The organism is Marinomonas pontica (genome assembly GCF_026191375.1).
In the GTDB taxonomy this organism is placed as follows: Bacteria; Pseudomonadota; Gammaproteobacteria; order Pseudomonadales; family Marinomonadaceae; genus Marinomonas; species Marinomonas pontica.
The window spans coordinates 1-57,442 of the sequence record NZ_JAODTL010000046.1 but is presented as its reverse complement, the minus strand read 5'-3'; the positions used below and the strand labels follow the sequence as shown (position 1 = coordinate 57,442).

54 protein-coding genes, 9 tRNA genes and 4 pseudogenes (1 of these 67 cut by a window edge) are annotated in these 57,442 nt (G+C 45.3%); 46 read left to right on the top strand and 21 right to left on the bottom strand.

The genetic code is table 11. The features are described 5' to 3' along the window. A protein-coding gene (gene ppnN / locus N5P32_RS12715; RefSeq protein ID WP_265729409.1) for a nucleotide 5'-monophosphate nucleosidase PpnN crosses the window boundary here: on the top strand, positions 1–865 show its 3' portion. The gene continues 509 nt to the left of window position 1, outside the view; 865 of the gene's 1,374 nt are visible here — the last part of the coding sequence; its start codon lies off the left edge, out of view; it ends in the stop codon at positions 863–865. A gap of 152 nt (positions 866–1,017) precedes the next feature. Here ppnN and glsB read toward each other — a convergent pair whose 3' ends face one another. The 5 genes from glsB to N5P32_RS12690 form a co-directional block, all read right to left on the bottom strand. Next, complete coding sequence (glsB, locus tag N5P32_RS12710) at positions 1,018–1,929, bottom strand: glutaminase B (protein WP_265729431.1); 912 nt, start codon at positions 1,927–1,929, stop codon at positions 1,018–1,020. Positions 1,930–2,069: 140 nt separating this feature from the next. Then, positions 2,070–3,746 (bottom strand): choice-of-anchor I family protein, encoded by a 1,677-nt coding sequence (locus N5P32_RS12705; protein ID WP_265729408.1) that lies wholly within the window; start codon positions 3,744–3,746, stop codon positions 2,070–2,072. Between the two features lie 198 nt (positions 3,747–3,944). After that, complete coding sequence (gene nudC / locus N5P32_RS12700; RefSeq protein WP_265729407.1) at positions 3,945–4,661, bottom strand: NAD(+) diphosphatase; 717 nt, start codon at positions 4,659–4,661, stop codon at positions 3,945–3,947. A gap of 77 nt (positions 4,662–4,738) precedes the next feature. Next, positions 4,739–5,764 carry an L-threonine 3-dehydrogenase gene (gene tdh, locus N5P32_RS12695; protein ID WP_265729406.1) on the bottom strand — a complete coding sequence of 342 codons (1,026 nt, stop codon included), beginning with the start codon at positions 5,762–5,764 and terminating at the stop codon, positions 4,739–4,741. Further along, on the bottom strand, positions 5,761–6,972 hold the full coding sequence (locus tag N5P32_RS12690) for a glycine C-acetyltransferase (RefSeq protein WP_265729405.1): 1,212 nt from the start codon (positions 6,970–6,972) through the stop codon (positions 5,761–5,763). The genes tdh and N5P32_RS12690 overlap by 4 nt, the downstream gene beginning before the upstream one ends. A gap of 204 nt (positions 6,973–7,176) precedes the next feature. Between N5P32_RS12690 and N5P32_RS12685 the strand changes: the two genes are divergently transcribed. From N5P32_RS12685 to N5P32_RS12635, 11 genes are all read left to right on the top strand, one after another. Then, positions 7,177–7,998, top strand: a complete 822-nt coding sequence (locus N5P32_RS12685; protein WP_265729404.1) for a polysaccharide deacetylase family protein — start codon at positions 7,177–7,179, stop codon at positions 7,996–7,998. Continuing rightward, on the top strand, positions 7,983–8,240 hold the full coding sequence (locus tag N5P32_RS12680; protein WP_265729403.1) for a hypothetical protein: 258 nt from the start codon (positions 7,983–7,985) through the stop codon (positions 8,238–8,240). Before N5P32_RS12685 ends, N5P32_RS12680 begins: the two co-directional genes overlap by 16 nt. Positions 8,241–8,302: 62 nt before the next feature. After that, positions 8,303–8,393, top strand: a tRNA-Ser gene (locus N5P32_RS12675). Between the two features lie 40 nt (positions 8,394–8,433). After that, positions 8,434–8,509, top strand: a tRNA-Asn gene (locus tag N5P32_RS12670). Positions 8,510–8,511: 2 nt separating this feature from the next. Then, positions 8,512–8,588, top strand: a tRNA-Pro gene (locus N5P32_RS12665). 27 nt (positions 8,589–8,615) lie between these two features. Continuing rightward, positions 8,616–8,691 (top strand) — tRNA-His (locus N5P32_RS12660). A 13-nt stretch (positions 8,692–8,704) separates the two neighbouring features. Continuing rightward, a tRNA-Lys gene (locus N5P32_RS12655) sits at positions 8,705–8,780 on the top strand. A gap of 33 nt (positions 8,781–8,813) precedes the next feature. Then, positions 8,814–8,889, top strand: a tRNA-Asn gene (locus N5P32_RS12650). Positions 8,890–8,891: 2 nt separating this feature from the next. After that, a tRNA-Pro gene (locus N5P32_RS12645) sits at positions 8,892–8,968 on the top strand. A gap of 30 nt (positions 8,969–8,998) precedes the next feature. Continuing rightward, positions 8,999–9,074: transfer RNA gene (locus tag N5P32_RS12640), tRNA-Lys, on the top strand. A gap of 60 nt (positions 9,075–9,134) precedes the next feature. Then, entirely contained in the window at positions 9,135–9,410 is a 276-nt protein-coding gene (locus N5P32_RS12635; RefSeq protein WP_265729402.1) for a hypothetical protein, read from the top strand. Between the two features lie 218 nt (positions 9,411–9,628). Here the strand turns inward: N5P32_RS12635 and N5P32_RS12630 are convergent. The 7 genes from N5P32_RS12630 to N5P32_RS12600 form a co-directional block, all read right to left on the bottom strand. Next, positions 9,629–9,712 (bottom strand) — tRNA-Tyr (locus tag N5P32_RS12630). Positions 9,713–9,763: 51 nt separating this feature from the next. Next, positions 9,764–10,717, bottom strand: a complete 954-nt coding sequence (locus N5P32_RS12625; RefSeq protein ID WP_265729401.1) for a ProQ/FinO family protein — start codon at positions 10,715–10,717, stop codon at positions 9,764–9,766. 186 nt (positions 10,718–10,903) lie between these two features. Beyond that, on the bottom strand, positions 10,904–11,083 hold the full coding sequence (locus tag N5P32_RS12620; RefSeq protein WP_265729400.1) for a hypothetical protein: 180 nt from the start codon (positions 11,081–11,083) through the stop codon (positions 10,904–10,906). A gap of 83 nt (positions 11,084–11,166) precedes the next feature. After that, on the bottom strand, positions 11,167–11,373 hold the full coding sequence (locus N5P32_RS12615) for a hypothetical protein (RefSeq protein WP_265729399.1): 207 nt from the start codon (positions 11,371–11,373) through the stop codon (positions 11,167–11,169). Next, the gene (locus N5P32_RS12610; RefSeq protein ID WP_265729398.1) at positions 11,373–11,600 is read right to left on the bottom strand and encodes a cell division protein ZapB; all 228 of its coding nucleotides are present in this window, start codon (positions 11,598–11,600) and stop codon (positions 11,373–11,375) included. Before N5P32_RS12610 ends, N5P32_RS12615 begins: the two co-directional genes overlap by 1 nt. Positions 11,601–11,656: 56 nt before the next feature. After that, a complete protein-coding gene (locus N5P32_RS12605; RefSeq protein ID WP_265729397.1) occupies positions 11,657–12,850 on the bottom strand; it encodes a flagellar assembly protein FlgT in 1,194 nt (397 codons plus the stop codon). 3 nt (positions 12,851–12,853) lie between these two features. Further along, entirely contained in the window at positions 12,854–13,486 is a 633-nt protein-coding gene (locus N5P32_RS12600; protein ID WP_265729396.1) for an LPP20 family lipoprotein, read from the bottom strand. Positions 13,487–13,831: 345 nt separating this feature from the next. Between N5P32_RS12600 and dinB the strand changes: the two genes are divergently transcribed. The 9 genes and pseudogenes from dinB (at position 13,832) to N5P32_RS12555 (ending at position 20,840) form a co-directional block, all read left to right on the top strand. Then, positions 13,832–14,938, top strand: coding sequence for a DNA polymerase IV (gene dinB, locus N5P32_RS12595; RefSeq protein WP_265729395.1), 1,107 nt, complete (start codon positions 13,832–13,834; stop codon positions 14,936–14,938). A 68-nt stretch (positions 14,939–15,006) separates the two neighbouring features. Next, positions 15,007–15,987, top strand: coding sequence for a hypothetical protein (locus N5P32_RS12590; protein ID WP_265729394.1), 981 nt, complete (start codon positions 15,007–15,009; stop codon positions 15,985–15,987). Between the two features lie 121 nt (positions 15,988–16,108). Further along, the gene (locus tag N5P32_RS12585) at positions 16,109–16,777 is read left to right on the top strand and encodes an alpha/beta hydrolase (protein WP_265729393.1); all 669 of its coding nucleotides are present in this window, start codon (positions 16,109–16,111) and stop codon (positions 16,775–16,777) included. A gap of 40 nt (positions 16,778–16,817) precedes the next feature. Then, positions 16,818–17,630 (top strand): inositol monophosphatase family protein, encoded by an 813-nt coding sequence (locus tag N5P32_RS12580; protein ID WP_265729392.1) that lies wholly within the window; start codon positions 16,818–16,820, stop codon positions 17,628–17,630. 27 nt (positions 17,631–17,657) lie between these two features. After that, entirely contained in the window at positions 17,658–18,116 is a 459-nt protein-coding gene (locus N5P32_RS12575; protein WP_265729391.1) for a DUF2489 domain-containing protein, read from the top strand. After that, on the top strand, positions 18,116–18,487 hold the full coding sequence (locus tag N5P32_RS12570; protein ID WP_265729390.1) for a hypothetical protein: 372 nt from the start codon (positions 18,116–18,118) through the stop codon (positions 18,485–18,487). Before N5P32_RS12575 ends, N5P32_RS12570 begins: the two co-directional genes overlap by 1 nt. Positions 18,488–18,524: 37 nt before the next feature. After that, positions 18,525–19,355: a mechanosensitive ion channel family protein gene (locus tag N5P32_RS12565; RefSeq protein ID WP_265729389.1), complete on the top strand. Its 831-nt coding sequence runs from the start codon at positions 18,525–18,527 to the stop codon at positions 19,353–19,355. A 114-nt stretch (positions 19,356–19,469) separates the two neighbouring features. Next, positions 19,470–19,980, top strand: a pseudogene (greB, locus tag N5P32_RS12560) (transcription elongation factor GreB). Beyond that, a complete protein-coding gene (locus N5P32_RS12555; RefSeq protein WP_265729388.1) occupies positions 19,977–20,840 on the top strand; it encodes a DUF72 domain-containing protein in 864 nt (287 codons plus the stop codon). Before greB ends, N5P32_RS12555 begins: the two are co-directional and overlap by 4 nt. 6 nt (positions 20,841–20,846) lie before the next feature. Here N5P32_RS12555 and N5P32_RS12550 read toward each other — a convergent pair whose 3' ends face one another. The 3 genes from N5P32_RS12550 to N5P32_RS12540 all read right to left on the bottom strand — a co-directional run bounded on the left by N5P32_RS12550 (position 20,847) and on the right by N5P32_RS12540 (position 23,509). After that, entirely contained in the window at positions 20,847–21,392 is a 546-nt protein-coding gene (locus N5P32_RS12550; RefSeq protein ID WP_265729387.1) for an NUDIX hydrolase, read from the bottom strand. Between the two features lie 9 nt (positions 21,393–21,401). Then, the gene (locus N5P32_RS12545; RefSeq protein WP_265729386.1) at positions 21,402–22,658 is read right to left on the bottom strand and encodes an HlyC/CorC family transporter; all 1,257 of its coding nucleotides are present in this window, start codon (positions 22,656–22,658) and stop codon (positions 21,402–21,404) included. Positions 22,659–22,741: 83 nt separating this feature from the next. After that, positions 22,742–23,509, bottom strand: coding sequence for a cytochrome C assembly family protein (locus N5P32_RS12540; RefSeq protein ID WP_265729385.1), 768 nt, complete (start codon positions 23,507–23,509; stop codon positions 22,742–22,744). A gap of 129 nt (positions 23,510–23,638) precedes the next feature. Here N5P32_RS12540 and ffh point away from each other — a divergent pair, with 129 nt between their 5' ends. The 10 genes and pseudogenes from ffh to N5P32_RS12490 all read left to right on the top strand — a co-directional run bounded on the left by ffh (position 23,639) and on the right by N5P32_RS12490 (position 32,941). Continuing rightward, on the top strand, positions 23,639–25,015 hold the full coding sequence (gene ffh, locus N5P32_RS12535; RefSeq protein WP_265729384.1) for a signal recognition particle protein: 1,377 nt from the start codon (positions 23,639–23,641) through the stop codon (positions 25,013–25,015). A 181-nt stretch (positions 25,016–25,196) separates the two neighbouring features. Beyond that, the gene (gene rpsP / locus N5P32_RS12530; RefSeq protein ID WP_265729383.1) at positions 25,197–25,445 is read left to right on the top strand and encodes a 30S ribosomal protein S16; all 249 of its coding nucleotides are present in this window, start codon (positions 25,197–25,199) and stop codon (positions 25,443–25,445) included. A gap of 15 nt (positions 25,446–25,460) precedes the next feature. Further along, positions 25,461–26,006, top strand: a complete 546-nt coding sequence (rimM, locus tag N5P32_RS12525) for a ribosome maturation factor RimM (protein ID WP_265729382.1) — start codon at positions 25,461–25,463, stop codon at positions 26,004–26,006. A gap of 22 nt (positions 26,007–26,028) precedes the next feature. Continuing rightward, positions 26,029–26,781 carry a tRNA (guanosine(37)-N1)-methyltransferase TrmD gene (trmD, locus tag N5P32_RS12520; RefSeq protein ID WP_265729381.1) on the top strand — a complete coding sequence of 251 codons (753 nt, stop codon included), beginning with the start codon at positions 26,029–26,031 and terminating at the stop codon, positions 26,779–26,781. A gap of 69 nt (positions 26,782–26,850) precedes the next feature. Next, positions 26,851–27,213 carry a 50S ribosomal protein L19 gene (gene rplS, locus N5P32_RS12515; RefSeq protein ID WP_255827995.1) on the top strand — a complete coding sequence of 121 codons (363 nt, stop codon included), beginning with the start codon at positions 26,851–26,853 and terminating at the stop codon, positions 27,211–27,213. Between the two features lie 103 nt (positions 27,214–27,316). Beyond that, positions 27,317–28,036, top strand: a complete 720-nt coding sequence (locus tag N5P32_RS12510) for a thioredoxin fold domain-containing protein (RefSeq protein ID WP_265729380.1) — start codon at positions 27,317–27,319, stop codon at positions 28,034–28,036. Between the two features lie 162 nt (positions 28,037–28,198). Further along, complete coding sequence (locus tag N5P32_RS12505; RefSeq protein ID WP_265729379.1) at positions 28,199–29,500, top strand: homoserine dehydrogenase; 1,302 nt, start codon at positions 28,199–28,201, stop codon at positions 29,498–29,500. A gap of 12 nt (positions 29,501–29,512) precedes the next feature. Beyond that, complete coding sequence (thrC, locus tag N5P32_RS12500) at positions 29,513–30,898, top strand: threonine synthase (RefSeq protein WP_265729378.1); 1,386 nt, start codon at positions 29,513–29,515, stop codon at positions 30,896–30,898. Between the two features lie 82 nt (positions 30,899–30,980). Continuing rightward, on the top strand, positions 30,981–31,700 hold the full coding sequence (locus N5P32_RS12495) for a 16S rRNA (uracil(1498)-N(3))-methyltransferase (protein ID WP_265729377.1): 720 nt from the start codon (positions 30,981–30,983) through the stop codon (positions 31,698–31,700). A gap of 102 nt (positions 31,701–31,802) precedes the next feature. Beyond that, positions 31,803–32,941 (top strand): annotated as a pseudogene (locus N5P32_RS12490) (GGDEF domain-containing protein). Between the two features lie 89 nt (positions 32,942–33,030). On the opposite strand, the gene N5P32_RS12480 reads toward N5P32_RS12490, so the two are convergent. Both N5P32_RS12480 and N5P32_RS12475 read right to left on the bottom strand, forming a co-directional pair. Then, the gene (locus tag N5P32_RS12480; RefSeq protein WP_265729374.1) at positions 33,031–34,263 is read right to left on the bottom strand and encodes a sugar MFS transporter; all 1,233 of its coding nucleotides are present in this window, start codon (positions 34,261–34,263) and stop codon (positions 33,031–33,033) included. 319 nt (positions 34,264–34,582) lie between these two features. Next, a complete protein-coding gene (locus N5P32_RS12475; protein WP_265729373.1) occupies positions 34,583–36,967 on the bottom strand; it encodes a methyl-accepting chemotaxis protein in 2,385 nt (794 codons plus the stop codon). Between the two features lie 180 nt (positions 36,968–37,147). Between N5P32_RS12475 and recJ the strand changes: the two genes are divergently transcribed. The 9 genes from recJ to N5P32_RS12430 all read left to right on the top strand — a co-directional run bounded on the left by recJ (position 37,148) and on the right by N5P32_RS12430 (position 48,263). Continuing rightward, positions 37,148–38,872 (top strand): single-stranded-DNA-specific exonuclease RecJ, encoded by a 1,725-nt coding sequence (gene recJ / locus N5P32_RS12470; protein ID WP_265729372.1) that lies wholly within the window; start codon positions 37,148–37,150, stop codon positions 38,870–38,872. 143 nt (positions 38,873–39,015) lie between these two features. Next, the gene (gene folD / locus N5P32_RS12465) at positions 39,016–39,858 is read left to right on the top strand and encodes a bifunctional methylenetetrahydrofolate dehydrogenase/methenyltetrahydrofolate cyclohydrolase FolD (protein ID WP_265729371.1); all 843 of its coding nucleotides are present in this window, start codon (positions 39,016–39,018) and stop codon (positions 39,856–39,858) included. Positions 39,859–39,981: 123 nt separating this feature from the next. Further along, a complete protein-coding gene (locus tag N5P32_RS12460; RefSeq protein WP_265729370.1) occupies positions 39,982–40,572 on the top strand; it encodes a UPF0149 family protein in 591 nt (196 codons plus the stop codon). An 82-nt stretch (positions 40,573–40,654) separates the two neighbouring features. Further along, a complete protein-coding gene (locus N5P32_RS12455; protein ID WP_265729369.1) occupies positions 40,655–41,962 on the top strand; it encodes an aminopeptidase P N-terminal domain-containing protein in 1,308 nt (435 codons plus the stop codon). Between the two features lie 31 nt (positions 41,963–41,993). After that, positions 41,994–43,199, top strand: a complete 1,206-nt coding sequence (locus N5P32_RS12450; RefSeq protein WP_265729368.1) for a UbiH/UbiF/VisC/COQ6 family ubiquinone biosynthesis hydroxylase — start codon at positions 41,994–41,996, stop codon at positions 43,197–43,199. 102 nt (positions 43,200–43,301) lie between these two features. Then, positions 43,302–44,129 carry an HDOD domain-containing protein gene (locus N5P32_RS12445; RefSeq protein ID WP_265729367.1) on the top strand — a complete coding sequence of 276 codons (828 nt, stop codon included), beginning with the start codon at positions 43,302–43,304 and terminating at the stop codon, positions 44,127–44,129. Between the two features lie 243 nt (positions 44,130–44,372). Beyond that, the gene (locus tag N5P32_RS12440; RefSeq protein ID WP_265729430.1) at positions 44,373–45,440 is read left to right on the top strand and encodes a Fe(3+) ABC transporter substrate-binding protein; all 1,068 of its coding nucleotides are present in this window, start codon (positions 44,373–44,375) and stop codon (positions 45,438–45,440) included. 135 nt (positions 45,441–45,575) lie between these two features. After that, positions 45,576–47,165, top strand: a complete 1,590-nt coding sequence (locus tag N5P32_RS12435; RefSeq protein WP_265729429.1) for an ABC transporter permease — start codon at positions 45,576–45,578, stop codon at positions 47,163–47,165. A 30-nt stretch (positions 47,166–47,195) separates the two neighbouring features. Further along, on the top strand, positions 47,196–48,263 hold the full coding sequence (locus tag N5P32_RS12430) for an ABC transporter ATP-binding protein (protein WP_265729366.1): 1,068 nt from the start codon (positions 47,196–47,198) through the stop codon (positions 48,261–48,263). A 128-nt stretch (positions 48,264–48,391) separates the two neighbouring features. On the opposite strand, the gene N5P32_RS12425 is transcribed toward N5P32_RS12430, so the two are convergent. Next, the gene (locus N5P32_RS12425) at positions 48,392–49,258 is read right to left on the bottom strand and encodes an HDOD domain-containing protein (RefSeq protein ID WP_265729365.1); all 867 of its coding nucleotides are present in this window, start codon (positions 49,256–49,258) and stop codon (positions 48,392–48,394) included. Positions 49,259–49,365: 107 nt separating this feature from the next. Here N5P32_RS12425 and N5P32_RS12420 point away from each other — a divergent pair, with 107 nt between their 5' ends. Next, positions 49,366–50,562: a class I SAM-dependent rRNA methyltransferase gene (locus tag N5P32_RS12420; RefSeq protein ID WP_265729364.1), complete on the top strand. Its 1,197-nt coding sequence runs from the start codon at positions 49,366–49,368 to the stop codon at positions 50,560–50,562. Positions 50,563–50,651: 89 nt separating this feature from the next. On the opposite strand, the gene N5P32_RS12415 is transcribed toward N5P32_RS12420, so the two are convergent. Next, positions 50,652–51,308: a histidinol-phosphatase gene (locus N5P32_RS12415; RefSeq protein ID WP_265729363.1), complete on the bottom strand. Its 657-nt coding sequence runs from the start codon at positions 51,306–51,308 to the stop codon at positions 50,652–50,654. 135 nt (positions 51,309–51,443) lie between these two features. On the opposite strand from N5P32_RS12415, the gene N5P32_RS12410 reads away from it, so the two are divergent. Genes N5P32_RS12410 through lgt form a run of 3 tightly spaced genes read left to right on the top strand, consistent with a single transcriptional unit; the run spans position 51,444 to position 55,109 of the window. Next, positions 51,444–51,962, top strand: a complete 519-nt coding sequence (locus N5P32_RS12410) for an RNA pyrophosphohydrolase (RefSeq protein WP_265729362.1) — start codon at positions 51,444–51,446, stop codon at positions 51,960–51,962. A gap of 15 nt (positions 51,963–51,977) precedes the next feature. After that, positions 51,978–54,266 carry a phosphoenolpyruvate--protein phosphotransferase gene (ptsP, locus tag N5P32_RS12405; RefSeq protein WP_265729361.1) on the top strand — a complete coding sequence of 763 codons (2,289 nt, stop codon included), beginning with the start codon at positions 51,978–51,980 and terminating at the stop codon, positions 54,264–54,266. 30 nt (positions 54,267–54,296) lie between these two features. Further along, the gene (gene lgt / locus N5P32_RS12400) at positions 54,297–55,109 is read left to right on the top strand and encodes a prolipoprotein diacylglyceryl transferase (RefSeq protein WP_265729428.1); all 813 of its coding nucleotides are present in this window, start codon (positions 54,297–54,299) and stop codon (positions 55,107–55,109) included. Positions 55,110–55,181: 72 nt separating this feature from the next. Here the strand turns inward: lgt and N5P32_RS12395 are convergent, their stop codons facing one another. Beyond that, positions 55,182–56,033 (bottom strand): thymidylate synthase, encoded by an 852-nt coding sequence (locus N5P32_RS12395; RefSeq protein ID WP_265729360.1) that lies wholly within the window; start codon positions 56,031–56,033, stop codon positions 55,182–55,184. A 164-nt stretch (positions 56,034–56,197) separates the two neighbouring features. Between N5P32_RS12395 and N5P32_RS12390 the strand changes: the two are divergent. Next, a pseudogene (locus N5P32_RS12390) lies at positions 56,198–56,479 on the top strand (dihydrofolate reductase); the annotation flags it as partial. Between the two features lie 142 nt (positions 56,480–56,621). On the opposite strand, the gene N5P32_RS12385 reads toward N5P32_RS12390, so the two are convergent. Beyond that, on the bottom strand, positions 56,622–57,059 hold the full coding sequence (locus N5P32_RS12385) for a carboxyl transferase domain-containing protein (RefSeq protein ID WP_265729427.1): 438 nt from the start codon (positions 57,057–57,059) through the stop codon (positions 56,622–56,624). 169 nt (positions 57,060–57,228) lie between these two features. On the opposite strand from N5P32_RS12385, the pseudogene N5P32_RS12380 reads away from it, so the two are divergent. Then, positions 57,229–57,442: pseudogene (locus N5P32_RS12380) on the top strand (pyruvate kinase); the annotation flags it as partial.

Genomic DNA, 57,442 nt, shown 5'->3' with positions numbered 1-57,442 from the left:
ACGGGTAGGCCATGAGTTGGGCTTGCGTGAATTGAACATTTGCACTGGCTGTGGGCCGGGGGCGATGAAAGGGCCAATGAAAGGCGCCGCCATCGCCCACGCTAAACAGCGCATTAAAAACGGTGTGTATCTTGGCTTAACGGAGCCGGGCATTATTGCGGCCGAATCGCCAAACCCGATTGTGAACCAGTTGGTTATCATGCCGGATATAGAAAAACGTCTTGAAGCCTTTGTTCGTGCTGGGCACGGCATTGTTGTCTTCCCGGGTGGTGCCGGCACCGCAGAAGAAATTTTGTATATCTTGGGCATATTGCTACACCCTAAAAATGCCGATGTGCCGTTTCCTTTGGTGTTTACAGGGCCAAAAGAAAGCGCGGAATATTTCGAGCAAATTAACGCCTTTATCGGCGATGTATTGGGTGAAGAAGCACAACGCAAATACCAAATCATCATCGAAGATGAAGTGGAAGTAGCGCGTGTGATGAAGCAAGGCATGGAAGACGTTCGTGCGTATCGTAAAGCCCATCAAGATGCGTTTTACTACAATTGGAAGTTGCACATTCCAGAAGAATTTCAGCACCCATTCGAACCAACCCATGAGAAAGTGCGCGAGTTAAATTTGCACTTTAATCAAGAGACCCATTTGTTGGCGGCGGATTTGCGTCGTGCCTTCTCGTCTATCGTGGCTGGTAATGTAAAAGCCCAAGGTGTGGCGTATATTCAGGAATTCGGACCGTTTGAAATTCATGGGGACAAAGCCTTATTGGCGAAACTAGATGCGTTGTTGCAGGCGTTTGTTCGTCAGCAACGGATGAAGTTGCCGGGCAGTGCTTATGTGCCCTGTTATAAGGTGATCACAGATTAACTGGATGGCTACTGCGCTCGTGACGCCATCTCTAGCTAGGTGGTGACTACGCTCACCAATGCTTTGTTAATACAGTGATACTAAAAAAGGGCTTCTCGTGAAGCCCTTTTCTGTTTTTGGTTGTTGTCTTTTTGCTTCTGGTTTAAGAAAGCCTAGCCAAACACGGACCAGCCGATGCTTTCGGACAGTGCCTCAAGGGCTGCCATGCCCGCTAATGAGTTGCCAGATTTGTTGAGTTCTGGTGACCAGACGCAAACGGAAAAGCGATTGGGGACGATGGCAATAATGCCGCCGCCAACGCCGCTTTTTCCCGGTAAGCCGACACGGTAAGCAAAGTTGCCAGCTTCGTCGTAAAGGCCGCTGGTGGCAAGTAATCCATTCACTTGCGTCGTTTCGCGTGGGCTAAGCACTTGTTCACCGCTGAGCTGCGAATACCCCTTGTTGGCCAAGAAGCTGAACGCTTTGGCGAGGTCCACGCAATTCATGCGCATGGCACAGTTGTCGAAGTAACTGTGTAGCACTTGTTCTACGTCGTTTTCAAAATTACCAAAGGCTTTCATCAGATACGCCATGGAGGCATTGCGAGCGCGGAACTCGTATTCTGAGTGGGCAACGATTTTGTCTGAGTTCAAAAGAGGGTTATCGGCTAAACGACGGATAAACTCGCGCATGGCGTAATGGGGCGAGGCAAAACGTGATTGATTCATATCACTGATCACCAGAGCGCCCGCATTGATGAAGGGGTTGCGAGGCACACCTGATTCGTATTCAAGCTGCACGAGTGAATTGAATGGGTTGCCAGAAGGTTCGCGTCCAACGCGTTTCCACATGTCCTCGCCATAATGTTTGATGGCTAAAGTGAGACTGAATACCTTGGAAATACTCTGGATAGAGAAGTCAGTATGCGCTTGGCCTGCGTGATAGAGCTGGCCATCATTGCTGTAAATGGCAATGCCAAATTGATTGGGGTCGACATTGGCCAACGCGGGTATGTAATCTGCGACTTTGCCTAAACCGATTAATGGTTTTACTTTTTGTTCTATTGAATGCAGTAAATCGTCCACATCACTCTCATTAAACAGTGTTAAAGGGGCGGCTAGTATAGAGAAAGTCATTGGGAAACCCCAGAGTAATCTTGCCCATGATCAGGCACAAAAAAGCCCCCAAAAAGAGGGGGCTGATGGTCGCTTAGGTGGCTAATTTATTAGCGTGGTGAAATGCCATAAACAGAGGTGGTTCCGCTTACTTCGTTACCCACAATCAATAGTGCTTGGCCAGTTGGGCTGTCTTCTTTTGAAACAAAACTCATGCCTTCTGGCCCCAAATCGCCTGCTGCCGATGTTTTAACATCAGCCGCAAAATCACGGCTGGTTAGATACTGAATGAATTGCGCTTTTTCTGGCGTGGTAATGTCGTACACCATGATGCCACCCACGCGCTCTAAACCAATGAAAGCATAAGTGCGGCCATCAATTTGACCCAGTGTTAATGCTTCTGGCTCAGGCCCTTTGTCATCGCTGCGTCCATCGGCTTTGTTAGAGTCGTTGGATGCATTAAACCCATTTTCGCCTAATTGCTCGGCGGTAATGCGTTCAAAATCACTGCCGCTGTCGAAAACTTGTTTGCCATTTTCGCCGCTCCAAATGGAGAATGAACGCGCTCCGTAACCGTACAAGGTTGTAAAGGTGCAGTTGGTCGGTGTGCCTTTGACCAGCTCGCAATGGTCGGCACCTAACGTGCTGGTGATTTTCATGCGGCCTAGGTTGTTGTCGTCTTCTAACTGACCTTCAATGCTGTGGTTGAGTGGACTCGTCAGCGTAAGGTGACTGTTCGATTCGGCAAGATCTTTCACACGGAGTTCTTCGCTAAACCCTTTGTAATCTCTGGAGTCGCCTTCGTTGGCCGTGACGATGTAGGTTTTGCCTGAGACCATGTAAGACGCAATACTGTCAGGCATGTACAAACCCAGAACTGGCCAATTTTGCAATTGGATGGTTTTATCCTTGTCGCTGATATCAAGTTCGTTGCCTGGCTGGTTGTAATCTTTTGCGCCTAATGCCCAAATTGTTTCGATGGACTTTTTCGCAAGGTCGATTTTGGCAATGCCGTTGTTTTCTTGTAGCGAGACAAAAGCGTAACGATTGTCTTTAGATACTGTGATGTATTCTGGCTCTAAGTCTTGAGCAACGGTGGCGTTAGGGCCAAAAATGCGCAACCCCGCTGGACGTTCTGCAGCGCGAGAACCGCCGTTATTGAAATCACGGAAAGACACCTCGGTGACGTCCTTTTGGCTCAATGTTGAAAGGTCGCTTGAGATGGAAATGATGCTCACACTGCCTTCTGGGTCAATGGTGTAGGCATCGTTTGGTTCGCCTTCGTTGGCAACCACAACGTGTTTTCCGTCGTGAGAAAACGTAACCATGTCTGGCAGTGCGCCCACTTTGACGGCGGTGATGAACGTATGGTCTTCTATTTTATAAAACGCAACGTAACCCATATCTTGCTTTGGCTTGGCTTCAATGGCGACCGCCATCATGCCGTTGTGAACACTGACACTGTTGGCTGCACCCAATGTGATGCCCATCAGCTTGGCAACGTCTTGGCTGACGTCGAGTGTTTTGATTTTGGTTGGTGACATTGGGTTTTTCATTGAAAGCACGTCGACTTTCCCTGAGTTTGCGTTTACCACAAATGTCTCATGCGTCGTTGCGTCGTACGCCACAATCTCCGCTGCGCTTCCATCAAAAACACCCGATTCATAACGACCTAAGAAACGTAATTCGATCGCAGACGTGGCGGAAGTTGAGTCGGTATTGGTCGTTGTACAACCGCCCAATAAGGCAAGGGTGGCGCACAAGGGTAAGGCAACAGGTAAACGCATGAAGGTGTCTCCAAAGGAATAAAATATGAGCGTTTACAGTAACGTTGGAATATGACAAGAAAATGGCAAATACCAATAAGGGGTTACTTACTTGTATTTGCCACCAAGATTAAACGGCGAGGCTTTTAATGTGCGCGATATGGCGCAAGATCAGTTGCCCCGAAATGGTTGCGTTATTCGGTATATTGGGTAGGTCGTCTATGTGATACCAATGGGCTTCTTCAATTTCCCAGGCGCAGGTGTAATCTCTCCGCTTTGGTAGTCCGCATAAAATCCGACCATGAGTTGATGAGGAAAAGACCAAGGCTGGCTGTCGACATAGCGAATATTGGTGACGTCTAGGCCAACTTCTTCTTTCACTTCACGAGCCACAGCTTGTTCTAATGTTTCGCCTGCTTCAACAAACCCTGCGATGTTACTAAAGCGGTCTTTTGGTGCTTGAGGCCCACGGGCAAGCAGGATTTGGTTGCCTTTTCGAATTGACACTATGATGCAGGGGGAAATGCGAGGGTAATGTCTTAGGTTACACGAGACGCACATTTTGGCGTGTTCTTTGGCGTGTTTGTCTGGCATAGCGGTGCCGCAGCGCCCGCAGAATTGATGGTCTCTGTCCCAGGTTGATAACTGATGAGCACGGCTTAAAAGCAGGTAGTGGCTTTCATCTTGTAGGAACAATAGATCTCTTAGGCCAATTTCTGTAAAGCCCTTTGGAATAGATTCAAAGCGACAGACGAAAATATCTTGCCCATGCCATTGACCACAATAAATCGCGCTCATTTTGGCGTTAGGCTGAAAATGGGTAAAGGGAATGAGAAACTGGTTGTCTGACTCTATTAAGACTTGATTGCGGTGGAGCAGAATATAGAGCGCATCCTGATGGGGTAGGGGGTGTGTTTGAGTGCCAATGTCTAACATGTCGTTACTCGGTTTGCGTCTAAAAGAATTACGCTAACGCGATCATCTTCTAGACGCAATAACTTAGGTCGATTTATTTAGTTCCAGTCGAGTATGACTTTGCCCGATTGGCCAGAGCCCATGGTGTCGAAGCCTTGTTGGAAATCGTCTATGTTGAAACGATGGGTAATGATGGGGCTGATGTCTAAGCCCGATTGCAGCATAGCGACCATCTTGTACCAGGTTTCGTACATCTCTCGCCCATAAATGCCTTTGATTATTAGGCCTTTGAAAATGACTTGGTTCCAGTCAATTAGGGTGTCTTTGCCAGGAATGCCGAGCATGGCAATTTTGCCACCGTGGTTCATGCAATCCAGCATGGAGCGAAACGCCATGTCATTGCCTGACATTTCTAATCCCACGTCAAAGCCTTCGGTCATACCGAGTTCTTTCATCACGTCTTTTAATGATTCTTTTGCCACGTTGACGGTACGAGTTGCGCCCATTTTCTTTGCCAGATCTAGGCGGAATTCATTAACATCGGTAATCACCACATTGCGAGCACCGACGTGTTTCGCAATGGCGGCGGCCATGGCACCAATAGGGCCAGCGCCAGTGATGAGAACATCTTCACCGATTAAGTCGAAAGACAGCGCGGTATGAGTGGCGTTGCCAAATGGGTCGAAGATGGCAGCCATGTCATCGCTGATGTTGTTTGGGATTTTAAACGCGTTGCTGGCGGGAATGACCAGATATTCTGCAAAAGCGCCCGTGCGGTTGACGCCGACGCCCAGTGTCTTGCGACATAGGTGGCGGCGGCCAGCACGACAGTTTCGACAGTGGCCACAGGTAATGTGCCCTTCTCCGGACACTCGATCGCCAATCTTGAAACCAGAGACTTCTGGGCCGATTTCGGTGATTTCACCTACGAACTCATGGCCAATTGTCATGGGCACGGGAATGGTGTTCTGTGCCCAATCGTCCCATTGGTAGATGTGCATGTCGGTACCGCAAATGGCGGTTTTGCGGATCTTAATGACAACGTCGTTGTGTCCACATTCTGGTGGTGGAACGTCGGTCATCCAAATGCCTTTTTCGGCGTGAAGCTTTGCCAGTGTTTTCATGGTTGGTTTCCTTCAATAATTCCCATTTCTCGACCTATTTTCGCAAAAGCAACGATGGCCTGGTCGAGTTGTTCCATTGTGAGTGCGGCAGACATTTGTGTGCGAATTCTGGCTTTGCCCATTGGTACAACGGGGTAAGCAAATCCTGTGACAAAGATGCCTTCTTTATATAGCGCATTTGCCATCTCTTGTGCGAGTTTTGCATCCCCTAAAATAACGGGAATGATGGGGTGGTCGCCAGGAACAAGGTGAAAGCCCAATTCGTTCATTTGAGTGCGAAAATATTGGCTGTTGGCTTTGAGTTTTTGGCGAGCCTCAGCGCCTGTTTTTATCGATTCTAGAATGCTTAGGCTGGTGGCAGTAATGACCGGTGCCAATGAGTTGGAAAACAAATAAGGGCGTGAGCGTTGGCGTAACCAGTCGACGATGTTTTTTGACGCGCTTGTGTAGCCGCCAGACGCACCGCCCAGGGCTTTGCCTAATGTGCCTGTGATGATATCGATACGACCTAGGACATCGCAGTATTCATGGCTGCCACGGCCATTTTCTCCTAGAAAGCCCACTGCGTGAGAATCGTCAACCATGACTAAGGCATCGTATTTGTCTGCAAGATCACAGATGGATTGTAGGTCGGCAATGATGCCATCCATAGAGAAAACGCCGTCAGTGACTATTAGCTTGGTTTTGGCACCGTCTTTATCGGCTTGTTGGAGGTTTGCCTCTAATTCCGTCATGTCATTATTCGCGTAACGATAACGCTTCGCTTTACATAAACGAATACCGTCGATAATGCTGGCGTGGTTGAGTGCGTCACTGATGATGGCGTCGTCGCTGTTTAATAAGGTTTCAAACAAGCCTCCATTTGCATCAAAGCAGGAGGAGTACAAAATGGTGTCTTCCATTTTCAGGAAGTCACTGAGGCTTTTCTCTAATTGGGTATGGATGCTTTGAGTGCCACAAATAAAGCGCACAGACGCCATGCCATAACCGTAGTCATCTAACGCTTGGTGAGCTGCTAGGGTGACATTTTTGTCATTGGCAAGGCCTAGGTAGTTGTTTGCGCACAGATTGATGAGCGGGGTTTTGTCGGCGGTGGTTATTTGGCTGGCCTGTGGTGTGATAAGCGGGCGCTCTTCTTTATAGAGGCCTTCTTCTTTTAGTGTCTGGAGTTGGTTATCCAAGTTTTGGTAAAAAGCGGATTTACTCATGTTTGTTTCCTCTTGTGGAGTGTGACATGCCAATGGTGCGGTCTGTCTTGTATGCCTTGAGTGTAGGAGGGCGTTGTCAATATGAGTAGATGCAGTGACATAGCAAAATGGCCATAACAGTTATGGGCCACTTTCGTGCTGCGCTGGTCATGGGCTCAGTTCGTCCGTAGAATGAGCGCAAATATTAAGCAAAAAGGAAAAGACATGTTGTCAAAGCGGTATTGCGGCATCGTACTCGGTGCACTTGGCGTAAGTATGGCGGTTCAGGCTCAGGATTATTTGCCTGTTCTTCAATACCATCACGTTAGCGCCAGCTCTCCTAAGTCTACATCGGTAACGCCAGAGCAGTTTACGGAACATATGGACTACCTAAAAAACGCAGGTTTCCAAGTGGTAGACTTGCGATCTGCGTTGGATGATTTGAAAGCCCATAAGCCGCTGCCAGAAAAAGCGGTTGCTATTTCGTTTGATGACGCTTACCGCAGCATTTATCAAGCCGGCTTCCCGATCATGAAGGAAAGAAATTTTCCTTTTACTGTGTTCATTAATACCGAACCAGTGGAACGTCAGAGCCGTAGTTTTTTAACATGGGAGCAGATGAAGGAAATGGAAGCGTCTGGAGGCGTGTTTGCGAATCACACAATTCGACACCCTTATATGTTGCGCAAAGAAAAAGGCGAAACCGATCAAGACTGGCTAGCTCGGATGACCCATGAGGTAGATACGGTTGAGCAGTTACTGAATAAGCATTTAGGACACTCTCCTAAAATGTTGGCGTATCCTTATGGTGAATCTAACCGCCAGATTCGAGATATGATGAAAGATCGAGGCATCATGGCATTTGGCCAGCAGTCTGGTGTGGTGAGCGCCGAATCTGATTTTGAAAACTTGCCACGTTTTCCAGCATCAGGAGCCTATGCAACATTATCGACACTAAAGACCAAGCTTAATGCTAAGCCGATGCCTTTGTTTTCAGAAGAAACTGGGGGGACTTCGCGACCGATCAGCCTGTGTCGATTCGATTAACGTTTAAAGAAGGTAAGTATCGCCTTAAGGACATGGCCTGTTATGTAGCAGGGCAAGGCAAGGCATCGCTGAATTGGGTATCTAAGACAGAAGTGGTCGCTACAGCGAATAAGCCGTTTGGTGTGGGGCGAGGGCGTATTAACTGCACTATGCCGGACAATTCGGGCAAACATTATTACTGGTATTCTAATGTTTGGATCCGTTCTTCGGCTGATCAGGGCTATGTGAGTGAAAAAAGTTAAACTTTTTTAAAAAAGAGGTTGCACTGAAATTTCAAATCAGTATTATACACCTCGCTCGCAACGGAGGGGTGGCAGAGCGGTTTAATGCACCAGTCTTGAAAACTGGCGTAGGTTAATAGCCTACCGAGAGTTCGAATCTCTCCTCCTCCGCCATCTTCTAAAGATGGTTGTTGTGACAAGATAAAATATTAGTTCCTCGATAGCTCAGTTGGTAGAGCAAATGACTGTTAATCATTGGGTCACTGGTTCGAGTCCAGTTCGAGGAGCCATTCGGAGTATAGCGCAGTCTGGTAGCGCGCCTGCTTTGGGAGCAGGATGTCGGGGGTTCGAATCCCTCTACTCCGACCATTTATTTTATCATCACCATTAGTAATGGTGGGCGTAGCTCAGTTGGTAGAGCTCCGGATTGTGATTCCGGCGGTCGTGGGTTCAAGCCCCATCGTCCACCCCATTACTTGATAGTTGGGTCGTTAGCTCAGTTGGTAGAGCAGTTGACTTTTAATCAATTGGTCACTGGTTCGAATCCAGTACGACCCACCAACTATCCCTATACAGAATTCAAATCTGATTAATTCCTCGATAGCTCAGTTGGTAGAGCAAATGACTGTTAATCATTGGGTCACTGGTTCGAGTCCAGTTCGAGGAGCCAATCGGAGTATAGCGCAGTCTGGTAGCGCGCCTGCTTTGGGAGCAGGATGTCGGGAGTTCGAATCTCTCTACTCCGACCATTAGTTATTCAAGTTTAAAAAATTATGAGCGGGTCGTTAGCTCAGTTGGTAGAGCAGTTGACTTTTAATCAATTGGTCACTGGTTCGAATCCAGTACGACCCACCATTCTTCTCATAATTATCCTTATCTAAAAAATCTTCCGTTTTGTTATTGATCTTTCTTTGGATGGATTCAAAATCGTCTATCGTCTATCGTCTATCGTCTATCGTCTATCGTCTATCGTCTATCGTCTATCGTCTATCGTCTATCGTCTATCGTCTATCGTCTATCGTCTATCGTCTATCGTCTATCGTCTATCGTCTATCGTCTATCGTCTATCGTCTATCGTCTATCGTCTATCGTCTATCGTCTATCGTCTATCGTCTATCGTCTATCGTCTATCGTCTATCGTCTATCGTCTATCGTCTATCGTTTGTGTTAGGTGTGGTGGTGTGTATGTGAGAGCTTAGGGGTGGTTGCGCTATTGGCTTGGTTGAATGTTCTTTGGGTGTGATTAGTGAGTGATTAGATGGGGAGTGCTGAGGTGTGAATAAGTGTGATTAATGAGGTTTTTTGTTCAGAAAGAAAAGATTGAGCTGTGTATAAATGTGTTTGATTTTCGTGAGTGTTTTTGAGCAGATAGTGCGAAGATGGTCTTTTTAGAAAGGTAGTGCTGCTAATGGTGGAGGGAGGTGGATTCGAACCACCGAAACTTTCGTGGCAGATTTACAATCTGCTCCCTTTGGCCACTCGGGAACCCCTCCACAGCAGCGCGACGTATAATATACATCGCGTTTCACTATGTAAATAGTTTTTTAGGATTTATTTAGTAGTTTTTCAAGTTTCGCTTTCATTCGCTCTTCAGGAGACAGGTTGTCGTAAATGTCGTCTTGCTTTGGCGCGTTCTGAGCGGGTTTGGATTTAGGCTGGGTTTTATGTTTTGCTTGCGCCTTTGGTTTTTGACGAGCGGGTTGAGAAGGTCTCTCTTTTGCTGGTCTGCTGGTTGTTGCTGTTTTCGCTTTCGTCGGGATCATGGACTCAGGCAGTGCAGGTTCATTGTTTACAGCAACACCTTCAAGGTCTATGCGCGGCTGTCCGGACAGTAAGCATTTTTTGTATCGGTCTGAGCGCGTGTAAGCCGCTAGAGCGCGTTTTTGCTTGCTGGCGTTAAAGTCTTCATCCAGCACCATGTCTTTGTCTATGCCGACTTTAAGTGGTTTAGGTTGATTCCAGTCAAACGCTTTTGGATAACGGTCTTCCAGCATTTTGATTAGGCGGCGATTGTTTTTTTGATTTTTCTGACGCTTTTTTTGTTCGGGCGTCAGCGTCGCTGCTTCTGTAGTGCTGTCACTTGCTTGTTGTACGCTAGTGTCGTTATCGACTAGTTTGTCGTCTTCTTGCAAGCCGTTAAGCTCTGTTTGTTGTGTGGTCATGTAATCAATCTGTTCTGTTGTCGTGGTTGGGGTATTGCTGTTATCAGCATGCTCGTGCAATAAGTCAAAATTGAGTTGGTATTCCACTCTGTCTGTCTTTTTTGCTTGCTCAGGGGCTGATTCGTTACTTAAAAGATCAAGAGAGTCTTCAATATAAAGCTGCAATTGTTCTTCTGTTGAGCGATCTGCCATATGTTGCAATAGATCCATTGAAGCACTGTATTCAATGGACGGTGTGTTTGTTTCTTGTCGCTTTTGTATTTCCTCGTTCGCTGCTTTTAATTGCTGTGTTAGCCAGTTAATTTTTGCTTCGAGTTCTGCAATTAGTTGTTCCATAAAAACACAAGGCTCAATATTTTATTGGGGTCAGCGGAATACTGGGTGTATTGCTTGTGCCAATCATTTCTTTTCGCTGATCCTCGTTTGGTAGTGTGATGGGGATGTGTTTTCCACTTTGCCACCAAACGTAAGTCGTTGTGATTAAGGCGCTAGCGATAAAAAAAGGTAGTAGTTTCATCAGACTTAGAAAGTAAGTCCTGCACCAACCATAATGTGTTTATCATACGTTTCGTTGCTGCTGTTCAGTATTTTGATATACACATCTAGGCGTGATGCATCGGATGTCGCAATACGAAACCCTGCTTCAGGATAATACACTGTGTCATCTAGGAAAGAGACTCCGCCGCCGATGAATGACCACATAGGAATCCCTGGGAATATTTGGAACGCAGGTGTTGCGCTATAAAAACGAGAGCCGAGTGTGACAGAGCTCTCGAATGTTTCTCCTAATACAAAGGAAAACCCCCGTAAAACGAAATGTTTTCGGGGAGAGTGAATTCCATGTTGGTATTAAGGATGGAGGTGATGTTGTCTTGTCCGTCAGCGGTGTCAGGTCGAGCTGCGGTAGATTCAAAATTTACTAAACTCGCAATTTGGTCAGCTGATGCGTTTACACTCACTAGAACTAAAGCGGCAAGTAAAAATGATTTCATTATTTTGCGTCCATCTGATTTAAACGATTCAACATTTGAGAAAGTGACGATTCCCAGTTTGATTGTTGTTCTTTGGTTTGGTTTAGTGCGCTTTGCATTTCGCTCTTTTCTTCACTCAGCTCGTAGTTTTGCATTTCTAGCTCTGAAATGCGCTTGCGAAGAGAGCCTATTTCTTCTACTGCTTCGTTGATGCGTTGTTCTAGGTGGTGTAATAGTTCGTTATTCATTGTGTCTGTCCTAAAAATAAAAAACGCCTTTGGTGTATAGGCTGTGTTGTATAGCGTTACCAAGCAATCACGACATCTTGTTGTTGAACATTTAGTATGTGAGAGTCAACAACGAGTTCGCCAACAGAAAAGTTAGGCTGAACTTGCTTGATTGTAACACTGATGTTTGCATTATTCAGCTGAGTTTGAGCGGATTGCAGCTGATTGAATACCTCATAACGACGATACACGTTGAATTTATCACCTGGTTTGATTCCAGACAAAGATCCAGCGGAAATATGTATCCGATTGCCCTCCGTGCGAAAAATGTTGGCAATAAAAGGTTGGCAGCGCAATTGCTCGCTGGTGTCGAGAGCGCTCTCTTTTAGCGCTTGCTGAACAACCTTGCCGTAATGGACGGACCAGAATTTGGCGCTGCCAAAGCCAATTTTGGCATGGTCTGATATGTCCCAGTTTCCAATCTCGTTGTAACGGTGCTCAAAGAGCAGTGCGCCGCTGAAGCCATCATAGATATAGATATCGACCACAAAGTTTCTTTCTTTATCTATTTCTTCATCCAGCATGTCTTTAGCATTTTTGTCATTGGGGAATCGCAGATACACTTCACCAATGTCTCGGATAACGCCACTGACAATATATTGCACCCCTAGTTGTTCGCTAATACGCGTTACATTGGTTAGCGAGCCATCATAATTTGTGGATGATGGGGCGTTTATTAGGTCGGGATAAATGGCTATATTGGTGGCGGTAAGTGCTCTTAAATAGCCCTGTTTGTTGATTTCATCGGCTAGGTCTTTGGGCAATTCTCGTGAAATGTTGCTCAGTTCACCAAGTCTTGCTTGCTGCGGAACTTGCAATTCGAACCCTGTCACACCGACGGTTTTTTTGTAGTAGCTTGTAGGGCCGGTGCTGCATTGTGAGTCGGGTGTGACGTCAACGCGAGCAACAATTCGGAGGAAATCGCCATTTTGCTCTTCTGATAATATTCTGGCTTTTTGGACATAGCCTGAACTGCGAATTTCTAGATTGGAGTCAAGTTCGCCATTGGATAGCTCATCTTTAATGTTAACTCTAGAACCAGATTCTAAAACGGCTTGTTTTATGGCTTGTTGAGTGGCGCGATAGCGAGCATCAACAAGGTCATTATTGTAGATAACCGCTTCACCTACCGCATCGACGCTTTTTGCCGCGCTGACAGCGGGCAATAAAGCGACCAAAATAAAGATTAATGTGCGTTTAAACAACAACATTGGTTATTCAATGCTATAGAAATTAGTAGTTGGTGTGGCGTTTTCTACATTGATCGCGCGATAACCTGGTTGAACTTTACAGTTTGGATCAGATTGAATGTTTGAAGAACTTAGGCACTGGCGGAAATTTTCTTGTAATGCCATCTCTACTACGGTTTCAAAGGTGCCGTCTTCGTGTTCTCTTTGAGAAACGACTTTTGCGCCAACCAAGTAAGCATCAACATACGTTCTCAGTTCGTCATTTTGCATTACCATGTTGCTCAAAGAACTCGAACCGTCAATTTTCAAACCATAAACTCGTTCAGACAGGTTGCGATACGCGTCAAGCATTGAGCTACGAAGTGTCATGATGCGCGCCTGAGATTTGGTAAGGCGTTTGTTTGTCATCATGGCCGCGTAGCCAGTGGCGGTAATAATAATCGGTTCTTGTTTGATGACTGCGATGGTGTTGTTGGCGTTGACAGCGCCATTTTGAACATAGCCGGTTGACGAAGCGCTGTTGCCAACGGTGTTTCCGTTACATGGGGCAACGGTCGTACATGTTGTACCAGCCGTTCCCTGCTGGCTCAGGTTTTGGCACCCCGCAAGTATTACTGCGCCTACGGCGATTAGAATAATTCGAAGTGATGCTGTCATGGTGGTGCCCTTTGTATGAAGTCTTTATTCTTAATCTTTTGCGTTATAAAAAGCACATATTGGTGCCGCTACCTAGTTTAATCGGTCAATTCCAACAAGTCTTAAGAATGTTTAGTGCGTTGAAAACGTCTTTGGTTTTCAACATGGCAAATCTAATGGACAAAATGTAAACCATTTTGCGCTCTAGCGTCCATGTTTGGAGGCCGAAAAATGCGCTTTTTCTTTGTTTTTGATAGTAAATATTTTCGTTGTGTCTTTTTTATGGCGTTTTCGGGATTATTTTGTGCGGCGTCTATTTTTTTATGGTTCCTGTTTTTTTTGGCGCAGGGTGGATGTGTAACAGAAATGCTTGGTGTTATACTGTTTTTTTATACAGTATTTTGGTGTGTGGTGGGATCTCGAAAAATAATTCACATTGATGCGGACTGTTTTTATGCGGCGGTTGAAATGCGCGATGATCCCAGTTTGCGTGATCGTCCGATCGCCATTGGTGGGCCCGCAAATACGCGCAGCGTGTTATCCACGGCAAATTACGCGGCGCGTGAATTTGGTGTTCGTTCGGCGATGCCAACATCAGTAGCCATGCGCCTTTGCCCTCAGTTACTGGTTCTGCCCGGAAACATGGCGAAATACCGGCTGGCATCCGAGCAAATGCACGCTATTTTTCACGCTTTTACCCATATTATTGAACCCTTGTCGTTAGATGAGGCTTACCTGGATGTCACCCATGCCAAGGACTTTCAAGGCAGTGCAACACGCATTGCAGAGGAAATAAAAGCGCAAATCTTTCGTGAGGTAGGGATAACGGTGTCTGCCGGCGTTGCCACGAATAAATTTATTGCAAAAGTCGCCAGTGACTGGAACAAGCCGGATGGCTTGACGGTGGTGACGCCCGAGCAGCAACTCGAGTTTGTAAGTGGTATTCCTGTTAAATCCATTTCTGGTATTGGTCGTGTTGCCCAAAAAAAACTGGCTGAGTTGGGCGTGTTTTATTGTGCGGATCTGCAAGACCTCGATTTTTCTTTGTTGCAAAAACACTTTGGCAGTATGGCGTTCCGATTGTCTCAATTTGCACTGGGAAGAGACGATCGTCCTGTGGTGGTTTCTAGAGAAAGAAAAAGCATTTCAGTTGAACATACTTTTGCAAAAGATTTGATGGATATTAAAGCGTGTCAAAGGGTGTTGCCTATGTTGTTGACTGACTTGAAAAAGCGGATGGCTGGGCGGGGCTATGAGGCGCAACTGAGCAAATTTTATTTGAAATTGAAGTTTGATGATTTTAAGCAAACGACCATTGAGCGCCCTATAAAAGGAAAGCTAGCGGATGATATTTTTTATGAACTGCTACAACAAGCCCATGCTCGTTCTTTGCGCCCCGTTCGGCTTATTGGGGTTGGCTATCGAATTACTCCGCCTCAGCCTTTGCAATTAACCCTTCCATTGTCTTCTTAGTGCAAAAAATAATCAATTTTCTAATGCTTAACTATACTTTATCAGTGGCTCTTATGGAGGTGCTCGTTATGTTTAAGCAACAGAGTAAAGTGGACTATGCAAAATTAAGTATGCCAGACACCTTGTCCCATCGATTGCGGTTTGAGGTGGAGCAGACGTTGAGTTGTTTGTACGCAGATGCGTCATTGGTTGATCAAATGGATCGACTGTATTTGCCTTTTTCTTATTGGTTGAGTCAAAAGGCTCACGTAGGGCAGGGGCCTTTGATTGTGGGGGTTGGTGGTGCTCAAGGGTGCGGGAAAACAACCTTCTGCAGTGTGATCAGTCGAATTCTCAATAAAGGTTTTGATTTGAATTGTGTCGTGATTAGTCTCGACGATTTGTACAGCACAAGACACGATAGGATGAAATTTGCGGGGCAAACAACGCCCATGTTTTCCGTTCGTGGCGTACCTGGTACGCACGATGTGAAGCTGGCGTTGAATCTGTTTGATCGGATGAAAAATTTAAAAGAAGGGGAGGTAATGAAGTTTCCTCTTTTTGATAAATCGATTGATGATAGAAAATCCGTTCATCTTTGGAAGGAGGTACACGGACCGGTAGACGTGGTGTTGTTTGAAGGTTGGTGTGTGGGCGCGCCGCCTATGACAGAAGGGTTGGATCTGCCCATGAATGCGCTGGAAAAAAATATGGACGCACAGGGTGTGTGGCGTCATAGAGTAAATCAATTTTTGAACGAAGAGTATAAAGCCTTGTTTTCCAAAATTGATTTGATGACTTGGATGCAAGCGCCGGATTATGACGTGGTCTATCATTGGCGTAATAAACAAGAGCGCATGCTTGAACGTCACCTTCACGATATTCATGGGATTCTTTTGGATACTATTGATTTAAAAGTAATGTCGTCTGATGCGTTACTGGAGTTTATGCAGTATTACGAACGATTAACTCGACACATGTTGAGTGTGATGCCCAATCGTGCGGATGTGCTTTTTACGCTGAATAATGAACAAGGCGTTGTTGGGGTGAGATACCCTGTTGAGCATTGATGATTTACCTATTTTAAATGAAGAATGAGGGGGCTTTTGATTGAAAGAGGATGTCGAGGGCGTTACGTCAATATGATAGGCTATGGCGCATTGCAATAGCCTATTTTTTTGGAGTGTGAAAATGACTGATTTATTGCCGTCGGTTTTAGTGGAAACTCATGAGCAGCCAGATGCTGCGATTATCTGGTTGCATGGTCTTGGGTCTGATGGTCATGATTTCGAATCCCTCGTTCCCGCTCTTTCACTGTCTCCTGCATTGAGAGTGCGTTTTGTCTTCCCTCATGCGCCAAGACGTCCAGTAACCGTGAATGGCGGTATGGAAATGCGAGCTTGGTATGATATTTACGAAATGACGCTGGATCGTAAAGTGGACATGGCGAATATCGATGAATCGTGCGGGCAGATTGAACAATTAATTCAGGATCAAATGGATCAGGGGATTTCCGCCGAGCGCATTTTACTTGCTGGCTTTTCTCAGGGTGGTGTGGTCGCTTATCAGACGGCACTTCGGACACCGCATGTGCTTGCTGGTGTGATGGCGTTGTCTACCTATTTGGTCAGCGCTGAGGATATGCCTAATGCTACTGATTGTCCAAATGGACGAACGCCTATTCTTATTCATCATGGTACTCAGGACCCAGTTGTGGCGCCTATTTTAGCGGTAAAAGCAAAAGACGCACTGGAAGCCAAAGGGTTCTCTGTTGCTTATCAGACCTATGACATGCCGCATTCGGTATGCCCTGAACAGGTGGGCGATATTTCTAATTGGATAAACGACCGATTGGCTTAGTCGTTACTAAAAAAGTCTTGTCTAATGTTAAGGATGTCGAGTGGCGAATATTGAGGAAGAATGGCTGGCGTTTGCAAAGCAGCTTGCCGTATCAGCCGGTGAAATGATGGTGGAAGCGCGAGATGCGTCAGCGTTTGTGCGGGATTACAAGATGGATCATGAGTTGGTCACCTCCACGGATATTGCGGTTGATCAGTTTATTTGTTCTCGCATCGAAGCACACTATCCTTCGCATCGTATTTTGTCGGAAGAATCGTCCCCTACTATGTCGCTCAGTTCTATTGCTGATGATGTTCCTGTGTGGGTGATTGACCCGATCGATGGGACGGTGAATTTTGCCCATGGGCACCATCATGTTGCTGTGTCTATCGGGGTGTACGTTGCTCAGCGTCGCGTATTGGGCGTGGTGCACGCGCCATTTTTAAATGAATGTTTCTGGGCGCTGAGTGGTGCAGGGGCATATTGCAATGACCAGCCTTTGTCCGTGTCTGGGGAGAACACATTAAGAAATGCGGTGGTGGCAACGGGCTTTCCCTATCAAAAAACGGCGTTAGTGCCAATTATTGAGCGGGTCTCACGTATTTTGCATCATTGCCAAGATATTCGCCGTAATGGGTCTGCTGCGTTGGATTTGTGTTGGGTTGCGGCGGGGCGTTTGGACGCTTATTTTGAGAGCGTTAAGCCGTGGGACATGGCTGCAGGTACTTTGATCGCGGAAGAAGCGGGTGCAAGAGTTGGGCATTACTTGCCGCGTGGAACCCTCTGGCCAGAGGTGGTGAACGGCGATGGGCTGTTGGTGTCGACACCGGATTTGTTTGACGATGTGATGGCGCTAATGAATGCGCCAGCGTAATTTTTACTTTTATTTATTGGGTTTATTATGTCTTTAACTGCGTTCACGATTGTATTGTTAGTGTCTGTTGGGGTGATTGTTGTCTCGCTTTGGTTTATTCGTCATCAACTTAAACTGAATCAAGTGCGTGAAGAGAAAATCCGCGCGGGGGAAGATCGCTTTCAAGAAGAGCGTCAGAAGCGAATCGATAGTATTCATGTGTTGTTGAAGGTGGTTGGCACGGAAGAGCTTAATTGGATTGAGGCAAGCATCAGGATAAAGCATTTATTGGATCAGCTCAGTGAGGATTTATCCAATCATGATGATATTTCTGCTTTTTATGAAATTACGGAGAAAACTCAGCATATTCCAACCCATGAGCAGTGGGGCGACTTGCCAAAGTTAGCGAAGGTGAAATTTCGGCTTGAAATGGATGGTTATGAAGCGGAATACGCTGAGCAGTTACAGCGTGCTAAGTTGGCGTTAATGGCTTACGATTTTGCATAATGATGGCGCAGTTGCTGGCATCCACCGTTTTTTTGTTTTTATTGCTGATTTTTCTTGTGCTGTTTTTTATTCGTCATCAATCGAAAGTACCCTATTATCGGCTGACGCAAGAGCAATGTGTGACCTTGTTGGTGAAGTCGGTCCAAGGCGTGTTGCCTGAACCTGAGTGGCACGCTTTTATAGGAATGACGATCAGAGATGATGATGCTCTTGATGCATTGAGGGAGCAGTGTTTATTGATTGATGAATACGGTGTGAAAGGGACGCATTTGGTGAATGGTCGGTCTTGCATGCTTTTTAATAAAAAGGGTGTTTTTCAGCTGGAAAAGTTGCTCGATGAATGGCAGCATAAATCACATTATTTGATCTGATGTATTTTAAAATGGAATGGTATAGGACGTAAGAATTATGAACGAGTTAGAAACGTTATTTGATCAAGGCTCAGAATGGATGCCTTGGTTGGCTGACAGTGCTATTAATTTAGCGGTTGGCCTGGTTGTTTTCTTTGTGGGTAAATTTATTGCTTCCAAAGTCGCTCATTGGTGTGAAAAGCGTTTGCTGAAGGCTTCTGTTGACCAAGCGGTCGCGGGCTTTGCGTCAAGTATCTTGTATGCTTTGATGTTCGCAGGCATTGCGTTGATGGCGCTAGGTCAAATTGGCGTTGAAACAACGTCGTTTATTGCTATTTTGGGTGCGGCAGGTTTGGCTGTCGGTTTGGCATTACAAGGCTCTTTGTCTAATTTTGCCTCAGGTGTATTGATTATTCTGTTGCGCCCATTCCGTTCTGGTGACTTCATTGACGCTGGCGGTCAAATGGGAACGGTTAACCGTATTGAATTGTTTCATACTTACCTTAAAACGCCTGATAATCGTGTGATTATTGTGCCGAACTCATCGGTAATGAATGGTTCTATTGTTAACTTTTCTCGTGAAGCAACGCGTCGTTTGGATTTGGTGATTGGTATTAGTTATGACGCTGATATTCGATTGGCGAAGCAAATTATGGAAGAGATTGTAAATGCCGATGAGCGCATTTTAAAAGACCCTAAGTGTTTGATCGCTGTGTCCGAGTTGGCTGACAGTTCTGTAAACTTCTTCTTGCGCCCTTGGGTGGCGTCTGGCGATTACTGGGCGGTAAGAGCAGATTTACTGGAGAAGATTAAATATACCTTTGATGAGCGTGGTGTTGGTATCCCATACCCACAAATGGATGTTCATTTGCATAAGCAAGAGTCGTAATTTTTTTAAAAATTAGCGTCTTACTGCTCAATAAGTGTAATGCCGCCAGTAATTGCTGGCGGCATTTTTGTTTTTACTGGCTGGTTTATTGATTGTTTAAGAAGGCGGCTGTTAATGAGTCGATACCGTGCTCCATCGGAACCAAAATCTGCGTACATCACACAGGAAGGTGCGCAAGCACTGCTTGCTGAATTGAAATTTTTGTGGAAAGAAAAGCGTCCCGCTGTCACCGAGACTGTTCTGAGAGGCGGCCGCGCAAGGCGACCGCTCGGAGAATGCAGAATACATATATGGCAAAAAACAGTTGCGAGAGATAGACCGTCGCGTACGTTATCTTGAAAAGCGTTTGGATGTTTGTACTGTGGTGGATCGTCATCCAGCGGATCAGACGAAAGTGTTTTTCGGGGCTTGGGTGACGTTAGAAGATGAGGATGGCACGCTAAAAGAGTATCGAATTGTCGGGCCAGACGAGCTAGATCACGATGCTCGATATATCAGCATCGATTCTCCTGTGGCGCGAGCGTTGTTGAAAAAACAAGAAGGGGATGAGGTGATGATTCGCCTTGCTGCTGGCGAAAAAAGCTATGTCGTCGACGCGATTGAGTACCGAACAATCACGGTATGATGATTCATTATGGTATGGCGCAATGGCAGCATCCGGCTTGGGTAAATTGGCTTTACCCAGCGTCTCTTCCTGCGGCAGAGCGTATTGGTCGTTATTCGCAAGTGTTTTCTACCGTGGAGGTTGGTAGTACTTTTTATACCAAGGTAGACGATGCTCAGTTATCACGTTGGTATGAATCTGTTGCTGAGGATTTCAGGTTTTGTTTTAAAGCACCACAAACGGTTACTCATCGATTGTTAGAGCGTCCTTGGCATGAGATTCAAGGTGATTGGTCCGCTTTTATGCGCTCTTTGCAGCCACTGCAAAGCAAGCTTGGTCCTGCCATGTTGCAGTTCCCGTCAATGTGCGATGAGCGTACTTTGGAAATGATTTTTGCTTTGTGTGATATGTGGACACTGGCTACGCCCTTATCTGTTGAGGTGCGTAATCTAGCTTATTTTGATAAAAACCAAATAGAACAGCGTTTTTTAGCTGGCTTGTCCGATCGTAATGTGAACCGTGTGGTGATGGATTCTCGGCCTGTTTTTTCTACCGAAGCGTATTGTGACAGTCTGGTTGATGCGCAGAAGAAAAAGCCGAGGGTGCCTTGTCATCCTGTAGCGACTGCAGGCTATCCCGTCGTGCGTTTCATTGGTCATCCGGATTTACCGCGTAACGACGTATGGCTAGATCAGTGGGCAAAGAAGCTCGTGCAATGGCTTGAAGAAGGGCGAACGCCATTTGTTTTTGTGCATTCGTCGGACAATATCGCAGCCCCAACACTGGCCAGTCAGCTTGACCAAAAAGTACAAGCTTTGTGCCCGCATTATCGATCTCAGCTTATATTGCCTGTGAGCCAAGAACAGGGCAGTCTTTGGTGATTACGGTTATTCTAAACCGCAGTTGAAGTGGATGGTCGCTTCGTGAAACCCGTAGTGATTGTTTTGATGGTCTTTTATAAATAACTCGAGCGTTTTGCTTACGCTGCTAAAGGCAATCTCTTCCCACGGAATGTCGTTTAGATCGAAGAGTGCGACTTCGGAGCTTTCTTCGGTTGCATGGAAATCATCTTTTTCTAGTTCTGCAATATAAAACAGATGGATTTGATTGATCCTAGGGATGCTGATCATACTGAAAGCTTGTTTGCAGATGGCCACAGAGCCGCTTTCTTCTAATGTTTCCCTGAGCGCTCCTTCACTGGTGGTTTCTTGATTTTCCATGAAACCGGCGGGCAACGTCCAGAAACCTAAGCGTGGCTCGATGTTTCTTCTGCAAAGTAAGACTTTTCCCTTATAAAGCGGAATTGTGCCAGTGATCAGTCGTGGATTGTCGTAATCGATAAACTCGCAACTTGGGCAGACCGCACGTTCTCTATTGTCCCCAGCAGGGATGGTCATGTTGACGGCGTGACCGCATTGCGGGCAATATCTCATGCTTTTTCCTTACCTTTTTAGCTGAAGTTTGGCGTATTTAACGACTTTGTCTTCAATCTCTTGGATTTCGATTAAGTAGTGTCCTACCCATAAACTGATGGGGTGTTCTGGTATGAATTCCAGTGTTTCAATAATCAGTCCATTGAGTGTTTTCGGACCGTCTGTCGGCAAATGCCAATCAAGCGTTTTATTGATTTCTCGAATGTGTGTTGAGCCTTCAATTCTAAAAGAACCGTCATCAAGAGTTTGAATTTCTTCTTCTTCGTCTTGGGTTGGTGGAGTGAACTCACCCACGATTTCTTCAAGTACGTCTTCTAGAGCCGCAATACCTTGAACATCACCGTATTCATCCACCACGATGCCCATTTGTTGGTGGTCTTTTTGGAAGTTCAGCAGCACGGTGTTTAGGGATGTGCTTTCTGGAATGAAGTAGGGTTCAACGGTTGCTTTTAACAGTGCCGCTTTGGATGGTGTTGGGTCGCGAAGAAACACGGCTGCATGGCGTGCGTGAAGAATGCCAATAACTTTGTTAATTTCACCATTGTATACAGGCATACGCGTGTGTCTGCTTTGGCAAATTTGTTCGATGATTTCTTCAATGGAGTCTTCGATATCAATACCGATCACTTCGTTGCGAGGAATCATAATGTCTTCAACCGAGACTTTTTCCAAATCTAAAATTGAAATAAGCATTTCTTGGTGAGCTGGCGGGATCAAGCCACTCGCTTCGTTTACCACGGTTCTTAGCTCTTCAGAGTCAAGTGTGTCGTGGTTCTTTTGCGAAGCGTGTACACCGATTAGGCGCAATAACCCGTTCGATAGCCCATTCACCACCCAAACAAGTGGGTAAAGCACTTTTAGTAGAATGGCGAGAACCCAAGACGCTGGGAAGGCGATTTTTTCTGGGTGAATGGCGGCCAATGTTTTGGGTGTTACCTCTGCAAAAATCAGCACTATCATGGTGAGTGCCGCTGTTGCAATGGCCACACCCGCGTCGCCCCATAGACGAACGGCAATGATGGTTGCGATCGCGGAAGCGAGGATATTTACAAAGTTGTTACCGATTAAGATTACGCCGATCAATCTATCTGGGCGTTCTAACAGAGAGTTTACTTTGATTGCGGATCTGTTTTTGTTTTTCACAAGGTGTTTAAGACGATATTTGTTTATCGACAACATCCCTGTTTCGGAACTCGAAAAGAAAGCAGAAAGTAAAATTAGACAAAAAAGTATTCCACCAAGAACACCTAAGGGTACTTCGTTCAAAAAGGGATCGCCTCAATAATGTAGATAATTGGATTATTGGTTCTTAAGATCTTACTGTCAAACATACTTTACGTCATGTTCTGTTAATGATGTAAAATTTGTAAGGCTATTTGGCTGCCAAAGTAGCCCAGCATGAGTAAGAAGAAACCGCTTAAGGTCAGTTTGACGGCCAGCTGTCCGCGCCATCCGGCAATGTATCTACCCAAAAGCAACCCGGCAAAAACAAACCAGGATGCAATGGTGAAGAAGGTTTTGTGGACCAAATGTTGGGCGAACATATCTTCAATGAAATAAAAGCCTGTCGCGATCGTGATGGTTAGCAGAATAAAGGCCGCCCATATGAATTCGAACATGAGTTGTTCCAATACTTGTAATGGTGGCACCCTTAGTAACTGCTTAAGTTTGTGATTTTTAAGTTGATACTCTTGAATGGCGAGCAATATGCCGACACCGCACGCCGCAGTAAATAGGCTGTACGCAACGGATGCGATTAAAATGTGTGCACTGGTTCCCCAAGAGTTGCTGTGTAATTGCGTGAGGTTCCATGGTTCTATGGCATTTAACGCGATGATGATAGAGCCAAGGGGGAAAGCGGTGCCTAGAAGTAAGGACAGGTCTTTATCTCTGTTACTTAGCCACAGCAAGCTGTTGCCGATCAGAGCAATGAGCAAACCAATGGTAAGAAAGTTGAATCCGTCGCGATTCAGTAATAATTGCGTTAGGGAAAAGGTGTGTACTGCGATTGCCATCGCCCCAATGTATTGTGTTAGGGGGCTTTTGGGACGCAGATAATACGCTGTGCCTGCAATCAAGCAAACGATACAAGCAAGCCAAAGCGATAATTGAGTCATGAAACTAAAGGTTCCGCAGGGTAAAGGTATAGGGTGAAAATCATTTATCCGTTATAATAGAGATAATTTCACCTTGGATAAACTGAAACTGTAGGTTTTTTCCATTTAGAGTCAAAATTTGAGGGCAATATGTTCGACAATTTATCGAATCGTTTAACTTCCTCGCTTGATCGAATTCGAGGTCGAGCTAAATTAACTGAAGACAACATACAGGAAGTGTTGCGCGAAGTACGTATGGCGCTTCTTGAAGCCGATGTGGCTTTGCCAGTTGTTAAAGATTTTATTGCGGCGGTAAAAGAGCGAGCAATAGGGACGGAAGTTTCCAAAAGCCTGAGTCCAGGTCAAGTTTTCCTGAAAATTGTTAAGCAGGAACTTGAAAATGTCATGGGGCAGGCAAACGATGGTTTGAATCTTCGTGCCGCTCGACCAGCTGTTATTTTATTGGCGGGTTTGCAAGGTGCAGGTAAAACAACATCGGCCGCTAAGTTGGCGAAATACCTAAAAGAGCGTGAGAAAAAGTCGGTCTCTGTCGTCAGTGCTGATATTTATCGTCCTGCTGCGATTAAGCAGCTTGAAACCCTAGCGGGTGAGGTGGGTGTCGATTTCATCGCTAGCGATTTGTCACAGAAGCCGATTGATATTGTTAATAACGCCATCGATTATGCAAAAAAAGCCCATAAAGATGTGTTGATTGTCGATACGGCGGGTCGCTTGTCGATTGACGAAGACATGATGGCAGAGATTAAAGCGCTGCATGCTGCTGTTAATCCGATTGAAACCTTGTTTGTGGTGGATGCCATGACAGGTCAAGATGCGGCGAATACAGCGAAAGCATTCGGTGATGTGTTGCCATTAACGGGTGTTGTCTTAACCAAGACCGATGGTGATGCTCGTGGTGGTGCGGCACTTTCTGTGCGTCATATTACCGGTAAGCCGATTAAATTCTTAGGTGTGGGCGAAAAAACAGACGCACTAGAGCCTTTCCACCCAGATCGTTTGGCGTCTCGTATTTTGGGTATGGGAGACATGCTTTCTCTTATTGAGGAAGCCGAACAAAAGATCGACAAAGAAAAAGCCGAAAAACTTGCAGGTAAGCTGAAAAAGGGCAAAGGCTTCGATTTAGAAGACTTTAAAGAACAGCTTCAGCAGATGAAAAACATGGGCGGCATGACTTCTATGTTGGATAAGCTCCCGGGTATGGGGCAGTTAGGTAATATCCAAGATAAAGTGAACGATAAAATGTTTGTTCAAATGGAAGCCTTGATTAATTCAATGACACAAGCTGAGCGCCGTAACCCAGATGTTATTAATGGTTCACGTAAGAAACGTATTTCGGCTGGCGCAGGGTTGCAAATTCAGGATTTGAATCGTTTGCTAAAACAGCACAAGCAAATGCAAAAAATGATGAAGAAATTTAGCACTAAGGGAGGCATGCAGAAAATGATGCGTGGACTGGGCGGAATGATGCCTGGTGGCTTTCCTGGTGGCGGTGGTTTCCCTAAATAGAGAAGCTATCTGCTTGTTTTTATTGGGAGGCTTAAAAAAACTTCCAATTTAAGTGAAAGGGCGAGTAAATCGCCCTTTCGTTTTTCTAGTTTATCGACTAGAATATGCCGCCTTCTTGTAGTATGAGTCAAAAATTCGACTCGGCAAGGGGTGTTTCGTTAAGCAATAAGGAACCAATCATATGGTAACTATTCGTCTTTCTCGTGGTGGCTCTAAAAAGCGCCCATTCTATCATTTGAACGTGGCTGATAGCCGCTGTGCACGTGATGGTCGTTATATCGAGCGTTTGGGTTTCTTTAACCCTGTTGCTCGTGGTCAAGAAGAACGTCTACGTGTCGATTTAGACCGCGTAAACCATTGGGTTAGCCAAGGCGCTCAACTTTCTGACCGTGCTGCGCAGCTTGTAAAAGATGCTAGCAAAAACGCTTAATACTGAGGTAATGCTATGTCTGAATTAAAACAAGCGGCCGCTCCTGAGCAAGCCCTTGTGGTTGGACGCATTACATCGGTATATGGTGTTAAAGGGTGGGTGAAGTTATATTCGCACACCGACCCAATGCAAGGGATCTTTGATTACAAGCATTGGTGGTTGAAAACTCCTAGCGGGTGGAAAACCGTAGAATTAAGCCAAGGGCGTCTGCAAGGACGTGGTTTGGTGGCATCGGTTAAAGGTTATAGCGACAGAGATCAAGTAAAAGAGATCTGCGGTATGGACGTGTATATTGATGCAGCAGAACTACCAGATTTGGAAGAAGGTGATTATTACTGGAGCCAACTGGAAGGACTGAGGGTTATTACCAAAGAGGGTGTCCTCTTGGGGAAGGTTTCTCAACTTATGGAAACCGGTGCGAATGATGTGATTGTTGTCCGCGCGTGTGAAGGTAGCTTTGATCGTGAAGAGCGATTGATTCCTTATGCTCCAGGAACTTATGTTTTAAACATCGATTTAGAACAGCAGGAAATGGTAGTGGATTGGGATCCAGAATTTTAAACAGATAAGCTGAGGTCACAACGTGAAGGTTAGCGTTATATCGCTCTTTCCGGAGATGTTTCAGGCCATTACCCAATATGGAGTAACAGGCAGAGCCATTAAGTCTGGGTTGGTTGAGGTGGATTTTTTTAATCCCCGCGACTTTACACATGACAAGCATAAGACGGTAGATGATCGACCTTATGGTGGTGGTCCAGGGATGCTGATGAAAGTGCAGCCTCTCAAAGATGCTATTGCGAGTGCCAAGTTATTGGTGCCCAATGCAAAAGTTATTTATCTATCCCCTCAAGGGCGTACGCTAACGCAAGAAGGCGTGCAACAGCTTGCTAAACAAGCAGAATTTATTCTGGTAGCAGGTCGTTATGAAGGCGTTGATGAGCGTTTGATTCAATCTGAGATTGATGAAGAGTGGTCAATTGGCGATTTTGTCCTAAGTGGTGGTGAGTTGCCGGCAATGGTACTTATGGATGCTGTGTTTCGCATGGTTCCAGGAGTATTGGGAAAACAAGCGTCTGCGGATGAGGATTCATTCTCTGATGGTTTGTTGGACTGCCCGCATTATACTCGCCCAGAAGTACTAAATGGTGAACCTGTGCCATCGGTGCTGCTTAGTGGCAACCACGAGGAGATTAGACGCTGGCGTTTAAAGCAAAAGCTCGGAAGAACTTTTCAGCGCCGGCCAGACCTTCTGCAGAACCTTGAGTTGGACAAGGAACAGCAGTTGCTGTTAGAAGAGTTTATTCGCGAAACTGAAGATTCAACCTCGGCAGAGTAGGAATTGCGAGCTTATCAGAAAGAAGAACCTTCATGCTGATAAGAAACCATATCATTAGGAGTCACATCCATGAGTAATAAAACTAAACTGATTCAGCAGTTAGAAGCTGAACAGATGACAAAAGAAGTCCCAGCCTTCGGCCCTGGTGACACTATTGTTGTTCAAGTTAAAGTTAAAGAAGGTTCACGCGAGCGTCTACAGGCCTATGAAGGTATTGTAATCTCTAAGCGTAACCGTGGTCTTAACTCAGCATTTACCGTTCGTAAAATTTCTAGCGGTATCGGTGTTGAGCGTGCTTTCCAAACGTACAGCCCTTTGGTTGAAAGCATCGAAGTTAAACGCCGCGGTGACGTGCGTCAAGCTAAGATCTACTACCTACGCGAGCGTTCTGGTAAATCTGCACGTATCAAAGAAAAATTGGCTAAACGTTAATTTTTTCTTATTAAAAAAGGCGACGCGAGTCGCCTTTTTTTATGGAACTAACCCCTCTCAATATGGCCTAATAGAGACAATTTACGATGTCTTTGGGGTTATCATGAAACGCATTTTTCTATCCATGTCTCGCTCTGCTTTGCTCGGCGCTTTTCTGTTTTCTTTTTCTGGTCTGGTTTTAGCGGACAAAGCCGCTGTGTTATCGGCGGTACAAGCTGCGTTGCCTCAATATGAAGTTGAAAGCGCAGAACGGCATGAGGGCGCGGGTTTGTATGTGGTTGCGCTTAAAAATGGCCCTACGCTTCATGTGACTCAAGACGGCCGCTATTTCGTGGCGGGTGATTTGTATCGTATGGACAATACCTCGCTTGAAAACGAAACCGAAAAAGCAAAGCTTGTTAAAATAGAAACGCTCCCCGAATCACAAATGATTGTGTATAAAGCCAAAGAGGAAAGGGCTCATATTACGGTATTTACTGATGTCGATTGCGGTTATTGTCGGATGCTGCATAAAGAAGTTCCTAAGCTGAACGAGGCCGGTGTGACGGTTCGTTACTTGGCCTATCCACGTGCTGGTATTGGCTCAGAAGCGTACACGAAAATGGTGAGTATCTGGTGTTCTGCAGACCCTAAAGAATGGCTGACGCAGGCAAAATTGGGCTCAGAAATTCCTGAAAACAAATGTGTTAACCCCGTTGCAGATCAGTATAAACTAGGCAATGAAGTGGGTGTTCGCGGTACGCCAAGCATCGTTCTGGATAATGGTGAGTTTCTGCCTGGGTATTTGCCTGCTAATGAGTTGGTAAAACACCTCGGGTTATAGACTTATCGCGAAATATTCCACTAAACATGAGCCTTCTTCAGCCTTTTCTACGTTGGGTTTGAATAATACTGGCGTTATAATACGTCAGATTGTCACTTAGCCTGTGTGTTATAAAGCGTTAAGTGTCCTATAAAAATTAAATTATCTCTGTGGGGTATTGTTTTGAAACCGGTAAAAGTCGGAATTTGTGGGCTGGGGACAGTGGGGTCCGGTAGTTTTAACATTCTTCGTAATAATGCAGAAGAGATTACACGACGTGTGGGTCGCAGTATTGTTATTGAGCAAGTAGGTGCCCGTCGTGATAACGATGCATGTGACACCTCCGGTATAAATGTTACCCGTGACATTTTTGATGTCGTTAATAATCCAGAGATTGATATCGTTCTTGAGTTGATTGGTGGAACGACTATCGCCAAAGAACTGGTTCTTACCGCCATAGAAAATGGCAAGCATGTTGTGACCGCAAACAAAGCGCTGATTGCAGAGCATGGCAACGAAATTTTCGCTAAAGCCCAAGAAAAAGGCGTTATTGTTGCTTTTGAAGCGGCCGTTGCTGGCGGCATTCCTATTATCAAACAAATCCGCGAAGGTTTGTCTGCCAATCGCATTGAATGGTTGGCGGGTATCATTAATGGTACGGGCAATTTCATTTTGACTGAAATGAGCCAAAAGGGTCGTGGTTTTGAGGATGTGTTAGCAGAAGCTCAAGAATTAGGGTACGCCGAAGTGGATCCAACCTTTGATATCGAAGGCATCGATGCCGCACACAAATTAACCATTCTTGCGTCTATTGCGTTTGGTATTCCTTTGCAGTTTGAAAAAACCTACACAGAAGGCATTAGCCGAATTACTGCTGAAGACGTGGCGTTTGCAGATGACCTAGGTTATGCGATCAAACATTTAGGTATTGCTCGTCGTTCTAAAGCGGGGATTGAGTTACGCGTTCATCCAACCTTGATCTCTCATAAGCAGTTGTTGGCTAACGTAAATGGTGTAATGAACGCCATCATGGTGCAAGGCGATGTGGTTGGGCCTACATTGACTTATGGCGCTGGTGCTGGAGCGTTGCCAACGGGGTCATCTGTTATTGCGGATGTGATCGATGTGGCGCGTACTTTGACCGCTGATCCAACAAATCGAGTACCTCACTTGGCTTTCCAGTCCGACTCATTGTCTAGCATGCAAATTCTGCCAGTAGAAGAAATAGAGTGCGGATTCTTTTTGAACATGACCATCAAAGATCGTGCTGGTGTACTGGCAAATATTACACAAATCTTGTCTACGAATGACATCAGTATCGAGTCTCTTATCCAGCGTGAGCGCGAAGGCAGTGAATTAGTGCCATTAGTGGTGATGACTCATGATGTTAAAGAACGCAATATGAATGCTGCAATTGCGGCAATTGAAGCCTTGCCGGATGTTGCGGGAACGGTGCAACGTATCCGTGTTGAAAACTTGGCTTAAGAGAGAATAAAGATGAAATACATTTCGACTCGTGGAAAAGCCCCTGCGCTTTCTTTTGGTGATGTTTTATTAGCGGGTTTGGCTAATGACGGCGGTTTATATGTGCCAGAAACCTTGCCTCACTATTCAAAGGAAGAGATCGCTTCATGGGCGAATCTTAGTTACCAAGAATTGGCTTTTAAAGTAATGTGGCCTTTTGTTGAGGGCGATATTCCTGCAGATGCCTTTAAAGAGATGATTAATGACGCATACGCGAGCTTTAACCATACCTCTATTGCGCCCATGGTTCAGCTTGGTAACAACGAATGGATATTGGAATTATTCCGCGGCCCAACTTTGGCGTTTAAAGATTTTGCCTTACAGTTGCTTGGTCGTTTGATGGATTATGTTCTGTCTGAGCGTAAAGAAAAGCTAGTTATCCTTGGTGCCACATCTGGTGATACCGGTTCTGCTGCGATAGAAGGTTGCCGTCATTCAGAGCATTTGAATATTTTCATTTTGCATCCATACCAACGCGTATCTGAAGTGCAACGTCGTCAAATGACCACGGTGATTGATGACAACGTGTTTAACATCGCGGTAAAAGGTAACTTTGATGATTGCCAAGGTATGGTCAAATCCAGCTTTGCAGATCAGTCTTTCTTGAAAGGTGCCAAGTTAGGTGCGGTTAACTCGATTAACTGGGCGCGTATCATGGCTCAGATCGTTTACTACTTTTCTTCTGCTTTGTCTGTTGGTGCGCCACATCGTAAGGTGTCATTCTCGGTTCCAACGGGTAACTTTGGCGATATCTTTGCTGGTTACTTGGCGAAGAAGATGGGCTTGCCCATTGATCAGTTGGTAGTTGCGACTAACCAGAACGATATTTTGCATCGTGTGATTGCAGAAAACGACATGAGTCGTCAGTCTTTGAATGTTACCTTATCTCCAAGTATGGACATCATGGTTTCAAGCAATTTCGAGCGTTTGTTGTTTGATGCTCATGGCCGAGATGGTGTAGCTATTGATGATTTGATGGCGCGCTTTAATAAAGGTGATGTCTCGTTGAACGATGAGGCGTGGTCTTATGTAAAAGAAAACTTTGACAGTTATAAGGTCGATGATAATAAAACCTGTGAAGTGATTGCTGATGTGTTTGCTAAAACGCAATATTTGCTCGATCCACACACGGCGATTGGTCTAGAAGCAGCGCGTCATTGCTGGAAAGATTCGTCTGTTCCTATGATTACCTTGGCAACAGCGCATCCGGTAAAATTTCCGGAAGCGGTTGAAAAGGCGGGTTGTGAAACGCCAGTACTGCCTGAGCACATGAAAGATCTATTCGAACGTGAAGAGTCTTATACAGTGTTAGACAACAGCTTGAGCGATGTTCAGGCATTTGTTGCGGATAAAATCTAGTCTCGACTAACGTAGTAGACTTCTGTAACGGCCAATCAACGATTGGCCGTTTCTTTTTCTTTCATTCTTTTGTGTCTTTCCTATGAATATTATTTTACTTGACCCTGAAAATACGCTTGCTGATGGTTTGTTTGCTCTTAGTTCTCGCCAACAAACCCATATTTCCAAAGTGATTAAAGCGCAGTCTGGAGATGTTCTGCGGGTGGGGGTTTTGAATGGAAAAATAGGCGAGGGAATTTATGAACCACCAAGCGAAGATCGAGCCGGCTATATTCATTCGTTAAATCTTCCTACACTGCCGCCAGAGCCTCTGCCTATGGTGTTGGTTATGGCGTTGCCAAGACCAAATATGCTCAAGCGAACCTTACACAACATTACCTCGATGGGGGTAAAAGACGTATATCTTATTCATTCTGCCAAAGTGGAAAAAAGCTATTGGCAAAGTCCTGTACTGCAAACAGAGTCGATTCAGCAATGCTTGCTAGAAGGGTTAGAGCAGGCAAAAGATACGATAATGCCGAATTGGTCTTTGATTCCTCGTTTTCGCCCTTTTGTTGAAGATCAATTGCCTGATTTATTAAAAAATAAACGAGGTATTCTGGCTCACCCTTATTTGGCTAAACCTTGCCCTATCGATATTCAGCAGCCTTGTGTTCTTGCGCTTGGTCCAGAGGGTGGCTGGAACGATTTTGAAGTAAGTAAATGGCATGAAGCGGGAATGGAATCGGTGCATTTGGGGGATCGAATATTAAAAGTGGAAACTGTTGTGCCAGTATTGTTATCTCGTTTATATCCGGCGTAGATTATTATCAATCCTTGTAATAGTAAATGTTGTGATTTGTAACGGTTTAGTATTAATTAAGGAGCTGTTTGATTCTTTGGTGTAGGATTGTTCGTAATAGTAATGTGCGGCTTAGGAGCGCTGGGTCGGAGAATAGGTATGACGAAATTGAATAACCCAAAGTCAAAGCCAACAATTAAAAACACACTTAAATCGTCATGGCTGACTTTTTTCTATGTTGGCATAAAAGACGATGTTTTCTCAGAAGATACTCGTCGAGTATTTATTATAAACCTTTTCACTTCTGTCGGGGTTCTTTTTACCTTTCCCCTTGGTGTTTTGTCTCTATTGCAAGGTAAGCTGATATTAGGCTTTTGTCTCTTAGTTATAGCGGTATTATACGCACTCAATCATGTGTATTTAAGACGGACACATAATCATTCGTTGTCGGGTAATTTTGTTATTTATCCACTTTACGTTTTGATGATTTATCTGGTGTATTCTGGCGGCGTAAATGGTACGGGTCATGTGTGGATTTACTGTGTGCCTGCTGTCGCGTTGTTTTTACATGGGATGAAAAAGGGATTGATTGAGTTAGGTTTTTTTACATTAGCATTAATTGTTGCAATGTATTTCTTTGGAAGTCACTTTGATGAGTTTGGTTATCATGAAACACTGAAATCCAGAATTATTTTTTCCTTTGTTGTGGTGGTGTTTCTATCAGGTATTTATGAATACTCTATGTCTCGCTTTAATCTCGAATTAAAAGAAACCACGAACAAGCTTAAACTGGTTGCAAATACAGACGTATTGACGGAGCTACTAAACCGTAGAGGGATGTTGCAACGTTTGGAAGCCAGTTCTCAGAAAAGTTTTCATTTGCTGTTGGCTGACGTCGATTTTTTTAAACGGATTAATGACGAATATGGTCATGATGCCGGCGACTATGCCTTAACTGAGTTATCGCAAATTTTTCGAGTGTCATTACCTGAGAATGATTTAGCGGCCAGATGGGGGGAGAAGAATTTCTCATTGCTTTGTGCAATAAAACGGAGTCAGAAGCTTTTATGTTTGCTGAGATGTTGCGGGAAAAAGTGGAGGCGTCTGAATTTTTTTATCTTGATCATCGCTTTAAAGTGACCTTAAGCTTTGGTATAGCGACAATGAATGAAACGACCTCTTTGCGTGAAGCGATCACATTAGCTGACAGTCGCTTGTACCAAGCCAAACGATCCGGGCGAAATCAGACGCGTCGCGCGTAATCTATTTGTTTTCTAGAATAAAAAAACCTCGAAAAGCATGCGCTCCGAGGTTTTTATTTGTCTTGTTTAAATAACCTTTTACCGTGGACTTACTGTGCCACAGGTTTTGAACCTGATGCGCCATAATACGCTATGAACAGGTAGCAAGCGATTGGCATAACAAAGGAGATTTGCAGTCCAATGGAGTCGGCAATATAGCCTTGAAGAACGGGCAAAATGGCACCACCAACAATGGCAAGACATAACAAACCAGAACCACGGCTGGTTTGTGGGCCAAGGTCTTTAAGAGCCAAACTGAAAATAGTTGGGAACATAATGGAGTTAAATAAGCCAACAATAAGGATAGACCACATAGCTACATGACCATTGTTTACGATGGCGCTTGCGATCAGTACGATTGCCGCAAGTGCATTCACTGCTAATAATGTCCCAGCGGAAATTCGTTGCATTAAAGCCGCGCCAATAAAGCGTCCTACCATCGCGCCACCCCAGTAGTAGGCAACATAATGCGCCGCATCGGATTCAGCCAGTCCTGCAATATTTTCTAAGCCAAAAAAGTTAACTAACAAACTACCGATGGCCACTTCTGCACCGACATACATGAAAATAGCAACAGCACCTAAAACGAGGTGTCGATGCTTTAAAATGCTGGCACTGGGTGCGTCAGCGGACTCTTCTTCAATGCTTGATGGTGTTGGAAGACTAATACGAGTGAAAATGGCCGCAAGCACAACGAGCATAATGGCCAGCCCAATATAGGGAACGATAACGCTTTCCGCTTCTTGTGCCTTGGTGGCGTATTGTCCTGCGACAGTAAATAACAGGGCACCACCAACAATAGGCGCAACCGTTGTGCCTAATGCATTAAAAGCCTGCGAAAGTGTTAATCGGCTTGATGCTGTTTCTGTTGGTCCCATTACCGTCACTAATGGATTGGCGGCGACTTGTAGAATGGTAATACCCGCAGCAAGAACGAACAGAGCGCTTAGAAATAGACTGTATTGCTGAGCTTTTGCTGCGGCAACAAACAACAAACAGCCCGCGGCTGCGATCATCAGTCCAATGCCAATACCACGTTGAAAGCCTACTTTTTTAACGATGTTTCCCGCTGGAATAGAAACGATAAAGTAAGCGCCGAAAAAGCACATTTGGATCATCATTGCTTGGGTGTAATTGAGATCAAATACCCCCTTTAAGTGTGGAATCAAAATGTCGTTTAATGAAGTGATAAAACCCCACATAAAAAACAGTGATGTAAGTGCCACTAATGCGAATCGCTGGTTCGATTGTGGCTTAGCTGCCACGGATGAGTGATTGTTCATATTTTTTCCGATTAGTTAAAACGAGTGCTGCTCAGTTTTTATCTTTAGAATGTCTATCCAAATCAAAAAAGTGCGGCATCATAGCATCGAAAATTTGTTTTGAGTGATGAGAGGCTTTGGAGGAGGGGATAGTTCTAAAATATTCCTTTTTTGCGCCTTTATTGTAATAAAGTCTCTATTTATCAAGGTTAATGTAACAAAACCTATTTTTAGTGAGGTTTTCATTATTAGAGTCGAGAGAGCGTTGTGCGGTTTGAAGTGTGATTTGCATTCTGTAAAAACGCCCTCTAGTTTGCACTTAATTCAGAGGGCGTGTTTTTTACTGTTCTTTTGAGTCTTGGCGAATCAGATTTCTGCGATTGAGTGACCAGTCCTTGTCAGTCACTTGGAAGCGATTGATGTGGACCATGATGTTATCAGAAAGCTTGATGACATCTTTGCCAACCATGCTGGAATGTTCAGTTTGTTGGTTTATCTTCACAAAGCTGTTTCGCATTTCATCGTAATGAGCGGTTACCTCTAAGAAGTTATTTTGCTGGCTGGTGATCGCCGAGGCAATTTGTGACACTCTGCCAGAGATAGTATCCATGGCGCCTTTTACTTGTGAAAGCGACTGAATGGCATCGTTCACATGAATCGATGATTGATCGGCATTTGACTTGCTGTTTTCCATGCGTTTTACGACTTCTTGAGTGCCATTTTGAATGGCTTCTACCATGCTGGCGACTTCATCTGTTGACTGACGGGTTTTTGAAGCCAGAGAGCGGACTTCATCTGCAACAACGGCAAACCCGCGTCCTGCTTCGCCAGCGCGTGCGGCCTCAATGGCCGCGTTTAACGCCAGCAGATTGGTTTGCTCTGCGATGCTATTAATAACATCAATGATGCCTGCGATTCGGTCTGTATCGCCTTTGAGTTTTGACAGAGCATCAACCGCTTGCGCAACGTCTACAGACAGTTCTTTCATCGTTTGTGCTACTTGATTAACGACCTTCTCACTGGTGTTCACGATAACGTTGCCTTCGCTAGAGGCTTGTCGAATTTCTTCCAGTTCGACTTCCACTTTCTTGGTGGATTCGTTGGTTTCAGAAAGGCATTCGTTGACCTTTCCTGCTTGGTATTTTTGTTGATCCGTTGCTACGGAAAGTTGAGTGTTCACATCGGCAATGTCTTCCGAAATAGGTTTAAGTCGAATAACGGAAGCGAGTACCGAGGAAAATGTCTTATCGATGTGATTGATAAATAAGTTGATGCCTTTTGCTAAGTCAGCAAGCTCATCTTTACTGTTTGTTGGCAGTCGTTGAGTTAAATCGCCTTCGCCTTCTGCAATGTCATGCATAAGTTTAACCATGTTATCGATGGGGCGAACGATAACCTTTGCCAGTAATAACCCCAGAAGCGCACCAACGATCAGCGCGATAAGTGAAACCACCGCCAGTGTTGAATAGACGCTGTCCTTTAGCGTTACGATAGGGGAAAAGGCATCAGACTGGTTTTTTTCGCTGATAATAATCCAGTTCACATCCCGAATCTTCAGCGGTTTGAAGGCGCTAAGTGATGGTGTATTGAGGTAGTTATTGTCTATCAGGAATCCTTCTTTGCCTGAAATGGCGCTGTCTAACGCTTTGCTGTTCACTTTCACCGTACCAATGGTGGTGTTACGGTTTTCTATGGCGTTTAGGGTGTTGTCTGAAAAACCAGCCTTTTTAGCCGCTTCTAAAAAAGCAGCTTTGTCTTGAATTAGCATGCGTTCATTGCTGTGCATGATTCCATCATGCCCAACAAGGTAGGTTTGACCTGTTTCACCTAAGCCACTCTTCTCCCATTTCTCATGATGAACCATGACATCGTTAATTCGATCAATTGGCATTTGGAAAATAAGTACAGCAATCGTTTTACCATTTTTCATAATAGGTGACGAGATGAAGGATGCTGATGCTTTGTAAGATGGCCCATAAGGCGCGAAATCAGTCAAATGAGTGTTCGTGGTGTCTTTGTCATTGACGGCTTTTTTAAAGGCTTCACCCAAGCCTGTATTTTGGTAAGGGCCGGTTAGTAATGATGTCCCAAAATCGAGTTCTTTAAAAACGCTGTAAACCACGTGACCGGTTTTAGCGTCCGCAATAAAAACATCGTAAAAACCAAATTCTTTTTGGAACTGATGAAACATGGGGTGAAATGTTGAGTGGACGCCATCATAAGCTGTGCCATCACCCGCGCTGTCTAAACTGTCTTTTTCGCCTAAGGGGGCTTTGTTTTTGCTGATATAGGTGATTTGAGCCGCTTTGGCGAGCGGGCTTAATGCCGAAAGTAGGGCATTTGGATTGCTTGATGCTCCGGCGTTTAGGTCTTTGTAGTTCTTGTCGAATTGGTTTTGATAATAATCGATCAGTTTTGGTTCGTCGGCCGCGATGTTGTTCGTAGGATAGTTCGCAAAGGCATCGGAAAAGGCTTCAGCAGCGGCAATGGTGCTGTTGTTCTGAGACAAGCTAATGACTTGCTTTTCAATAAAAGAAAAATACGTTTCTATGGATTGGGCGGTAAGGTCACGAGAAAGAATGAGCTGTTTTTGTGTGCTTTCTTGGAGCGCTTGCGTGCCTTTATTTAGGGCGTTTTGGCTCAGAATGAGACCAACGATGACCGTTGGAACCACGGCGAGTAATGTACCCATTAAAATTAAACGTGTTTTGATTGAAACGATCATTTTTCGTCCTAAATAAAGGTTGCAGAGTTGTATTACATATACCTAGCAAACTACAAAGCAAGGTTAATGCCATATGTTTTGTAATGGTATTTAATGGTTATACTAAAAAAGTTCCTATTGTATTTATGTTACGCTCCACTTTTATTTTGTCGTTAATTTGTAAGTTGCTTAGGTAAAGTTATGCGAATAGAGCGTCGGTCTTTTCAGGCTGAAGATAAAGGATTGCCTGAGACTATGTCTTTGAGCTTACGCCGTATTTTTTTGGCGCGAGGTGTGTGCACCAGTCAAGAACTGGACTATCGATTACCGCATTTGTTAAGGCCTGATTCTTTATTCGATTTATCGAATGCCGCACACATATTGGCGGATGCTGTTGAAGCGGGACAAAAAATCCTCATCGTTGGCGACTTTGATGCCGATGGAGCGACCAGTACAAGTCTTGGTATTCTCGCGCTAGAAGCGATGGGGGCGATTGCTCCGGAATATTTGGTGCCAAACCGATTTGAATTTGGCTATGGACTGACTCCCGAAATCGTGGCGGTTGCACAAGAGCGATCACCGGATGTGTTGATGACGGTGGATAATGGCATTGCCAGTATTGATGGGGTGTTGGCAGCGAAACAACATGGTATGAAAGTCGTGGTTACGGATCACCATTTACCCGGTGACAGTTTGCCTAATGCCGATGCTATCGTGAATCCGAATCATCCAAAATGCGGCTTCCCAAGTAAGAATTTGGCTGGCGTCGGGGTGATTTTTTATGTGATGTCTGCATTGCGTGCGGAATTAAATGCACGAAATTGGTTCGATAGACAGCACATTCCAGAGCCTAAAATGGCAGACTATTTGGATTTGGTTGCCTTAGGGACGGTCGCGGATGTTGTTCCATTGGACGCGAATAATCGGATCCTTGTCCAGCAGGGTATTAAGCGTATTCAAGCTGGGTTAGCGCGTCCGGGGATTTTGGCGTTATTGGAAGTTGGTCGTCGGGATTATACACAGCTAAAAGCGTCTGATCTGGGCTTTGTCGTTGGCCCTCGATTAAACGCGGCTGGTCGACTTGATGATATGTCGATAGGGATTGAGTGCTTGCTGGCTGTGCACCCGCATCAAGCGAGAGAGTACGCGCAGCAATTAGATCAATTCAATCGTGAGCGCAAAGCCATAGAGTCTGATATGAAAGATCAGGCCGAGTGGGTGTTATCTACCTTGCTTGATGATGAGCAGGACATGCCAAATGGTATGTGTTTTTACGATGCGGATTGGCATCAAGGTGTCATTGGTATTTTGGCTTCGCGGATGAAAGACAAATGTCATCGTCCAGTGATCGCGTTTGCCCGCGTGGGGGAAGATGAGTTAAAAGGTTCAGCGCGTTCGATTCCTGGGGTACACATACGGGATGCGTTGGATTTATTGGCGAAACGATACCCTCAGTTGTTGAGTAAATTTGGTGGTCATGCGATGGCCGCAGGGATGTCCATTAAAGAGTCTCATTATGAAGCCTTTCAGTTAGCATTTGACGCCATTATTACCGAGTGGGTGACGCCAGAGCAATTGGAGGCAACTTTGCTGACTGATGGCCCTCTTGCTCCCGAAGATTTCAGCTTGAGCTTTGCTGAGCAAGTTCGCTTGTCTGGTCCTTGGGGGCAAATGTTCCCAGAGCCATGCTTTGATGGTGTGTTTGATATTTTACAGCAGCGAATTGTCGGTGAAAAACATCTGAAGCTGATGGTTAGAGAACCGAGCAGTGGGCTTTTGCTGGATGCGATTAGCTTTTTTGTCGATTTGGAGCAGTGGCCAAATGACAAGGCCGCGCAAGCGCGCTTGGTCTACAAGTTGGATGTGAATGAATTCAGAGGGCAGCGAAACTTACAGCTGCTGGTGGATTACCTAGAGCCAGCCTAAAAGGGCATAAAGCAGACGCAGTAATATTGTGCGATTTTGCGATATTTACCCAATTAATCGAGCTTGGCACTGCGTATCGTCATAAAACTTGAGGTATAATGCGCGTCCCTCATACACCACTCTATTTTTACTGGAGCTCATTCATGACTGCACTGGTTCTTGACGGCAAACTTTGCGCCAAAGAAACTGAAAACCGCCTACAGGCTCAAGTTACCGAGCTTAAAGCGCGTACCGGATGCACCCCAATTTTAGCTACGATCTTAGTCGGTGCGGACCCTGCGTCTGCGACTTACGTGAAGATGAAAGGCAATGCTTGTCGCCGTGTAGGCATGGATTCTATGGCGATTGAGTTGCCAGAAACCACTACGACAGAACAGTTGTTGGCAAAAATCAACGAATTGAACGACAACCCAGATGTGCACGGTATTTTGTTGCAGCATCCAGTGCCTGAGCAAATTGATGAGCGTCTATGTTTTGATGCTATTTCGGCTCATAAAGACGTTGACGGTGTCACTTGTCTTGGCTTTGGACGCATGGCCATGCAAGAGCCGGCTTATGGTGCCGCCACACCGGCTGGCATTATGCGTCTGCTTGAAGCATACGATGTGGCATTGGAAGGAAAACACGTTGTTGTGGTTGGCCGTAGCCCAATTCTTGGTAAGCCAATGGCAATGATGATGCTGAATGCCAACGCGACGGTGACGATTTGTCATTCTCGTACACAAAATCTGCCTGAGTTTATCAAACAAGCTGACGTAATTGTTGGTGCGGTTGGTAAGCCAGAATTCATTAAAGCAGAATGGATTAAAGACGGTGCCGTGGTGGTTGACGCAGGTTATCACCCTGGTGGTGTGGGCGACATTGAACTTGCTCCTTTGGTGAACCGTGTCGCTGCTTACACGCCAGTTCCCGGTGGTGTTGGTCCAATGACAATCAATACGTTGATTCTACAAACGGTAGAGTCTGGCCTTAAACAACTCGCCTAATAAGGCTTGAAAGGTCGATATCGCTGCCCCATTATTATGGGCAGTGGGACAGAAAGCCGCGCCATTAGGTGCGGCTTCTTTTTTTAAACAGAATGACGTTAAACAGAAATAGGTAGACACTTTATGTCCACAGAAATGTTAAAAGACGCATTGGACTTCGATTTGATTGCCGATGTTTTTGTGAGTGAATCGATTACGGCTTCGCCCTCTGAATTGCACGGCCAATTATGTGGTTATCTTGCTTCCGGCGTGACTTTGCCACTGGAAGACTGGCTGACGATGGTGGCGGAATTTTGCGACATTGAAGGCTGGAAAGAAGAAGCCAGCCGTGCGGTTATGGTTGAGTTGTATACGGCAACATTAACCTTGTTTCAAAATGGTGAATTTGCGCTGGTGCCGAGCATTGCAGACGAAGACGCTGAATTGTGTGAACGTGGTGTTACTTTATCGCAATGGGCGCACGGCTTTTTAGCGGGTTATGGTTTATCGGGTCAAAAGAACAATCTATCAGACGAAACCAAACAAATTTTACGGGATTTTGCCAATATCTCAGGCATGCAAGCGGAAATGCGCGCTTTAGAAGACAACAATGACAACGAAGCTGATCTCACTGAATTGGTTGAATATGTGCGTCTGTCTGCGATGATGATGTTTACAGAGCATCATGATATTAATCCCGACGTAGATCACACAAAACAAAACTCACTGCACTAAATGTACGACCCAAATACACCCTTCGTGTTTGAGCTTGCTGCTCGTGCTTAGTGGAATGGCAAATTACATAGAGAGATCTTTTATGCAAATAGACACTCAGACTTATCAGGTTCGCCGCCAACGTTTAATGCAATCATTACCAGAAAGCAGCGTGGTGATCATCCGTACAGGAGAATTGGCCACTCGCAACAATGATTGTGAGTATGAGTTTCGTCCTCATAGCAGTTTTTTCTATTTAACTGGCTTTCCTGAGCCCAATGCTTATGCCCTGATTCATGGTCGTGGTGATATGACTCTGGTGACTTTGCCAAAAGACCCAGAGCGAGAGCAATGGGATGGCTTTCGGTTTGGCTGCGAAGGCGCGATGAGCCAGTTCGGCGCTTATGATGCCGCGGTGTTGGATGATCTTGATCATGTGGCGTTTTCTGCTTTGGATGGCGCGGCGAATGTGGTGTATTTGTTTAATGATGATGTGCTCCGCGAAAAAATAGCAGGTTGGCGTGATGCCATTGCGGCGCGCGCTAGAATGGGCGCTATTGCTCCAACATGCTTTTTGGATTTGTCTCCTATCGTTTCTGAAATGCGCCTTCGTAAAGACTCTGAAGAGATCGCCATAATGGAAAAAGCGGCGCAAATCAGTGTGGAAGCGCATAAGCAAGCGATGCGTTCTGTTCGCCCAGGGATGAATGAATACCAGTTGGAAGCCGAATTGAATTATGTTTTTATGAAATCCGGCGCCCGTCAGCCTGCGTACAACAATATTGTGGCATCGGGCAGTAATGCTTGTGTGTTGCACTACATCAAGAACGACGAAGTGATTGACGATGGTGATCTTATCTTGATTGATGCAGGTGCAGAATTGGGTTGCTACGCAGCAGACATTACTCGCACGTTTCCAGCGAATGGCACTTTTAGTGAACCTCAAGCGGCGTTGTATCAAGTGGTGTTAGATGCCTACCATGCCGGAATGAAAGAACTGACGGTTGGTACACCTTACGAGGCATGTCACAACGCGGCAGTGCGAACGTTAACAGCGGGTTTGGTTAAGCATGGCTTGTTAAAGGGGGAAGTGGATTTTCTGATCGAGAGCAAGGCTTATCGAGACTTTTACATGCACAATACCGGGCATTGGTTAGGTTTGGACGTTCATGACTGTGGCGCGTACAAAGTGGCGGGCGAGTCTCGGTTGCTAGAAGCGGGTATGGTGCTGACGATTGAACCAGGCTTGTATGTCAGTGTTGATAACGAATCAGTTGATCCTAAATGGCGTGGTATCGGTATTAGAATTGAAGACGATGTGCTCATTTGTGACGATGGTCCTTATGTTTTGACCCACGGTTTACCAAAAGAAATAGCGGACATCGAAGCCTTTATGGCGGAAAGTCGATAAACACCTTTTAAGACGATATGGAGTGGATAATATGGCTAAATCGTATGATTTGATAATAGTGGGCGCCGGCATGGTGGGTGCGTTGTCTGCGATATTATTGGCCAAATCGTCTTTGCGAATTGCCTTGGTTGATAAGCACGATGGCCATTACCCGTTGTCGACGCCGCCCGCTTATGACGCCAGAGTCAGTGCCTTGTCGAGTCAGTCGAAAAGCTTGCTGGAAGAGGCTGATGTTTGGCAAGGCATACCTTTCGATCGTCTTGCTTGCTATGACAATATGGTGGTGTGGGATGGTCTGGGTGAAGGTTATATTGATTTTAATGCGAAAACGACATCGATGCCGGAACTGGGTCATTTGGTTGAGAATGCGGTATTAAATCAGCAGTTAATGCAGCAAGTGAAACGCATCAAGAACATAGATCTTTATTTAAGTGACAGTGTGAACGCCCATGAATTAAGTGAGTCTGGCGTGAAGGCGGAATTATCTTCGGGCCATTTACTTGAGGCTCAAGCCATTATTGCTGCCGATGGTGCCCTGTCAACGCTGCGAACAGAAAATGCGTTTGAAACCGTTGAATGGGATTATGGACACAGCGCGATCGTCACCACCATTGAAATTGATCAGTCTCATGACAATACGGCTTGGCAAAGTTTTGGGGAAGAGGGCATTTTGGCGTTTTTACCACTGCCAGCGGTTGAACAACGACATTATGTGTCGATAGTGTGGTCTGTACCGCCAGACGAAGCTATGTCTCTCATGGCGTTGGACGAAGATGCGTTTTGCCAACGTTTGCACTATGCCATTAATCGACGTTTTCAAGTTTTGGGTTTGACACAATCCCGTCAGGCGATTCCTCTAAGACAGCGTCACGCAAAACAATACGTAAAAGCTGGATTGGCGCTTATTGGTGATGCTGCTCATACTATCCATCCTTTGGCTGGCCAAGGCGCTAACTTAGGATTTGGTGATGTCAAAGCGCTGGTGGCTGTCTTGATTAAAGCTCATCGTCGTGGCGAGGCGCTGGGTGCAAGTAGGGTGTTGCGTCGTTATCAGCGTGCTCGTATGTTGGATAACATTGCGATGGCGGCGGGGATGGAAGCATTCAAACGGGTGTTTTCTACGCAACAGCCTTTGCTGGTACAGCTGCGAAACATAGGAATGCAGCAATTTGATCGGAATGACAATTTAAAAAGAAAATTAATTGCCCGTGCCGCTGGTCTTAACATGTTGTCTTGACCTCATGTTTTAACGGTGTCTCCCATATTTCTATTGCAAATTGCGCTTGCTATCATATTCTCAATAGATACATAAAAAAACAGCTTAATAAGGCGGAGTGGTATGCAAGTCCAAGATCTACTGAAACAAACCGATAAGCTTCCTAATGTCCCAGATGTTGTCCGCGAATTGATTCAACTTCTTAGTGATCCTAATGTTAAATATTCTGATTTAACTGAGAGGGTTTCTCATGATCAAACTATTTCTTTGAAAGTGTTGCGTGTGGTGAATTCGGCGTACTTTGGTCTGTCTAGAAAAATCTCCTCCATTGATGAGGCCACTGTTTTATTGGGTATTGATAAATTGAAAACGCTGGTGATTGCATCCGGTTTTTCTAACTCTGTCACCAAAGTTGAAGGTATAAAATTATCGGAGTTCTGGGCAGATTCATTTCGGGTGGCAGAACTGGCGCAATGGTTTGCAAAGCGAACGCCACTTGTGCAAGAAGACGAAGCCTTTACGGTGGGCATTGTTCACAATATCGGTCGATTATTATTGCACCTTACTGAGCCCAACATTGCGCAAGAAATCCAAGCCTTAGTCGCGAATCGAAAAGCGGGTCGAATCAAAGCTGAACAGGACTTGCTTGGGTTTACATCGCAGGACGCAGGTCGGGCGTTAATGGATTTATGGCGGTTTCCTGTGGGTCTTGGTTATGCCGTGCAGCATCATAAACGCCCGTTTGCCGATGAGGAGCCAAACCCTCTTGCTTGTGTGTTGAACTTAGCTTGCTACATTAATGCGTGTATTCGCACCGAACGAGAATACGATTTAGTCAGAGAAGGTTTTCCGATGGCGGTTGCGAAAGCCGCTGGTTTACCTGAGGGCATAGTTTATGAACTGGATGATGCCTTGCTTATTGGTGATGGGTTAAACCAATTACTAAACTAATGCCTGTTTAGGCCCTCTTTTCTTGTGTTGTGATTTGCAACCATTAGCTCATGTGTTGTGGGCTAATTTTCTCTCTTAAAACGCGTTTTCGATACCCTCTAATAAATGATAATCGCTAGTGTTTAGCATCCTGTTGTGCTAATTTCTGTTGTCATTTTTTTATGGTCTTTTATTGCTGAGTATGGGAGTGAGTCTCTTTCGTATCGGTGAGTCGTTTGAAACAGTTGGAAGGTGAATATGTCGATGAAGTTACGCAATACGCTTGAAATGAAAGGGCGCAAGTCTATTTTTAACCGCCTTAGTTTGATTGCATTGGCCACATCACTTCTTCTGCCTGTCGGGGCCCATGCCAAAGGCGAAATTAATATTTACTCAGCGCGCAAAGAGTCGTTGATTAAGCCGGTATTGGATACCTTTTCTGAAGAAAACGATGTGGTGGTGAACCTCATCACTGGCTCAGCGGATGCCTTGTTAAGTCGCCTTAAAGCAGAAGGTGATGCCAGTCCAGCGGACATGTTCATTACCGTAGACGCTGGCCGGTTGCACCGAGCAAAAGCGGCTGGGGTGTTACAACCTATTCAAAATGACGTACTGAGTGCCAATATCCCGAGCCATTTACGAGATTCGGACGGTTACTGGTTTGGGTTATCTCAGCGTGCTCGGGTGATTTTTTATAACCCTAAAACGGTCTCTTCTAAGGATTTATCTACCTACGGAGATTTGGTAAACCCAAAATGGAAAGGGCGTATTTGCGTTCGTTCTTCCGCCAATATTTATAACCAATCTTTAGTGGCTTCTATGCTAGAAGTGGAAGGTCGTGAAAAGACTCAGGCGTGGATTAAAGGGCTGGTATCCAATTTAGCGCGTCCGCCTTTTGGTGGCGATGTGGATTTGTTGAAAGCGGTTGCTGCAGGTGTCTGTGATTTGACGTTGGCAAACACGTATTATTATGGCCGTCTTGGTCAAAGTGACAATGCAGAAGAAAGAAACGTTTACAATACCGTGAAACTGTTCTGGCCAAACCAAGCTGACGGTGAGCGCGGTGCGCATGTGAACGTGAGTGGTGCGGGCATTACCGCGGCGGCAACCAACATTGAAAACGCAACGTTACTGCTGGAATTCTTGACCAATCGCGCTTCTCAGGAATGGTATGCTCATGTAAATAACGAGTATCCAGTGGTAGAGGGTATTGGTGCTCCAGAAATGTTGGCGCCGTTTGGCACGTTCCGAGCGGATACTATTTCGTTGAGCCAACTTGGTGAGAATAACCGAGAAGCCGTTGAAATCATGGACATTGCGGGTTGGAAATAGTGGTAGAGCGATTGTGTGGTTTAGCGAGTATAAGCAAACGCACCTGCACTACAAGAGTCATGATATTGGACAGCGAGTTTAAGCAATTTGAACCCAGTAAGTAAGCGTAAGTGGAATGGTTTAAAGGTAGCGGCGATGTTGATTGCTGTTATCCTGGCCATTCCGATAATGGTCGTTTTAGTCAATGTATTGATCGGAGACAGTCAGGTATGGAGACATCTTTACCATACTGTGTTGGCGGAATACATTTCGAACTCGCTGTTGCTGATGTTGGGCGTGGGCATTGGCGTACTGTTGATCGGTGTGCCTTGTGCTTGGCTGACAAGTATGTGTGATTTCCCCGGACGTGGTGCTCTTTCTTGGGCGTTGCTGCTTCCTATGGCGGTGCCAGCCTACATCATTGCTTATACCTATACGGGGGTAATGGATTTTGCAGGGCCTGTGCAAACCTTTATTCGTGAGCTGACGGGCTGGCGCTACGGTGAGTATTGGTTTTTTGAAATTCGCTCACTGGGCGGCGCTATCACTATGTTGACCTTGGTGCTGTATCCATACGTGTATTTAATGAGTCGCGCGGCCTTTTTGGAGCAATCACAAAACACCTTAGAAGTCAGTCGCACTCTGGGGTATTCAGGTCGAGCTGTATTTTTCAAATTGGCGCTTCCTCTTGCTCGACCAGCTATTATCACGGGGCTGACGCTAGCGTTAATGGAAACGCTGGCAGATTACGGTACCGTTCAATATTTTAGTGTAAATACCTTTACGACGGGCATTTTGAGAACGTTTTATGGTTTTGGTGATGTCGCGGCGGCCTCTCAATTAGCCGGTGTGTTGTTGATGTTTGTGGCGGTGTTGATTCTGCTTGAGCGTTATTCTCGACGCCGAATTCGTTATCACGCTTCTGGTCTTAAAAAAGCCAGCAGCCGTCGAATGACGCTAAAAGGCAGCCAAGCTTGGTTGGCTTTTATCTTCTGTCTATTGCCTATCTGTGTGGGCTTTCTTATTCCTGTTGGTGTTTTGGCTTATTGGGCAGCGTTTAAAGCTGAAATGCCGGGCGCAAACTTTATTCAATTGGCGTGGAATTCGTTTTATCTTGCGGCGGTGGCGTCACTGTTGGTGGTGAGTCTTGCCTTGGTGTTGAGTTATGCGATCCGCTTGAATAATGGCCGAGCGGTCAGAGCATCCGTCGGTATAGCAGGGTTAGGGTATGCTTTGCCGGGGACGATTATTGCCATTGGTACCATTGTGCCATTGGCTTGGCTTGATCATCGTATTATTGATTTGGTCAGGCAGTATGCTGATGGAAAGGTCGGATTGATATTTTCCGGTACTTTGGTGGCTTTGTTGTTTGCTTATGTCGTGCGTTTTATGGCGGTGTCGCTAGGCGCTGTGCAAAACGGTCTTGGAAAAATCAAACCCAGCATGGACATGGCTGGGCGTTCATTGGGTATGTCTCCTACTAAAGTATTGACCCGTATCCATATTCCTTTGTTGAAAGGCTCGGTTTTGACGGCGTTATTAATTGTGTTTGTGGACGTGTTAAAAGAACTGCCAGCGACACTGATACTGAGACCATTTAATTTTAATACGCTGGCGGTTAGGGCATTTGAGCTGGCGTCTGATGAGCGTTTAGTTGACGCAGCACCCGCGTCATTGATGATTGTTTTAGTGGGATTGGTGCCGGTAATTTTACTGAGTCGTTCGATTTCTTCTCGTCTTGGTTAGTGTGAACGAACACTCGATTTAGGATTGTATATGACTTCGTTATCTCTTCATGCTTCGTTGAAAGAATTAACACTGAGCGATGTCTCTGTGGGGTACGACGGCAGCGCTGTTGTAAAAAATGCGTCTTTTCAGTTATTGGAAGGGCAAATAGGGTGCTTGCTTGGTCCCAGTGGTTGCGGAAAGTCGACCCTGTTGCGTGCCATTGCAGGGTTTGAGTCCTTAATGTCAGGGGAAATACGCATTGATGGTGATGTGCTTTCTAGCCCGTCTCATAGTGTGAACCCAGAACATCGCTTTATTGGCATGGTATTCCAAGACATTGCTTTGTTTCCACACCTTACAATCGCTCAGAATATAGCATTTGGTTTGTCCGAATGGCCAAAAGTGGCGGTTCAGGAACGTGTGACGTATTTATTGGATTTGGTTGGCTTGGCTGGCTTTGAATCCCGTTATCCTCACTCTCTGTCGGGTGGTCAGCAGCAGCGCGTGGCATTGGCTCGTGCCATTGCCCCCAAACCCAAATTATTGTTAATGGATGAGCCGTTTTCTGGTCTTGATGCCAAATTAAGAGAAGAGTTGGTGCCCGATATTCGTCATATTTTGCAGCATGAAAAAATGAGCGCGTTGTTGGTAACTCACGACCAGATGGAAGCCTTTGCTATGGCTGATCAAGTGTCTGTAATGGATGCTGGAGTGATTCATCAGACGGGTTCACCTTATCAGATATATCATCGTCCAGAGACGCGTTTTGTGGCGAGCTTTATTGGTCACGGTGATTTCTTGCCTGCGGTTGTGTGTGGCGCTAACTGTGTACATTCTGATCTGGGGAATATTCGTGGCGAGTTGGATCATGGTTTTGCTGACAATGCACAGGTCGATTTATTGGTTCGCCCTGATGATATCTTGCACGATGATGACAGCGAGTTTTTGGGTGTGATCGTGAGTAAATGGTTTCGTGGCTCGCACTTTTTGTACCGCGTGAAATTGACCTCTGGCAAGGTGATATATTGTTTTGCTTCGTCCCATCACAATCACGCTGTGGGTCAGGAAATAGGCCTCAGTGTTCATCTAGATCATTTGGTTCTGTTTTCACGATAGCAATTTTAGGATAACGCCTCAGATCGAGGGGCTATTTTAAGGACATAAATGCCTAACCTTCGTTAAGTGCTGATGATCGTCGTTGGCTAATTAACAAAGGCGTAGATTATGTGAGTGTATGACCACGCTTATATCAAGCCATACCCTTGCTCATGACAGACTTCCACCATTCCATCAAAGTCGTACTCGGTGAGGTCTAAATGGTCGAGCGCATAGTGACCTATTTTCTCCCATTCGTAATCTTTTTGCGCGCCGCCAATGTGTTTGTAGGTGCCCGCAATGTGCTCAGCCATTTTTAAAATTGCAGCAAACGTCAGATTGATCGAATCTCCGGCCACGCGATGAGTAAATAAATATTCAATGCGATGATGCTTTGCAATCACGGCACAGCAGCTTTTCGGTAATCCCCAGGATTTTGCTAGATAGTAACCGACCACCGAATGATTGGTTTTGAAGTTTTGGTTTTCTATGTCAGTTAAATTAAAATCTACGTTTTGATAGCCTTTTTGCAACACTTCTTTGTAGCCTGGGAAACGCTTGAGCATCAAAGGAATGCCGACATTATGGAACAGTCCTAACGCGTAGCATTCATCTTGGTATTTAAATCCCAATTGGCCTGCTAAGCTGGAACAAATCGCCGCGACATCTGTGGCGGTATCCCAAAAGCTGTGCAAAGACTGAATGGTGTCATCCGACAGCTCACTTTTCACTGCCAAACCATTGACAATATTAGTCACACTGTTTGTTCCCAAGAGCATAACGGCCTGTTGTACCGAGGCGATTTTTTTGGGTAAATTAAAGGCGGCTGAGTTAACGAGCTTGAGAACGGCAGCAGACAGGCTAACATCTTGAGAAATGATGTTCGAAATTCGATCCATGTCAGGGTCTGGCATCGCTTGTTCCATGTGTAAATCCACCATGATTTGCGGTTGAGGTGGAATGCTGATGCCCTGTAAGATGCGTTTAAGTTGATCTTCATTTAATGTTGATGACATTGGTACACTTCTGTAAGAGGCGGAAAACAGTACAACTACGGTAATTCGTAGCAATTGAATCTAGAGTCTCTATAATAGCGTTTTTTTAAATATACTGGGTGAAAATTTTGAGTGTTATTCGACTAAAAGGCCAAGCTGATCGCCGTCTAAGAGCTGGACATCAATGGATTTACAGCAACGAGGTAGACACCTCTGCGACACCATTAAAGCAATTTACCCCAGGGGATCAGGTAGTTGTCGAAACCGCACAAGGTAAGCCGCTTGGTATTGCTACGATAAACCCTAACACCTTGATTTGCGGTCGTTTAATGAGCCGCAGTACCGATACGTTTTTGAATAAATCGACATTGGTTCACCGTATAAAGATTGCCTTGTCTTTGCGTGAGCTGACTTATCCTGCGCCATATTATCGCCTTGTATTTGGGGATTCTGATGGTTTATCTGGTCTTGTTGTGGATCGCTTTGCTGATATTTTGGTGGTACAGATTTCAACTGCCGGAATGGAGCGCGTAAAAAACGACATCATTGAAGCTTTGCAAGATGTGGTTAAGCCGTCTGCAATTTTGATGAAAAACGACGGTAAGATGCGCCAGATTGAAGGTCTTGAAACCTATGTGGAAGAGGCTTTCGGTACCGTTCCGGAGTTGGTTTTCTTGCAGGAAAACGACGTGTTATTTCAAGCACCAGTTTGGGATGGTCAAAAGACGGGTTGGTTCTATGATCACCGTGAAAACCGCAAAACCATGCAAGGCTTTTGTGATGGTAAACGAGTATTAGACGTTTTTTCTTATATTGGTGGCTGGGGGGTTCAAGCGGCTTCAGCGGGTGCAACTGACGTGACTTTTATTGATGCGTCAGAAAGTGCGCTAAGTCATGTGGGTGAAAACCTAAAGCTGAATCAGTATGAAGGTGGATCTAATTTGATGCACGGTGATGCCTTTGAAGCCATGCAATCTTTGATTGAAGACAAAGAGCGTTTTGATGTGGTGGTTATGGATCCACCTGCTTTTATTGCTCGTCGTAAAGACATTAAAGCAGGCGAAGGTGCTTATCACCGTGCCAATCAACTCGCAATGCGTTTGGTTGCTAAAGGCGGTATTTTGGTGTCTGGTTCTTGTTCTATGCATTTAGAAACAGGTCGATTGCACGATATCATTCGCAGTAACAGTCGCCAACTAGAACGCTTCTCTCAGCTTATTTACCGCGGTACTCAAGCACCGGATCATCCTGTGCATCCGGCGATTGAAGAAACAGAATACCTAAAGGCCTTGTTTTATCGTATCCACAACAATATGGGCTTGTGAGTTCATAGTGTAAGGCCGTGTTGATAATAAAAAAACGCTGTCAGACTGAGTCTGGCAGCGTTTTTTTATGTGGCATGAATTGTTGGAGGTTAATCTCTCAAGGAAATATGCTGCCAGCCTCGTTCTTGTGCGATCTTGGTGAGCGTTTCATCGGCATCCACGGCGATAGGATGAGAGACTAATTCTAAAAGCGGCAAGTCATTGCGAGAGTCGCTGTAAAAGTAGCTTCCTTCCATCGAGTGACCTGTTTCAGCTAACCAATCGTTTAAGCGCGTTACTTTGCCTGCTTGAAAGCTTGGTACCCCTACAATTTTTCCGGTGTAGTGATCGTCAATGATTTCTGGAACCGGCGCAATGATGTGATCCATGCCTAAAATATCGCCAATGGGGCCTGTCACAAACTGGTTGGTTGCAGTGATCATCAGTAAAAAATGACCTTGATCTTTATGGTGTTTCAATAATGCGGCCGCTTTCTCTTGCATCATGGGTTGTACTTTTTCCTGCATGAATGTGTTGTGCAGCTGAGTGAGCTCCTCTCTGGAAAAGCGGGTGAGTGGCGCTAAGCTAAAAGCAAGGTATTCATGAATGTCTAACGTGCCAGATTGGTATTGTGTGAAAAATTTGTCGTTAGCTTCTTGGTAGACTTTTGTGTCGACTAAGCCTTTCTCCACTAAAAATTGTCCCCATGTGTAATCACTGTCACCGCTTAATAAGGTGCCGTCTAGGTCAAATATTGCAAGTGTCACAAGCTGTCCTCAAATCGTCTAAAGTGCGTGAATTATAGCCTCACAGGTAATAAATAACAGCAGTCTTAATTGTGCGGATGGGGGAATTATGGAACAATGAATCTAATTTATTCTTATATTAGAAGGTGATGGCTCGTGATTGATGCAGACGGATACAGACCGAATGTGGGCATCATATTGATGAACGAGCGTGGCCAGCTTCTTTGGGCGAGACGTGTTGGGCAAAATGCTTGGCAGTTTCCTCAAGGTGGCATCAAATCCGACGAGACACCTGAAGAAGCATTATTCCGCGAATTAAAGGAAGAGGTGGGCTTAGACCCACATCAGGTGGAAGTAATTGGCAAAACTCGAGGTTGGCTACGTTATCGTCTACCTAAACGCATGTTAAGACACAACAGTAAACCTTTATGTATTGGACAAAAACAGAAGTGGTTTCTTCTGTCGATTCGTTGTCCAGATGCATCCGTGTGCGTGGATGGTACAGAAACCCCAGAATTTGATGGCTGGCGTTGGGTAAGTTACTGGTACCCACTTGGTCAAGTCGTGGCCTTTAAAAAGGATGTTTATCGCCGAGCCCTTAAAGAGCTTATTCCGAGCGCGCATCGCCGGTTAGAAAAAAATAAACTCTGTGTCGAAATAATGGAGGTTATGTAGATTGATGGGAGCACTATGCTAAGTTTGTTAAGACGTATTACCCAAGAGGTGACTGCGGCGCAGTCCTTATCGGCGGCACTCGATATTATTGTTCGACGTGTTCGTAGAGCCATGCGTGCAGAAGTGTGTTCGATTTACTTAGTGGATTCAAATAGCAAAGAATATGTCCTAATGGCGACGCGCGGTTTGAACGCCGATGTTGCAGGTAACGTCAGCTTGAAAGCAGACGAAGGTCTGGTCAGTTTAGTGGGCCGAAGAGCCGAGCCTGTGAACCTTGAAGACGCGCATATTCACCCATCATTTCATTATTTAAAAGGTTCAGGCGAAGAGCGTTACCGTTCTTTTTTGGGTGTGCCAATTATTCATCATCGCCAAGTTTTGGGCGTGCTGGTGGTGCAGCATGAAGACAAGCGTCGATTTGATGAAGGGGAAGAAGCCTTTCTTATTACTTTATCAGCCCAATTAGCCGGAGTAATTGCGCACGCTGAAGCGACAGGGGCAATTGCCAACCTTCACCCAAATGCCGTGCCGAGCGGTTCAGACTTTCGCTACAAAGGGGTTCCTGGTAGTTCTGGTGTTGCGATTGGTCGTGGTGTGGTTGTTTTCCCTCCTGCCGATTTAGACGTTATTCCTGATCGTCGTACAACCGATTTTGATGAAGAGATTCAAGACTTTTACCAAGCGCTTGATGCGGTACGTAATGATATTCGTCGAGCAAGCAATCGTATTAGTCAGCATTTATCCGCGGATGAAAAAGCACTCTTTGATGTGTATCTGAAAATATTAGATGACAACTCCATTGCGGGAGAAATTGTCCGCAAAATCAAAGAAGGCAATTGGGCGCAAGGTGCGTTAAGACAGGTTATTCAAGCGCACATTCAGCAGTTTAATCGCATGGATGATCCATATTTGCGTGAACGGGCGTCGGACCTTAGGGACCTTGGTCGTCGGATTTTGTCCCATTTGCAGGAAAAAGCCCCTAACCTTACCGAGCGATTTAGCGAGCCTTCGATTATTGTTGGTGAGGAACTGACCGCGTCTATGTTGGGTGAAATTCCAATAGATAAGATCAAAGGTTTGGTTTCTGTCATGGGGTCTGGTAACTCCCATGTGGCGATATTGGCCCGCGCAATGGGTATTCCAACCGTGATGGGGGCGCTGGATCTGCCCTATGCTCAATTAGACAAAGTCGACCTTATTGTCGATGGCTATTTGGGCAAAATATACACCCATCCTTCTGACGCTTTGATTGAAAATTATCAGCAAATTGTTGATGAAGAGCGACTGTTAGAAGAAGAGTATGAAACACTTAAAGATTTGCCATGTGAAACATTGGATGGTCAACGTTTATCTTTATTTGTTAACACCGGCTTGTCTGCCGATATTGCTCGTTCATTAGACCGGGGGGCAGAAGGCATTGGTTTGTATCGAACGGAAGTGCCGTTTATGGTGCGAGACCGTTTTCCTACCGAAGCAGAACAAGTGGTGATTTATCGCCAGCAGTTGGAAGGCTTTGCACCGTCTCCTGTGACGGTTCGAACGTTGGACATAGGTGGTGACAAAGCACTGCCATATTTCCCGATAAACGAAGCCAACCCTTTCTTAGGCTGGCGTGGTATTCGAGTGACTCTGGATCATTTGGAAATTTTCATGGCGCAAATTCGAGCCATGATAAAAGCCAGTTCAGGTCTGTATAATTTAAAAATCATGTTGCCGATGATCTCAAATGTTGCGGAAGTTGAAGAGGCTTTAGCCCTAATCCGTCGTGGTTATGCGGAAGTGAAAGAAGAGGGCTTTGATGTCAAAATGCCTCAAGTCGGCGTGATGATCGAAATCCCTGCGGCGGTTTATCAGGTAAAAGAGTTGGCTGAATTGGTGGACTTCTTGTCGGTCGGCAGCAACGATTTAACGCAATACTTATTGGCAGTAGATCGAAATAACCCGCGTGTGGCGGATTTATACAACTCCTTCCATCCTTCCGTATTGCGTGCTTTGCTTAGCATAGTTGATCAGGTTCGAGACGAAGGTGTAGGTTTGAGTGTGTGTGGTGAAATGGCGGGTGATCCGATGGGCGCTATTTTGTTAATGGCCATGGGATACGATGTGTTATCCATGAGCTCTACAAGCCTTCCTAAAGTAAAAGCAGTGATTCGCAATATCTCGATGCAACAAGCGCAAGCCATGTTGAATGAAGTCATGACACTTTCTCATGCTGAAGCGGTCACACAAACCATGACACGGCTGATGCGCGAAGCGAACATAGAGCGTTTGATTCGTCCCTCTAAAACCAGCAACGTAGACTAATTACTACCTACCAGAGATTTTTTGAATATTATGATTTCATACCCAAACATTGATCCTATTGCCTTCTCGATAGGGCTGATTTCCGTACATTGGTACGGTATTATGTATCTGGTTGGCTTTGCTGGCGCTTATTTGTGTGGCATGTATCGCGCTAAACGCTCGAATGGCGTGTGGACGCCTGACATGGTAAGTGATGCAATTTTTTATGGGGCGCTTGGCGTTATTTTAGGCGGCCGAATTGGATATATATTGTTCTATCAATTTCCTGCTTTTGTTGATAATCCGCTGATTTTAGTGCGTATTTGGGAAGGCGGTATGTCTTTTCATGGTGGCTTGCTGGGCGTTATCGCTGCTATGTTTTTCTTCGCCCGCCGTTACAATAAACACCTTGTTGATGTGACGGACTTTCTTGCGCCGTTTGTGCCAATCGGTTTGGGCGCTGGACGTTTAGGTAACTTTATTGGTGGCGAATTATGGGGCAAACCGACGGACGTTTCTTGGGCAATGATTTTTCCGAACGATCCGCTGCAGCTTGCTCGTCATCCTTCGCAACTGTATCAATTTGCCTTAGAAGGTGTAGTGCTGTTTTGTATATTGTGGTTCTTCTCACAAAGGCCAAAACCACGCTATTGTGTCTCTGGCATGTTCCTACTTTTCTACGGTATTTTTCGCATTTTAGTGGAGTTTGTCCGCGAGCCAGACATACAAATTGGTTACCTTGCTTTCGGTTGGCTGACACAAGGGCAGTTATTGTCGTTGCCAATGGTGCTAATTGGTGTTGGTTTAATCGTGGTGGGTTTCAAGCGACAGGTTTTCCCGAAAAGTGGTAACGCAACAAGCTAGCGTCTTTTGCTTATATTGGTTCAATAAAAAACGGCGAATCCATCATGGTTCGCCGTTTTGCTTTTAGGTCGCTTACACTGAGAAAGGGTAAGCGATAGGCTCGTGGAACTGATAGCCTTCGAGCTCGAAGTCGTCCATGGTGACCCAAGTCTCGATGTCTTTTAGGGATTTGATTTCTGGGTTGATTTTGAGTGTTGGTAGAGGGTAAGGCTCGCGTTTGAGTTGCACATCACGCATTAACTCTAGCTGGTCTTCGTAGATGTGAGCGTTCACTATCTTATGGAAGGCTTTGCCCGGTTTTTTGCCAGTGATTTGCGCAACGATGGCCAGCAAAACATAAACCTGAACCATGTTGAAGTTTAAACCGAGTGGCACATCACAGCTGCGCTGAGTGCTGTTTAGATAAAGCGTATCACCAAGCAATGAAAAGTGATGGCTGTACATGCACGGGCGAAGGCACGCCATGTGGAACGCGCCAGGGTGATAAAAAGTGAGGATTTCCCCACGGTTATCCACACCACGGCTTAGATCATCAACAATTTGCTTTAATAGATCGATGTGTCCACCGTCAGGCTTTGGGAAATGGCGGCCAATGGCACCATAGCAAAGCCCCATATCGTCTTCGCCTTTACGATAAGGATTGTTTAACCAAACGTCGTTTTGGTTGGCGTTGGCATCCCATGTTTTGGTGCCGAGTGCGCGAAAATCCGCGGCGTTATCGTAACCTCTTAAATACCCAATGATTTCGGCAATGGCAGATTTCCAGTAGCTTTTTCGTGTCGTGACAAGCGGAAACTCGCCTTTGCTTACATCGTAAGTAAGGTCAGCGTTAATAACAGTGAGACAGCGTTTTCCTGTACGTTCGTTGTTGACCCATTCGCCTTCACTGACGATGCGGTTGCAAAGATCTAAGTACTGTTTCATAAGTGTGCCTTGTCTGTTTAGGTCATGACGAATACGGTAAATGCAGGTTAGAAAATGCAATCTAGATTGTCATGGGTATAATAAATGCCATTGATTATATCAGAACCCGTACGCTCAAGAAGCCCAAGAGTGGATGAGCGTGAAAAATGAATGAAGGTAAGCCTATGTTGTCCCTTATTGTTGCCATGTCGACCAACCGCACTATTGGTATTAATAACTCGTTGCCTTGGCATTTGCCAAATGACCTTAAATATTTCAAGCAAGCCACTATGGGCAAGCCGATTGTTATGGGGCGTAAGACGTTTGAATCGATTGGCAAGCCGCTACCGGGTCGTCGCAACATAGTGATCAGTCGTGACCCTGCCTATCAAGCAGAGGGGATTGATGTGGTGACGACGCTGGAAGAGGCGATTTCCCTTGGTGAAGATGTTTGTTTGGTTAATGGATCAAGAAGAAGTCATAACAGGTTTACTTGTTTTTTTAAGTTTTTACGCTTGTATATCGCATCTAAAAAACCGTGTTCTAAAACAAATTCAGATTTTTGAAACCCTTCTGGTAATTCTTTACCTGCTGTGCCTTTTGCTAACTCTAGGTCCTGCAAAAGCAATTAATGCTTGGTTCTGCAATATTAATATCACCTAACATTGCATATGATGCCGTTGTACCACCCGTTGTTGGGTCTGTACATAATGAGACACAAGGAATTTTAGCTTCTGCCAATTGTGCTAATTTTGCAGATGTTTTAACTAACTGCATTAATGATAACGAAGCTTCCATCATTCTAGCTCCTCCAGATTTTGAAACCATCATAAAAGGTATTTTTTGCTCAATAGAGTAATTAATTACTCTAGCAATTTTTTCTCCTACTACAGAACCCATAGATCCACCAATAAAAGCAAAATCCATAGCAGCAATTACCATGTCCCTACCTAAAGATTTTCCAATTGCAGTCTTAACGGCATCATTCAATTTTGTTTTCTCTTGAGCTGCTTTTAGTCTATCTGGGTATTTTTTATGTTCCCGAATTTAAGAGGATCTTTAGAAGTTAAACTTTCATTTAATTCTTTAAATTTATTGTCATCAAACAATTCGAAATACTCTTTACTACCAATTCTTACATGATACCCATCTTTCAGGACTTACATATAAGTTCTTTTTTAACTCTTCTGTATCAATGATTTTTCCACTAGGCCCCGTCATTACGGCAACTCAAATGATGGAAACGATGATCACCAGCGCGATGCCAACTCGCGCAGAAGTATTTGACGTCGCCAACGCTGTTCTAGATGGCACGGATGCGGTCATGCTTTCTGCTGAAACGGCAGCGGGTGCGTATCCCGAAGAAGTAATCAAAACCATGAACCGCGTTTGTTTGGGCGCTGAAAAGCAACCTGCAATCAATCGTTCTA

Bases quoted from the DNA above. Each gene is read 5' to 3' on its own strand.
- N5P32_RS12625 (WP_265729401.1), bottom strand. From the start codon at position 10,717: ATGGAACAACTAATTGCAGAACTCGAAGCAAAAATTAACTGGCTAACA.
- N5P32_RS12570 (WP_265729390.1), top strand. From the start codon at position 18,116: ATGATGGCGCAGTTGCTGGCATCCACCGTTTTTTTGTTTTTATTGCTG.
- N5P32_RS12575 (WP_265729391.1), top strand. From the start codon at position 17,658: ATGTCTTTAACTGCGTTCACGATTGTATTGTTAGTGTCTGTTGGGGTG.
- lgt (WP_265729428.1), top strand. From the start codon at position 54,297: ATGATTTCATACCCAAACATTGATCCTATTGCCTTCTCGATAGGGCTG.
- N5P32_RS12600 (WP_265729396.1), bottom strand. From the start codon at position 13,486: ATGACAGCATCACTTCGAATTATTCTAATCGCCGTAGGCGCAGTAATA.
- N5P32_RS12615 (WP_265729399.1), bottom strand. From the start codon at position 11,373: ATGAAATCATTTTTACTTGCCGCTTTAGTTCTAGTGAGTGTAAACGCA.
- N5P32_RS12705 (WP_265729408.1), bottom strand. From the start codon at position 3,746: ATGCGTTTACCTGTTGCCTTACCCTTGTGCGCCACCCTTGCCTTATTG.
- N5P32_RS12565 (WP_265729389.1), top strand. From the start codon at position 18,525: ATGAACGAGTTAGAAACGTTATTTGATCAAGGCTCAGAATGGATGCCT.
- N5P32_RS12635 (WP_265729402.1), top strand. From the start codon at position 9,135: ATGGATTCAAAATCGTCTATCGTCTATCGTCTATCGTCTATCGTCTAT.
- N5P32_RS12440 (WP_265729430.1), top strand. From the start codon at position 44,373: ATGAAGTTACGCAATACGCTTGAAATGAAAGGGCGCAAGTCTATTTTT.
- N5P32_RS12510 (WP_265729380.1), top strand. From the start codon at position 27,317: ATGAAACGCATTTTTCTATCCATGTCTCGCTCTGCTTTGCTCGGCGCT.
- N5P32_RS12620 (WP_265729400.1), bottom strand. From the start codon at position 11,083: ATGTGGTCATTCATCGGCGGCGGAGTCTCTTTCCTAGATGACACAGTG.
- N5P32_RS12430 (WP_265729366.1), top strand. From the start codon at position 47,196: ATGACTTCGTTATCTCTTCATGCTTCGTTGAAAGAATTAACACTGAGC.
- tdh (WP_265729406.1), bottom strand. From the start codon at position 5,764: ATGAAAACACTGGCAAAGCTTCACGCCGAAAAAGGCATTTGGATGACC.
- N5P32_RS12555 (WP_265729388.1), top strand. From the start codon at position 19,977: ATGATGATTCATTATGGTATGGCGCAATGGCAGCATCCGGCTTGGGTA.
- rplS (WP_255827995.1), top strand. From the start codon at position 26,851: ATGAGTAATAAAACTAAACTGATTCAGCAGTTAGAAGCTGAACAGATG.
- recJ (WP_265729372.1), top strand. From the start codon at position 37,148: ATGCGAATAGAGCGTCGGTCTTTTCAGGCTGAAGATAAAGGATTGCCT.
- ptsP (WP_265729361.1), top strand. From the start codon at position 51,978: ATGCTAAGTTTGTTAAGACGTATTACCCAAGAGGTGACTGCGGCGCAG.
- rimM (WP_265729382.1), top strand. From the start codon at position 25,461: ATGTCTGAATTAAAACAAGCGGCCGCTCCTGAGCAAGCCCTTGTGGTT.
- N5P32_RS12445 (WP_265729367.1), top strand. From the start codon at position 43,302: ATGCAAGTCCAAGATCTACTGAAACAAACCGATAAGCTTCCTAATGTC.
- folD (WP_265729371.1), top strand. From the start codon at position 39,016: ATGACTGCACTGGTTCTTGACGGCAAACTTTGCGCCAAAGAAACTGAA.
- N5P32_RS12690 (WP_265729405.1), bottom strand. From the start codon at position 6,972: ATGAGTAAATCCGCTTTTTACCAAAACTTGGATAACCAACTCCAGACA.
- N5P32_RS12455 (WP_265729369.1), top strand. From the start codon at position 40,655: ATGCAAATAGACACTCAGACTTATCAGGTTCGCCGCCAACGTTTAATG.
- thrC (WP_265729378.1), top strand. From the start codon at position 29,513: ATGAAATACATTTCGACTCGTGGAAAAGCCCCTGCGCTTTCTTTTGGT.
- N5P32_RS12425 (WP_265729365.1), bottom strand. From the start codon at position 49,258: ATGTCATCAACATTAAATGAAGATCAACTTAAACGCATCTTACAGGGC.
- N5P32_RS12395 (WP_265729360.1), bottom strand. From the start codon at position 56,033: ATGAAACAGTACTTAGATCTTTGCAACCGCATCGTCAGTGAAGGCGAA.
- N5P32_RS12685 (WP_265729404.1), top strand. From the start codon at position 7,177: ATGTTGTCAAAGCGGTATTGCGGCATCGTACTCGGTGCACTTGGCGTA.
- N5P32_RS12550 (WP_265729387.1), bottom strand. From the start codon at position 21,392: ATGAGATATTGCCCGCAATGCGGTCACGCCGTCAACATGACCATCCCT.
- N5P32_RS12450 (WP_265729368.1), top strand. From the start codon at position 41,994: ATGGCTAAATCGTATGATTTGATAATAGTGGGCGCCGGCATGGTGGGT.
- nudC (WP_265729407.1), bottom strand. From the start codon at position 4,661: ATGTTAGACATTGGCACTCAAACACACCCCCTACCCCATCAGGATGCG.
- N5P32_RS12540 (WP_265729385.1), bottom strand. From the start codon at position 23,509: ATGACTCAATTATCGCTTTGGCTTGCTTGTATCGTTTGCTTGATTGCA.
- dinB (WP_265729395.1), top strand. From the start codon at position 13,832: ATGCTTGGTGTTATACTGTTTTTTTATACAGTATTTTGGTGTGTGGTG.
- rpsP (WP_265729383.1), top strand. From the start codon at position 25,197: ATGGTAACTATTCGTCTTTCTCGTGGTGGCTCTAAAAAGCGCCCATTC.
- N5P32_RS12590 (WP_265729394.1), top strand. From the start codon at position 15,007: ATGTTTAAGCAACAGAGTAAAGTGGACTATGCAAAATTAAGTATGCCA.
- N5P32_RS12610 (WP_265729398.1), bottom strand. From the start codon at position 11,600: ATGAATAACGAACTATTACACCACCTAGAACAACGCATCAACGAAGCA.
- N5P32_RS12480 (WP_265729374.1), bottom strand. From the start codon at position 34,263: ATGAACAATCACTCATCCGTGGCAGCTAAGCCACAATCGAACCAGCGA.
- N5P32_RS12460 (WP_265729370.1), top strand. From the start codon at position 39,982: ATGTCCACAGAAATGTTAAAAGACGCATTGGACTTCGATTTGATTGCC.
- N5P32_RS12475 (WP_265729373.1), bottom strand. From the start codon at position 36,967: ATGATCGTTTCAATCAAAACACGTTTAATTTTAATGGGTACATTACTC.
- N5P32_RS12605 (WP_265729397.1), bottom strand. From the start codon at position 12,850: ATGTTGTTGTTTAAACGCACATTAATCTTTATTTTGGTCGCTTTATTG.
- N5P32_RS12495 (WP_265729377.1), top strand. From the start codon at position 30,981: ATGAATATTATTTTACTTGACCCTGAAAATACGCTTGCTGATGGTTTG.
- N5P32_RS12585 (WP_265729393.1), top strand. From the start codon at position 16,109: ATGACTGATTTATTGCCGTCGGTTTTAGTGGAAACTCATGAGCAGCCA.
- ffh (WP_265729384.1), top strand. From the start codon at position 23,639: ATGTTCGACAATTTATCGAATCGTTTAACTTCCTCGCTTGATCGAATT.
- N5P32_RS12435 (WP_265729429.1), top strand. From the start codon at position 45,576: ATGTTGATTGCTGTTATCCTGGCCATTCCGATAATGGTCGTTTTAGTC.